Annotated in this window: 33 protein-coding genes, 1 rRNA gene and 2 pseudogenes; 14 read left to right on the top strand and 22 right to left on the bottom strand. The window is 69.5% G+C overall.

Annotated features, from left to right (window positions below; all coding sequences use genetic code 11):
* A 16S ribosomal RNA gene (locus tag E8A49_RS16770) occupies positions 1-810 on the bottom strand; the annotation flags it as partial.
* Between the two features lie 686 nt (positions 811-1,496).
* Here E8A49_RS16770 and E8A49_RS16775 point away from each other — a divergent pair.
* Entirely contained in the window at positions 1,497-1,946 is a 450-nt protein-coding gene (locus E8A49_RS16775) for an Rrf2 family transcriptional regulator (protein ID WP_293383969.1), read from the top strand.
* Here the strand turns inward: E8A49_RS16775 and E8A49_RS16780 are convergent.
* Together E8A49_RS16780 and E8A49_RS16785 are read right to left on the bottom strand one after the other, a co-directional pair.
* Positions 1,928-2,356, bottom strand: a complete 429-nt coding sequence (locus tag E8A49_RS16780) for a CBS domain-containing protein (protein WP_293383972.1) — start codon at positions 2,354-2,356, stop codon at positions 1,928-1,930. The two genes, E8A49_RS16775 and E8A49_RS16780, sit on opposite strands and share 19 nt — an antisense overlap.
* 117 nt (positions 2,357-2,473) lie before the next feature.
* On the bottom strand, positions 2,474-4,024 hold the full coding sequence (locus tag E8A49_RS16785) for an alkaline phosphatase family protein (protein ID WP_293383975.1): 1,551 nt from the start codon (positions 4,022-4,024) through the stop codon (positions 2,474-2,476).
* 172 nt (positions 4,025-4,196) lie between these two features.
* Between E8A49_RS16785 and E8A49_RS16790 the strand changes: the two genes are divergently transcribed.
* Complete coding sequence (locus E8A49_RS16790) at positions 4,197-5,660, top strand: hypothetical protein (RefSeq protein ID WP_293383978.1); 1,464 nt, start codon at positions 4,197-4,199, stop codon at positions 5,658-5,660.
* On the opposite strand, the gene E8A49_RS16795 is transcribed toward E8A49_RS16790, so the two are convergent.
* The gene (locus E8A49_RS16795) at positions 5,657-6,385 is read right to left on the bottom strand and encodes a rhomboid family intramembrane serine protease (protein WP_293383981.1); all 729 of its coding nucleotides are present in this window, start codon (positions 6,383-6,385) and stop codon (positions 5,657-5,659) included. The genes E8A49_RS16790 and E8A49_RS16795 overlap by 4 nt on opposite strands.
* Before the next feature lie 118 nt (positions 6,386-6,503).
* Here E8A49_RS16795 and E8A49_RS16800 point away from each other — a divergent pair, with 118 nt between their 5' ends.
* The 4 genes from E8A49_RS16800 (at position 6,504) to E8A49_RS16815 (ending at position 13,823) form a co-directional block, all read left to right on the top strand.
* Entirely contained in the window at positions 6,504-9,458 is a 2,955-nt protein-coding gene (locus E8A49_RS16800; protein WP_293383983.1) for a pitrilysin family protein, read from the top strand.
* 105 nt (positions 9,459-9,563) lie between these two features.
* Entirely contained in the window at positions 9,564-10,625 is a 1,062-nt protein-coding gene (locus tag E8A49_RS16805) for a 2OG-Fe(II) oxygenase (RefSeq protein WP_293383985.1), read from the top strand.
* Between the two features lie 78 nt (positions 10,626-10,703).
* Entirely contained in the window at positions 10,704-11,627 is a 924-nt protein-coding gene (locus tag E8A49_RS16810; protein WP_293383988.1) for an alpha/beta hydrolase-fold protein, read from the top strand.
* 84 nt (positions 11,628-11,711) lie between these two features.
* Positions 11,712-13,823 carry an HAD family hydrolase gene (locus E8A49_RS16815; protein WP_293383991.1) on the top strand — a complete coding sequence of 704 codons (2,112 nt, stop codon included), beginning with the start codon at positions 11,712-11,714 and terminating at the stop codon, positions 13,821-13,823.
* A gap of 118 nt (positions 13,824-13,941) precedes the next feature.
* Here the strand turns inward: E8A49_RS16815 and E8A49_RS16820 are convergent, their stop codons facing one another.
* The 4 genes from E8A49_RS16820 to E8A49_RS16835 form a co-directional block, all read right to left on the bottom strand.
* Positions 13,942-15,600 (bottom strand): choline dehydrogenase, encoded by a 1,659-nt coding sequence (locus tag E8A49_RS16820; RefSeq protein ID WP_293383994.1) that lies wholly within the window; start codon positions 15,598-15,600, stop codon positions 13,942-13,944.
* 86 nt (positions 15,601-15,686) lie between these two features.
* A complete protein-coding gene (locus tag E8A49_RS16825; protein ID WP_293383997.1) occupies positions 15,687-16,178 on the bottom strand; it encodes a DUF805 domain-containing protein in 492 nt (163 codons plus the stop codon).
* A 68-nt stretch (positions 16,179-16,246) separates the two neighbouring features.
* A complete protein-coding gene (locus E8A49_RS16830) occupies positions 16,247-17,029 on the bottom strand; it encodes an enoyl-CoA hydratase-related protein (RefSeq protein ID WP_293384000.1) in 783 nt (260 codons plus the stop codon).
* Between the two features lie 23 nt (positions 17,030-17,052).
* A complete protein-coding gene (locus E8A49_RS16835) occupies positions 17,053-17,580 on the bottom strand; it encodes a gamma carbonic anhydrase family protein (RefSeq protein ID WP_293384002.1) in 528 nt (175 codons plus the stop codon).
* Positions 17,581-17,922: 342 nt separating this feature from the next.
* On the opposite strand from E8A49_RS16835, the gene E8A49_RS16840 reads away from it, so the two are divergent.
* Positions 17,923-18,684 (top strand): PhoH family protein, encoded by a 762-nt coding sequence (locus E8A49_RS16840; RefSeq protein ID WP_293384005.1) that lies wholly within the window; start codon positions 17,923-17,925, stop codon positions 18,682-18,684.
* A 33-nt stretch (positions 18,685-18,717) separates the two neighbouring features.
* On the opposite strand, the gene E8A49_RS16845 is transcribed toward E8A49_RS16840, so the two are convergent.
* Positions 18,718-20,208: a S41 family peptidase gene (locus E8A49_RS16845; protein WP_293384008.1), complete on the bottom strand. Its 1,491-nt coding sequence runs from the start codon at positions 20,206-20,208 to the stop codon at positions 18,718-18,720.
* Between the two features lie 334 nt (positions 20,209-20,542).
* On the opposite strand from E8A49_RS16845, the gene E8A49_RS16850 reads away from it, so the two are divergent.
* Together E8A49_RS16850 and E8A49_RS16855 are read left to right on the top strand one after the other, a co-directional pair.
* The gene (locus tag E8A49_RS16850; protein WP_293384011.1) at positions 20,543-21,001 is read left to right on the top strand and encodes a MarR family transcriptional regulator; all 459 of its coding nucleotides are present in this window, start codon (positions 20,543-20,545) and stop codon (positions 20,999-21,001) included.
* A complete protein-coding gene (locus E8A49_RS16855; RefSeq protein ID WP_293384013.1) occupies positions 20,998-22,479 on the top strand; it encodes an MFS transporter in 1,482 nt (493 codons plus the stop codon). The genes E8A49_RS16850 and E8A49_RS16855 overlap by 4 nt, the downstream gene beginning before the upstream one ends.
* Here E8A49_RS16855 and E8A49_RS16860 read toward each other — a convergent pair.
* A complete protein-coding gene (locus E8A49_RS16860; protein ID WP_293384016.1) occupies positions 22,476-24,581 on the bottom strand; it encodes an ATP-binding protein in 2,106 nt (701 codons plus the stop codon). The genes E8A49_RS16855 and E8A49_RS16860 overlap by 4 nt on opposite strands.
* A gap of 119 nt (positions 24,582-24,700) precedes the next feature.
* Here E8A49_RS16860 and E8A49_RS16865 point away from each other — a divergent pair.
* Positions 24,701-24,799 (top strand): annotated as a pseudogene (locus E8A49_RS16865) (hypothetical protein); the annotation flags it as partial.
* 51 nt (positions 24,800-24,850) lie between these two features.
* Here E8A49_RS16865 and E8A49_RS16870 read toward each other — a convergent pair.
* Both E8A49_RS16870 and E8A49_RS16875 read right to left on the bottom strand, forming a co-directional pair.
* Entirely contained in the window at positions 24,851-25,090 is a 240-nt protein-coding gene (locus E8A49_RS16870; protein ID WP_293384019.1) for a DUF2188 domain-containing protein, read from the bottom strand.
* A gap of 9 nt (positions 25,091-25,099) precedes the next feature.
* Entirely contained in the window at positions 25,100-26,977 is a 1,878-nt protein-coding gene (locus tag E8A49_RS16875; RefSeq protein ID WP_293384022.1) for an alkyl sulfatase dimerization domain-containing protein, read from the bottom strand.
* A gap of 120 nt (positions 26,978-27,097) precedes the next feature.
* Here E8A49_RS16875 and E8A49_RS16880 point away from each other — a divergent pair, with 120 nt between their 5' ends.
* Entirely contained in the window at positions 27,098-29,737 is a 2,640-nt protein-coding gene (locus E8A49_RS16880) for a M1 family metallopeptidase (protein ID WP_293384025.1), read from the top strand.
* Between the two features lie 4 nt (positions 29,738-29,741).
* On the opposite strand, the gene E8A49_RS16885 is transcribed toward E8A49_RS16880, so the two are convergent.
* From E8A49_RS16885 to E8A49_RS16915, 7 genes are all read right to left on the bottom strand, one after another.
* Positions 29,742-29,996, bottom strand: a complete 255-nt coding sequence (locus E8A49_RS16885; RefSeq protein ID WP_293384028.1) for a DUF5961 family protein — start codon at positions 29,994-29,996, stop codon at positions 29,742-29,744.
* 47 nt (positions 29,997-30,043) lie between these two features.
* Complete coding sequence (locus tag E8A49_RS16890) at positions 30,044-31,141, bottom strand: sulfate/molybdate ABC transporter ATP-binding protein (protein WP_366928832.1); 1,098 nt, start codon at positions 31,139-31,141, stop codon at positions 30,044-30,046.
* Entirely contained in the window at positions 31,113-31,967 is an 855-nt protein-coding gene (gene cysW / locus E8A49_RS16895) for a sulfate ABC transporter permease subunit CysW (RefSeq protein ID WP_293384031.1), read from the bottom strand. The genes E8A49_RS16890 and cysW overlap by 29 nt, the downstream gene beginning before the upstream one ends.
* Positions 31,964-32,782 carry a sulfate ABC transporter permease subunit CysT gene (gene cysT / locus E8A49_RS16900; protein ID WP_293384034.1) on the bottom strand — a complete coding sequence of 273 codons (819 nt, stop codon included), beginning with the start codon at positions 32,780-32,782 and terminating at the stop codon, positions 31,964-31,966. Before cysT ends, cysW begins: the two co-directional genes overlap by 4 nt.
* An 89-nt stretch (positions 32,783-32,871) precedes the next feature.
* On the bottom strand, positions 32,872-33,921 hold the full coding sequence (locus E8A49_RS16905; protein ID WP_293384037.1) for a sulfate ABC transporter substrate-binding protein: 1,050 nt from the start codon (positions 33,919-33,921) through the stop codon (positions 32,872-32,874).
* 283 nt (positions 33,922-34,204) lie between these two features.
* Positions 34,205-35,209 carry a nitronate monooxygenase family protein gene (locus tag E8A49_RS16910; protein WP_293384040.1) on the bottom strand — a complete coding sequence of 335 codons (1,005 nt, stop codon included), beginning with the start codon at positions 35,207-35,209 and terminating at the stop codon, positions 34,205-34,207.
* Between the two features lie 70 nt (positions 35,210-35,279).
* Positions 35,280-36,026, bottom strand: a complete 747-nt coding sequence (locus tag E8A49_RS16915) for an alpha/beta hydrolase (RefSeq protein WP_293384043.1) — start codon at positions 36,024-36,026, stop codon at positions 35,280-35,282.
* Positions 36,027-36,119: 93 nt separating this feature from the next.
* Here E8A49_RS16915 and E8A49_RS16920 point away from each other — a divergent pair, with 93 nt between their 5' ends.
* Together E8A49_RS16920 and scpA are read left to right on the top strand one after the other, a co-directional pair.
* Positions 36,120-37,547: a methylmalonyl-CoA mutase family protein gene (locus E8A49_RS16920; protein ID WP_293384046.1), complete on the top strand. Its 1,428-nt coding sequence runs from the start codon at positions 36,120-36,122 to the stop codon at positions 37,545-37,547.
* The gene (scpA, locus tag E8A49_RS16925) at positions 37,544-39,703 is read left to right on the top strand and encodes a methylmalonyl-CoA mutase (RefSeq protein WP_293384049.1); all 2,160 of its coding nucleotides are present in this window, start codon (positions 37,544-37,546) and stop codon (positions 39,701-39,703) included. Before E8A49_RS16920 ends, scpA begins: the two co-directional genes overlap by 4 nt.
* Here the strand turns inward: scpA and E8A49_RS16930 are convergent, their stop codons facing one another.
* Positions 39,704-40,147, bottom strand: coding sequence for a Rid family hydrolase (locus E8A49_RS16930; protein WP_293384052.1), 444 nt, complete (start codon positions 40,145-40,147; stop codon positions 39,704-39,706). It lies immediately after the preceding gene.
* Positions 40,148-40,213: 66 nt separating this feature from the next.
* Here E8A49_RS16930 and E8A49_RS16935 point away from each other — a divergent pair, with 66 nt between their 5' ends.
* On the top strand, positions 40,214-41,518 hold the full coding sequence (locus E8A49_RS16935; protein ID WP_293384055.1) for an MFS transporter: 1,305 nt from the start codon (positions 40,214-40,216) through the stop codon (positions 41,516-41,518).
* Positions 41,519-41,530: 12 nt separating this feature from the next.
* Here the strand turns inward: E8A49_RS16935 and E8A49_RS16940 are convergent, their stop codons facing one another.
* Together E8A49_RS16940 and E8A49_RS16945 are read right to left on the bottom strand one after the other, a co-directional pair.
* The gene (locus E8A49_RS16940) at positions 41,531-42,340 is read right to left on the bottom strand and encodes a DUF5694 domain-containing protein (protein WP_293384058.1); all 810 of its coding nucleotides are present in this window, start codon (positions 42,338-42,340) and stop codon (positions 41,531-41,533) included.
* A gap of 179 nt (positions 42,341-42,519) precedes the next feature.
* Positions 42,520-43,752, bottom strand: a pseudogene (locus E8A49_RS16945) (hypothetical protein); the annotation flags it as partial.

Genomic DNA, 43,752 nt, shown 5'->3' on the forward strand with positions numbered 1-43,752 from the left:
ATGCGTTAGCTGCGTCACCGACATGCATGCATGCCGACAACTAGCACTCATCGTTTACAGCGTGGACTACCAGGGTATCTAATCCTGTTTGCTCCCCACGCTTTCGCGCCTCAGCGTCAGTATCGGGCCAGTGAGTCGCCTTCGCCACTGGTGTTCTTCCGAATATCTACGAATTTCACCTCTACACTCGGAGTTCCACTCACCTCTCCCGAACTCAAGATATCCAGTATTAAAGGCTGTTCCAGGGTTGAGCCCTGGGCTTTCACCTCTAACTTAAATATCCGCCTACGCGCCCTTTACGCCCAGTAATTCCGAGCAACGCTAGCCCCCTTCGTATTACCGCGGCTGCTGGCACGAAGTTAGCCGGGGCTTCTTCTCCGGGTACCGTCATTATCTTCCCCGGTGAAAGAATTTTACAATCCTAAGACCTTCATCATTCACGCGGCATGGCTGCGTCAGGCTTTCGCCCATTGCGCAAGATTCCCTACTGCTGCCTCCCGTAGGAGTCTGGGCCGTGTCTCAGTCCCAGTGTGGCTGATCATCCTCTCAGACCAGCTATGGATCGTAGGCTTGGTGGGCCTTTACCCCACCAACTACCTAATCCAACGCGGGCCGCTCCAATGGCGATAAATCTTTCCCCCGAAGGGCACATTCGGTATTAGCACAAGTTTCCCTGTGTTGTTCCGAACCAAAGGGCACGTTCCCACGCGTTACTCACCCGTCCGCCGCTCCCCCGAAGGGGCGCTCGACTTGCATGTATTAGGCCTGCCGCCAGCGTTCGCTCTGAGCCAGGATCAAACTCTCAGGTTGAGTTGAGCACTGACCTACAGCTTACCCAATTCCGAAGAACTGGTTGGCATATAGTCTGCGTATTTCTTGACGAGTTCCCATTCACATCGATGCCCGCGAACCGAGGTCCGCGGATATCCATATTCATGGTGTCTTCAAGAGACCGCAAGTTCGTCAGTGTCGAGATGGTCTGGTTGGACCATCGCCAGGACACCGCCGCCTGCGTTTCTCTTTCCAATTCAACGATGTCAAAGACCTGACCGGCTTTCGCCGACCCCACTGTTTAGCGCCGGTGGCCGGCGGAGGCGGCTATCTAGTTGCCGGCCTCGATGGTGTCAATCGGTCCTTTCAGACTTTTCCGCCGCACTCCGGAAGCCATGGTGAGCTTCCAAAAATTGGCGCAAAAACCGCACCGGGCCGCCGAGGGGCAACCCTCATACAGTCGGTGTCGATTCGATTGAGGCTCGGGAAAATACCCATCTAGAGGGGAATTGCAAGGGGAATTTCTTCCTCTCCCAACCACCCCGTGGCAGGCCCCGCCCGAGCGGGAGGCGCTATCTAGGGGGGGACCCCTGGGCTGTCAATCGCCGTCTTTGCCCGGAATGAATTTCGTCGTTCCGTCATGAACCGCCCAGAGGCGGCCCGGGGCGCCCTTCCCGCCCCTTCCGCCCTTGCCGCCACGTCGCGAGAGCCTAAGAAGGAGGGCGATGCTGTCCCTGAAAGCGAAGTACGCGCTGCGGGCGCTGGTGGAGCTGGCCCGCGCCGAGGGCGCCCAGCTCACCGCCGGGGAACTGGCCGCGCGCGCCGACGCGCCGCGCAAGTTCCTGGAAGCGATCCTGCTGGAACTCTGCCGCAACGACCTGGCGGCCAGCCGCCGCGGCAAGTTCGGCGGCTATCTCCTGGCGCGCCCCGCGCACGAGATCACTTTCGCCCAGGTGATCCGGGTGGTCGATGGCCCCCTGGCCATGGCCCCCTGCGTCAGTCCGCGATTGGGTTTCCGCAAGTGCGACGACTGCCCCGACCGCGACGCCTGCACCCTGCGCGAGGCGCTGGCGCGCGCCCGCGACGCCTCCGCCGATGTGCTGGAGGCCTACACCCTGGCCGACGCCGCCGGCTCGGGCGGCGATTCGGCGCCCCTTCAGCTCGCCGCGATATAGGCCTTCAGCCCGTCGGCCTCGGCCTCGACCTCGCTGATCTTCGACTTCACCAGGTCGCCGATGGAGACGATGCCCACCAGCCTGCCCTTCTGGCAGACCGGCAGGTGGCGGATACGCCGGTCGGTCATGCGGCCGAGCAGCGAATCGACCGTCTCGCCTGGCTGGGCGAACAGCACGTCGTGGGTCATGACGCTTTCCACCGGCCGGCCGAGCGCCGCGGCGCCGCCCTCGGCGATGGCCCGGACCACGTCACGCTCCGAGACGATGCCGGCGACGTCGGGGCCGTCCTGGACCACCAGGGCGCCCACCCGTCTGGAATTCAGCAGCGCCGCCACCGCCGCGATGGTCTCCGAAGGGGCGACGGTGAAAACGGTGTCGCCCTTGGACCGCAGGATCTGTGAGACAAGCATCGGACGTTCCTCGCTTTCTCTGTTCTTATCGCAACAGGGTCGCGCCAAAAGGCCGCGGGCGCAAAGCACGCGCGCGTGAGGCCGGCCGCGCTTGGAGACGCCAGCCGTCGCGAGGCGCTAGGCCTTCGGGGTGCAGTCCACGGTGGGCGGCGGGGCCGGCGGCGGCATGACCGCGGCGAGGGACGGCGAGGTCTTGAAGTCGAACATGTCTTCCAGCGTCCAGGCGTTGGCGTCGCGCGCCGTCAGGTGCTGGGTCTTGCCGTCCGGACCGGTCAGGAACCGCTTCTCGATCAGGGCCAGGAGCGAGGTGTGGTCGGCCACACGGTGCGAGACATAAGCCGTCTTCGAAAAGGCCGAGACCACCATCAGGGGCGCGCGGAAGCCCAGCTGGTCGAAGTTGGGGCACGCCGCGGGATAGGGTTTGTTCGGATCGTACTGCGGGCAGATCCCCAGGATCTCGTCATAGGTCGTGCCGATCTTGCGCTCGCGGGCGCAGACCACGCCGCCGCCCTTCTTCCCAGCCGCCGGGACGAACGGGCCCTCTGAGCAGTCGCCGGGGTTCAGCCCGTCCGGCGTGCGCTGGCCGCCCTGCGGGGCCGGCGGCGGCTTGACGTGGTCGTAGAAGCCGCCCGCCTCGTCGTAGGTGATCAGGACCACTGTGTCCTTCCAGTATGGCCCGTGACGCAGGTCATTGAGCAGATCGGACACCCAGGCCTGGCCGCGCTGGATGTCGCTGGAAGGGTGCTCGTCGCTGTTGGTGTTGTGCTGGAAGTAGCCCTTGCGCGCGTTGACCCAGACCACCGCCGGAAGGGCCTTGGCGTCCGGGGCGCCCTTCAGCCGGTCCAGCAGGTCGGCGTGCTTGATGAAGTGCGGGTCGCCCAGGCGCAGGTAGGCCAGACCCTCCGGCACGTCCTGGAACGACTCGGCCCAGTCCACGTGGGCGGCGCTCAGGAGGTCGTAGATCGTGCCCTGCGCAGGCTTGTAGCCCCCGGCCGGCGGCGAGACCTCCTCGTCGGTGATGTGGCCGAAGAAGCTGCCGGTCAGGTGGAAGGCGTGATTCGGGTCGCTGGCCCCCAGGAGGGAGCCGAAATAACGGTCGCTGATCGCGAAGGTCTGGGCGACGGCGTAGTAAAACGGGATGTCGTCCCCAGTGTAGTATGCCATGGCGCGGCCGCCGTCGGCGGGGCCGGTGCGGTGGCTGTCCGGCGCCATGATGTCATTCTGCATCACGAAGCCGTCGTTCTTGGCCTCGGTGAGCGTGCGGTCCGGATGGGCGAAGTTGGCGTCGCGGTGGCTGCCTTGCCACTCGTGGTCTAGGTCAGGCGCGATGCAGCGGGTGGCGGCGTGGTAGGCGAAGACTTTGCGGCCGTCGGCGTGGGCGTTCCAGTCCGAACAGGTCAGCGTCCCGCCCGGCCCCGGCTTGCAGGTCAGGCCGTCGACGCAGGCGTGGTCGTCCGGCTTGCAGCTCCGCGAACCATGGTAGGGCGAGCCCGGCGCATAGGGCAGCGCGCCGAAATAGTGGTCGAAAGAGCGGTTCTCCTGGAAGATGACGATGATGTGCTGGAGTTTGCGCAGCCCCGTGTCGGCCTGCGCCGGCGCGGCCACGGCGAACACTGGCCACGCCAGGCTGAGCACCGCCGCCAGAAGCCACGCCAGGATCCGACTCAATCGAAGCCCCCTTGCCTGATTCGGGACGCTATCGAACCTGTGTGACGGACGGAAGTCGGCGGCCCGCCCCTTACCGAAGCTTCACTCGACGCCGACGCCGGCGGCGTGATGATCCCGGTGCAGGGAATCTCAGGGAGAGTGGACGATGCGACGGCGTGATCTGGCGCGTGGTATGGCGGCCCTCTTACTCGGATGTTCGGCTCTGACCGCGACGGCCGTCCTCGCCGCGCCGGCGGCGGCCCATCCAGGCTGCGAGGGGATCGACGCGCGCCAGTGCGTCGGCCTGGCGCTGACCGCCGTGGGCGGGCGCGAGCGGCTGGCGGCGATCGCCAACGCCCGCTTCGACATCGCCGAGCACACCGCCCTGACCGAACAGTCCTACCGCCAGGCGCCGTTCATCACCGCCTACGAGCGCGATCAGGTGACCCTCGACTTCGCTGGCAAGCGCCAGCGCACCGATGGCAAGGCCCTATGGCCTGAATCGGACCCCGGGACCGACCAGGCCGAGAGCGCGGTGAGCGTCGTCTCGATCCCCTCGCGCGAGCGCCTGGAGCTGGGGCCGGAGCGCCTGCTGCTGACCGCCTCGGCCGCGGCCGACCTGCACTACCTGCCGGCCGAGACCCTGCGCTCGACCCGCCACGCCGTAGTCGCCTTCGCCTGGAACGGCACGACGGTGAAGGTGCTGCTGAACGCCGACAACCACCTGCCCGACGCCGTGGAATCCACCCAGGTGTTCGGCGGTGATTTCTGGTTCGCCTGGGGCGACGTCGCCCAACGGGTCTATTTCGACAACTGGAAGCTGATCGGCGGCGTCCTCTATCCGACCAACAGGATAGAAGAGCGCAACGGCGTGCTCTGGGATTCGGCCCAGGTGCTGGACCTGAAGTTCAACGTCCCCCTCGACGAGAAGCAGATGGCCCTGCCCGCCTCCGCCGCGCAGCAGGCCGCCCGTCCCTTCCGCTGGGAGCGGCCCTTCGACGCCTCGCATCACGTGGCGCTGGCCCCCGGCGTCGACCTCTACCAGGGCTCATGGAACATGACCTTCGTGAAGCAAGCCGACGGGATCGTGGTGCTGGAGGCGCCGATCTCGCCCTTCTTCGCCCAACAGGCCCTGGCCAAGGCCCGCGCCGACAACCCGGGCGTCGCGATCAAGGCGGTGCTGTCGACCTCCGACTCCTGGCCCCACTTCGCCGGCGTGCGCCAGGCGGTGGCCGAGAAGCTGCCCGTCTATGTGCTGGACCTGAACCGCGACCTGGTCGACCGAGCCGTCCACGCGCCGCACGCCCTGCATCCGGACCAGCAGCAGACCGCGCCCCAGCCGGCGCAGTTGCGCGTCGTGTCCGGCAGGCTTGAGCTGGGCTCAGGCCCCAACCGCATGGTGCTCTATCCCCTGCGCGGCGCGGCGACCGAGCGGCAGTACATGGTCTATTTCCCGGAACATCGCCTGCTCTACGCCAGCGACACGCTCTCCCTGGATGACAAGACCCACGCCCTCTACGACCCGGAGCTGATGCATGAGGTCGTCCAGGCCGTGGACCGCGAGCACCTGGCCGTCGACCGGGTCTTCGCCATGCACCAGGCCCCGACGCCCTGGGCCGACGTCGTGCGCCAGGTAGAGGCCGCGCTGAAGGCTTAGGGCCCGATGTCCGGCGCCGGGGCGAGGCGCGCGAAAGGGGCGATCAGCAGCGCGCCCACGATGAAGCCGGCGATGTGCGCCTCCCAGGCGACCCCGGCGTTGCCCGCGCCAGGCATGAACGAGCCGCCGAAGACCGCGATGATCAGGTTGATGACGATCCAGCCGCCGCCCATGCCCAGCACGGTGCGCGAGAAGACCGGGCCGACACGGCCCTCCCCGCCGATCAGCCGGGCCGCGGCGCCCATCAGACCGGAGACCGCGCCCGAAGCGCCGACCACCAGCACCTGCCCGTGCGGATGCACCGCCGCGTAACCCAGGTTGGCCAACACCCCGCACAGCAGATAGAAGCCGAAGAACAGCAGCGCGCCCTCGATCTTCGGCCCGAACAACCTGGCCACGGGCGCGGAGAAGGCGAGCGCGAAGGCCCCGTTCATCATCGCGTGCGCCCAGCCGCCGTGCAGGAAGATGGAGGTGATCACCGTTGGCCAGCGCGCCGGCGTCAGGTCGATCGGGGCGAAGGCGTAGGCCGCCAGCACCGCGTCCACCGGGAACAGGGTCTGCACCGCATAGCCGCCGACGATCAGGACCACGACGGCCACCGCCTGCCAAGGGGCGTTGAACACCGGCTCGCGGGCGGGCCGCGGGCGCTCAGCCGGCTGTGGCTCAGGGTCTGGCGCCCAGGGCGGGGGCTGCGGCGGCGTCTGTTCGAACGGTGATTCAGTCATCGAACCTCATTTAGGCGCATTGTCGCAGTTACGACACTGGCGCCGTCCTGCCTTGCCGCCGCCACTTCGCTTGGCGATGTTGCGGGCCCAATCCCTCTGACGTCTTCGGGACTTTTCTATGATCCGTTCCCTGCGCGCGGGCGTCGCGCTCGCCGCCGTGCTCTCCCTCGCCGCCCCCAGTCTCGCCGGCGCCATCGGCTTTCCGCATCTGCCGAGCCTGCCCAGCCTGCCGAAGTTCGGTGGCGACAAGGCCCCGGCGACGCTGCCGAAGCTCGCGCCCGGGGAATGGCCGCAGGCCAAGTCCGACATCAAGGCCGATCCCGATGTCCGCTTCGGGTCGCTTCCCAACGGCATGCGCTACGCCATTGAGCGCCAGGCGACCCCCGCCGGCCAGGCCTCGATCCGCCTGCGCTTCGACGCGGGCTCCCTGATGGAGACCGATGAACAGCAGGGCCTCGCCCACTTCCTGGAGCACATGGCCTTCAACGGCTCGAAGAACGTGCCCGAAGGCGAGATGATCAAGATCCTGGAGCGCCACGGCCTGGCCTTCGGCGCCGACACCAACGCCTCCACCAACTTCAGCGAGACCGTCTACAAGCTGGACCTGCCGAAGACCGACGACGACACTGTCGATACCTCGCTGAAACTGCTGCGGGAATCCGCCTCCGAGCTGACCCTCGCGCAGGACGCCGTCAACCGCGAACGCGGGGTGGTGCTGTCGGAGGAGCGCTCCAGCGACAGCCCGGCCTACCAGGTGTTCAAGACCCGCATGGCCTTCCTGCTGCCCGGCCAGCGGCTGCCGACCCGCCATCCGATCGGCCAGGTCGACGTCCTGAAGAGCGCGCCCGCCAGCCTGATCGCCGACTTCTATCACCACTACTACCGCCCCGAGCGCGCCACCCTGGTCGTGGTCGGCGACTTCGACGTGGCCGCCATGGAGGCCAAGATCCGCGCCCGCTTCGGCGACTGGCAGCCGGTCGGTCCCGCCGGCCTCGATCCCGACCTCGGCCGCGTCCAGCCGCGCAAGACCGAGGCCAAGCTGGTGGTCCAGCCGGGGACCTCGCTGAACCTGCAGCTCACCTGGGTGCGGCCGCCGGACACCCGCCCCGACCGCCTGGCCACCCGTCGCCAGGACCTGATCGAGCGCCTGGGCTTCGAGGTGCTGAACCGCCGGCTCTCGGCGATCGCCCGCTCGCCCGAGCCGCCTTTCCTCGGCGCAGCGGCCTTCAAGGCCGACCAGGAGCACTCCGCCGAGGTCACCATGGTCAATGTCGTGGCCCAGCCGGACGGTTGGCGCACGGCCCTGGCCGCCGCCGAGCAGGAGGAGCGCCGCGCCGTGCAGTACGGCGTGCGCCAGGACGAACTCGACCGCGAGATCGCCGAGGAACGCGCCACCGCCGAGGCCGCCGTCGCCGGGGCCGCCACGCGCCGCCCCTCGCAGATCGCCGACGAGATCGTGGGCTCCCTGGGCGACGAGGACGTGGTCACGAGCCCCGCCGCAGACCTCGCCTTCTTCGAGGCCACGGTGAAGGGGCTGAAGGCCGAGACGGTGTCTGCCGCTCTCAAGACGAGCTTCGCCGGCCAGGGCCCGCTGCTGTTCATGGCCTCGCCCAAGCCGATCACCGGCGGCGACAAGGCCCTGCTCGACGAATACGCCTCGACCCTGAAGGTCGCCGTGGCCGCGCCCACCGCCCCGCGTCAGGTCGCCTGGCCCTACGATAGCTTCGGCGAGCCCGGCAAGGTGGCCGAGACCAGGGAAGTCGAAGACTTCAACACCGTCTTCGTCCGCTTCGAGAACGGCGTGCGGCTGACCATCAAGCCCACCAAGTTCCGCGACGACGAGGTGCTGGTGCGGATGAACGTCGGCGACGGCCTGGAAGACCTGCCCCGCGACCGCCAGAGCCTGGCCTGGTTCGGCAACGCCTTCGTCGAGGGCGGCCTGAAGCGGATCGACAACGAGGACACCGAGCGCGTGCTGGCGTCCAAGGTCTATGGCGTGCGCTTCGGGGTCGGCGAGGACGCCTTCGTGCTCTCCGGCGGCACCCGCACCGCCGACCTGCCCACGGAGCTGCAGGTGCTCACGGCCTACCTGACCGATCCGGGCTGGCGCAGCGAGGCCTTCAAGCGCCAGCAGACCGCCGGCAAGACCGTGCACGACCAGATGGACGGTACCGACAGCGGGGTGATGGGCCGCGAGCTCTCCGGCCTGCTGCACGCCGGCGACCGCCGCTTCACCTATCCGAGCCGCGACGACATCGCCAAGGCGCAGCTCTCCGATCTGCAGGCCCAGATCGCCCCGCACCTGGCCAACGATCCGGTCGAGGTGGTGATCGTCGGCGACGTCAACGTCGACAAGACCATTGAGGCGGTGGCCCGCACCGTGGGCGCCCTGCCCGCCCGCCGCGCCGAGCAGCCTGTGCCCCCGGCCCAGAAGGCCATCGCCTTCCCCGCCGCCAACAGCCGGCCGATCCTGCTCACCCACAAGGGCCGCGCCGACCAGTCGATCGGCTATGTGGCCTGGCCCACCAACGACCTGTGGGCCGATCCGCAGCAGGCGCTGGAGACGGACGTCCTGGGCGAGGTCATGGGCCTGCGGCTGATCGACGAGCTGCGCGAGAACCAGGGCATCACCTATTCGCCCTCGGTCAGCTACGCCCACAGCCTGACCTGGACCGGCTGGGGCTATCTGTCCGCCAGTGTCGAGGTGCCGCCGGCCAAGCTCGACGGCTTCTTCGCCGACGTACGTAAGATCGCCGCCGACCTGCGCACCAAGGACGTCACCGCCGACGAACTGGAGCGGGCCAAGAAGCCGCGCATCGACAACATCGAACGCGCCCGGGTCACCAACCAGTACTGGCTGGGCGAGCTGTCGGGAGCGCAGACCGATCCGCGGCGGCTCGACTTCATCCGCCACATGATCCCCGGCACCGAGAAGGTCACCGCCGCCGACGTCAAGCACGCCGCCGAACTGGTGCTGAAGGACGACCGCGCCTTCCGCCTGGAGGTCGAGCCGCAGGGCAAGGTCGCCGAAGCCCAGGCCAAGCTGGCGGACGCCCAGTCGGCCGCGCACTGACGGAGACGGCGCGGGCGAACCGCAATATTCGCAAGGAAGGCGAAATCGGTAAGGCGTAAATCACCGGCAGCCTTGGAGGCTCCAGAAGCTATGGAGGGGACCGCCTTGCCGTTTTCGATCGGGGACCGCGCGCCGGTCATCCTGGGCGCCACAGCGTCCGGACGCTTCTTCTCCCTCGACGCCCAAGCCGGCCGGCCCGTGGTGCTGGCGGCCCTGGGCGGCCTGGAGCCGGAGCTCGCCGCTAGCGTCCTGCAGAAGCTGCGCGATTCGAACGACCTGTTCCAAGCCGCCGGCGTCGACGTGGCCGCGCTCGCCCCCGCCTCGCCGCCCTTCACCGCCCGATTCGCCGCCGATCCGCAGACCCGCGACCAGCTGCATTTCCTGAGCGGCGCGGCCGAGGTCGAGGCCACCCACCTGTCCGGCGCCGCCGCCGCCATCCTGGTCGACCGCAGCGGCCGGGTGGTGGACATCGCCGCCCTCGACGGCGCGCTGGACCTCTCCGCCTGGCTGGGCAAGCAGGCGCCGCGCATCTGGGCGGAGCCCTCGCAGATCCGCCCCGCCTGCGCCCCGGTGCTGATCATCCCCAACATCGCCCCGCCGCAGCTCTGCCGCGCGCTCATCGACCACTTCGAAGCTTCGCCGCACGAGGCCGGCGCCATGGCCGCCTATGGCGAGACCGGCGCCTATTCCAAGCTCGACGAGGCCAAGAAGAAGCGCCGCGACACCGAACTCACCGCCGACATGCCGCTCTATGGCGAGGTGCTGAAGCTGTTCACCACTCGCCTGATCCCGGAGATCAAGCGCGCCTACCAGGCGGAGATGGCCTTTGCCGACCGCATCCTGATCGCCCGCTACGACGACACCGGCGGCTATTTCCGCCGCCACCGCGACAACGCCGCGCCGCACACCGCCTTCCGCGAGTTCGCCGTCTCGCTGAACCTCAACACCCCCGAGTACGAGGGCGGGGAGCTGCTGTTCCCCGAGTACGACGACCACCGCTACAACCCGCCCGCCGGCGGGGCGATCGTCTTCTCCGCCTCCCTGCTGCACGAGGCCGCCCCGGTGACCCGCGGCAGCCGCTACGTCCTGCTCTCCTTCTTCGGCGGCGTGGAGGCGCAACGCCGCCTCACCGCCTGGGTAGAGAGCCAGCAGGGCAAAGCTTCCTAGGCGCGGGCTGGATCGCCGCCGGCGATTCGCGAATCCCCGTTGCGCATGACAGTCTTCCGGCCAGGCTCCGGAGGTCTCATGCTGTTCGCCCCGCTTTTCGCCCTCGCCCTGGCGGCCCAGGCGCCCACCGCGGCGGCGGACACGCCGGCTTCCCAGCCGGCCATGGCGCCGGCCAGTTTGCCGATGGCGCAGCAGTTCGACCTGGCGTCGAAGATCACCGGGCGGACCTACCGCATCTACATCTCCCGGCCGACCGGCCCGCCACCCAAGGGCGGCTATCCGGTCATCTATGTGCTGGACGGCGACATGGCCTTTCCCACCGCCGCCGCGCAGGTCCTGCTGGGCGCGATCGGCGGGCGCCCGCAGGCCATCGTGGTCGGGATCGCCTACCCCAACGTCATGGCCACCATGACGCTGCGCAACCGCGATCTGACCCCTTGGCCCCCGGACGCCGCCATGTTGCAGCCGGGAGAGAAGGCGGACGACTACGGCGGCGCCGACGCCTTCCATCGCGCCATGATGGAGGAGCTCCGGCCGATCGTCGCCAGGACCTACCCGGTCGATCCCGCCAACCAGACCCTGATGGGCTATTCCTACGGCGGCCTCTTCACCCTGCACGTCCTCTTCCATCACCCGGAGGCTTATCGGACCTATGTCGCCGGCAGCCCCTCGATCTGGTTCAACGGCCGAGAACTCCTGAAGAGCGAGGCGGCGTTCACGGGGGCCGTGCGCGCGGGCAAGGTCGCGCCGCGCGTGCTGATCACGTCGGACAGCTGGGAGCAGGCGGCGGAGTCTCCCGACGTTCCCGCCTCGGGCAAGGCGCGCGCCGATGTGCTCAAGATGATGAATGACGATCGCATGGTCGACCTGGCCACCCGGCTGCAGGCCTTGAAGGGGCCGCCGGGTTACAGGGTCCAGTACGCCCTCTTCCCGCGGGAAACCCACAACAGCGGCATCCCGGCGTCGACCAGCCGGGGCGTGGCGTTCTCCGTCCTGCCCTGAGGGCCAAGCGCGCCGATCTTAACCCTCAGGCAGGCGACGCACCCTTAGGGTCAACGCGACATCCTTAACGGGAAGACGCGCGCGATGCTCATTCGCCGATCCACCTACATCCACCTGACGCCACTGGGCGAAGACCGGGTGCTGATCGTCCATGCGCTCACCCACCTGCGCTTGGTGATCGACGCCGAGGTGGCCGGCATCGTCGACTGGTTCGGCGCGCCGCGCGACATGCCGGGCGACCTGGCCCAACTCCGCGCCACGCTCTCCATCGACGCCGACACCTTGGCCGGCTGCCTGGCCAGCCTGATGGAGCGCGGGGTGCTGACCGACCTCGATCCGGCCGGCGAGGCCGCCGCCATAGCGCAGAAGCTCAACGACCTGCACGGCCGCGATCCCGGCGAGGCGCTGGACCAGCTGCGCCGGACGGCCGGCGAAGGCGCCAATCCCTACTGGTCGGTGACCCGGGCCCTGGGGCCCGGCGACCTCGGCGGACCCAAGACGCACCGCTGGGACGTGCTGCTGTTCGGCGACTGCGATCTGCAGATGGAGGCCGACTTCCTACGCCGCGAGGCCGCCGCCCGCGACGTCGACCTACGCGTCGCCGCGAGCTTCCCCGACGACCTGCGCCTGGCCGCCGAGCGGCCGCACCAGGCGATCCTGATCGGCGCCCTGCGCTCGCGTCACCTGGTGGCCAAGGGATCGCCCGCCGACCACGGCGGCGATCCCACTGCCGTCTACCTGGCAGAGGCCAAGCATATCGTTGAGGGCCTGCGCGCCCACTCCAACGCGCCGATCCTGATCGACGCCCTGCCCGAGCCTACCGTCCAGCCCCTGGGCTTCGCCGATCGCGGCCCATTCAGCCACCGCAACCGCTTCCGCCTCCTGAACCACGGCCTGGAGGCGCTCGCCCTCCAGTACAGCGGGGTCCACGTCGTCGACGTCGCCTCAGCCGTGGCCGCCGAGGGCGCAGCCGGCCTGCTGGACGACAGCCTCGTCGGCTTCACCCACTTCGGCTCGCCCGGCTGGATGCTGCAGCGGCCCGCCGTCGAGCTGGAGGCCGTTCACGGCCTTTTCCCCGACACCGCCCCGCTGGCAGCCCTGGTCGGCCCCGACCTCTACCGGCGCGAGGCGGTGGTGGCGAAGGCCCACATGGACCTGCTCAGCGTGGTCATGGGCCTCGGCCGCAAGAAGTGCGTCATCCTCGACCTCGACGGGACCCTGTGGCCTGGGGTCCTGGCGGAGACCGGCGCGCCCTTCGCCTGGACGCCGGAGATCAGCGGCCACAACTCCTACATCGGACTCTATTTCGGCCTGCACGAGGCCTGCCTGGCGCTGAAGAAGCGCGGCATCCTGCTGGCCTGCGTCAGCAAGAACGACGAGGCCCTGGTCCGCGAACTCTGGAAGTATCCCGACCACTATCCGCGCGAGCGCCTGCTGACCCCCGACGACTTTGTCACCTGGCGGGTGAACTGGCAGGACAAGCCCACGAACATCGCCTCCATCGCCGACGAACTGGGCTTCGCGCTGGACGCCTTCGCCTTCGTCGACGACCACCCGGTGGAGCGCGAGCGCGTGCGCCAGGCCCTGCCGCAGGTGGATGTGCTGGGCGAAGACCCCTTTGCGATCCGCCGCATCCTGCTCACCGATCCGCGATTCCAGGTGCTGAAGGTCACCGAGGAGAGCGCGGCGCGCACCGACCTCGTGAAGGCCCAGCTCTCCCGCGAACGCGGCCTGGCGGCCGGCGGCGACGACTTCCTGGCCTCGCTGGAGGTTGTCACCGCCTTCGAGCGGCCCACCGATCCGGCGACACTCTCGCGGGTGGCCGAGCTCTTCCAGCGCACCACCCAGTTCAACACCACCGGCCGCACCTATTCGGAAAGCGAGCTGGCCCGCCACGCCCAGGCGGGGAACGTCTTCGTCGCCCACTGCCGCGACCGCTTCGGCGACTACGGCCTGGTGGCCGCCGCCGTGGCCGAGGGCTCCGAGATCGCCGCCTTCGCCATGAGCTGCCGGGTGATCGGCCTGAAGGTCGAGCACGGCTTTCTGGGCTTCATCCTCGACGCCCTGGCCGACCGCCACGCCGAGGTGCTCGCCCAAATCCTGGAGACCCCAAGGAACGGCCCCGTCCGCCACCTCTACGCCGACAACGGCTTCGAACAGGCGGACGGCGTGTGGCGGCGCGCGCTGATCAAATAACCCTCCCCGCCCGTCCCGGCGAAAGCCGGGATCCATACGGCGGCAAGATTCAGCGTCCGAGATTAAAACCAGACTCAGCTTGGATCCCGGCTTTCGCCGGGACGGGCGGAGGGAGAAATCAAGCCGCTACCCTCCCATCCTCATAGACCGGCGCGTCCTCCGCCGGCAGGAAGGCCCGGCCGCGGATGGCGTCGGCGATCTTCTCGGCGATCATGATGGTGGGGGCGTTGGTGTTGCCGCCCACCAGGGTCGGCATGACCGAGGCGTCGACCACCCGCAGACCGGCCAGGCCCTGGACCCGGCACTCGGCGTCCACCACCGCCATCGGATCGCCTTGCGCGCCCATGCGGCAGGTGCCCACCGGGTGGTAGATCGTCTCGGCGGAGCGCTTGATCCAGGCGTCGATCTCCGCATCGGTCTGAACCGCCGCGCCGGGCGCGTATTCCTCGGCGCGGTAGGGATCGAGCGCGGACTGCTCAGCCACCTTGCGCATCATCTTGACGCCCTCGCGGATCGCGCGGCGGTCCTCCTCGGTGGCCAGGTAGTTGGCGAAGATCGCCGGATCGGCCAGCGGATCGGCGGACTTCAAGCCCACATGGCCGCGGGATTCGGGCCGCAACTGGCAGACGTGGAAGGTGAAGCCGTCCTTTTCGACGGCGACCTTGCCGTGGTCCTGCATGATCGCCAGCACCGTGTGGATCTGCAGGTCCGGCCGGTCCAGGTCAGGCCGCGAGCGCAGGAAGGCGCCGGATTCCAGGAAGTTCTGCCGGCCGGGCCCCTTGCCGAACAGCATGTAGCTCAGGCCCACGCCCAGGGTCTTGATCAGGCCCTTGCGCATCGAATAGGCGGTGATCGGCTTGGGGCAGACCCAGCTCAGGCAGACGTCCACGTGGTCCTGCAGGTTGGCGCCGACGCCTTTCAGCGCCTTGACCACCTTGATGCCGTGCGCCGACAGCTCCTCGGGATCGCCGATGCCCGACAGCTGCAGGATGTGCGGCGACTGAACCGCGCCGGCGCAGAGCAACACCTCGGCGTCGGCCTGGACGATGCGCCGTGTCCCGGTCTTGTCGTCGTGGATCTCGACGCCGACAGCCCGGCCGTCCTCGACCACGATGCGGGTGGTGCGCACCCCGGTCAGGCAGGTCAGGTTCGGCCGGTCGAGCGCCGGGTGCAGGTAGCCCCGCGCCGCGCTCCACCGCTGCCCGTCGTGGATGGTCAGCTGATAGGGGCCGAAACCTTCCTGCTGGAAGCCGTTGAAATCCTTGGTCAGCGGATAGCCGGCCTGCGCGCCCGCCTCGATCGCCGCCGAATAGATCGGGTTGGCCGCCGAGGCCTTGGAGACCTTCAAGGGGCCAGAGCCGCCGTGCCAGGCGTCGCCGCCGCCCTCCAGGCTCTCCGACTTCTTGAAGTAGGGCAGCACGTCGGCGTAGCCCCAGCCCGGCAGGCCCATCTGCCGCCACTGGTCGTAGTCGCGCGCGTGGCCGCGGATGTAGATCATGCCGTTGATCGAGGACGAGCCGCCCCAGCCCTTGCCGCGCGGCCACCACAGCTTGCGGTCGTTGAGATGCGGCTCCGGCTCGGTCCAGAAGCCCCAGTTCTGCGGCCCCTCCTTGCTGATCAGCCCGCCGACCCCGGCCGGCATCTTGATCATCAGGGAGCTGTCCTTGCCGCCCGCCTCCAGCAGCAGCACCTGCTTGTCGGCGTCCTCGCTCAGCCGGTTGGCCAGCACGCAGCCCGCCGAACCCGCGCCGATGATGATGTAGTCGTAGCGTTCCATGGCCTGCCGCGCCGCTTCCCTGATCGTTGGTTAGTTGGCAGCGAACCTGACGCGAGCGTCAGGTTCTGGCAAGCGTTGCTGGGCGTTCAGGCGAACGCTTCCTGCGGCGCCCGCGCTAAGGGGTCCTCGCCGTATTTGTTCGGCCCCTTCGTCCCCGGCATGCAGCCGATCTCCACAAAGCCCCACAGCAAGAACGGCAGGCTCAGCAAAGCGAGCATGCCTGAGAATGCACCGGCGTCACCGGAGCCGCTGGGCCGTCCCGCTTCCGCTAGCGTGAGTAGAAGTCCGGGAATGCCCACAAAGAGCAACAGCCACCAAGCTGATTTGTCCCGGTCATCCAGGCGGCGCGCAGCGTTCGCCACGATGGCTACGAAAAGCGCGACTAGAAATGGCAGGCTGAGCAGGCCAAGCAGGCCCGTTACCACTACGGCCATGGCGCCTTCCCCGAAGATGCTGCGGACCGCCGTCAACACCATCGACCAGGCGATGATGATCCCCCAGAACGCCCCAACGAACAGCCAATAGCGCGCCCGGTTCGTCCGACCTCGAAACGACAAATAAGACAGCAACCCCTTCATGCCTCGCCCCACAGCACAGCTTGAGGCGGCAGAATGATCTCCTTTTGTTCACGCCGTCAAGGCCGTGGTCACCGCCCCTTCCACTGTGGCGGCCGCTTCTGCGCGAACGCCATCGGACCCTCCACGAAGTCCTCGCTGCGGTACAGCGCCGCCACCGCCGGATAGCGGTTCTGGCCCTTGATCGCCGCCTCCAGCGAGGGCTCGTCCAGACCCTGGTAGACCGCCTGCTTCGAGGCGCGGATCGACATCGGCGACAGCTCGCAGATCTGCGCGGCCCAGCGCCTGGCCGACGCCATCAGCTCGCCAGGGGCCGTCACCTCGTTGACGAAACCCAGCTCCAGGCCCTCCGCCGCAGAAACACGCCGCCCTGTCAGGATCATGCCCATGGCCCGCTTGGCGCCGATGGCGCGCGGCAGCCGGTGCAGGCCGCCCGCCAGGGCCGCCAGCCCCACCCGCGGCTCCGGCAGGGCGAAGACCGCGGCCTCGGACGCAACGATCACGTCGCAGGCCAGCGCGATCTCGAAGCCGCCGCCCATGGCCACCCCGTTCACCGCCGCGATCAACGGCTTGGTCAGGTCGAAGCGCAGCGTCAGCCCCGCGAACCCCGACGGCGGCGACTGCATCGCCCCGCCGCCCGCCTGGTGCTTCAGGTCGTTGCCGGCGGAGAACGCCCGCTCGCCCGCCCCGGTGACGATCGCCACCCACTGCCCGGGATCGGCCGAGAAGGCGTCGAACGCCTCGGCCAGTTCGAAGTGCGCCGGCGAGTGCAGCGCGTTCATCACCTCCGGCCGGTTCAGCGTCACCGTCGTGACCGGCCCCTCGCGCGCGACCGTGATGAACTCATAGGCCATGGTGTCCTCCCGTTTTTCTTATCTCAGACCTCTTTTAGCTCCCGCCGATAGCGCTTCCAGTTCTCGACGTAGTGCGCCGCGCCGCCGGCCAGCATCATCGCCTGCTCGGGGCTGATCTCGCGGACCACCTTGCCGGGCGCGCCCATGACGAGCGAGTTGTCCGGGATCTCCTTGCCCTCGGTGATCAGGCAGTTGGCGCCGATCAGGCAGTTCTTCCCGATCCGCGCCCCGTTCAGGACGATGGAGCCGATGCCCACCAGGGAATTGTCGCCGATCGTGCAGCCGTGCAGCATCACCATGTGGCCCACGGTCACATTGGCCCCGATGGTCAGCGGCGAGCCCGAGTCGGTGTGCAGCACGCTGCCGTCCTGCACATTGGACCCCTCGCCCACCACGATCGGGTCGTTGTCGCCTCGCAAGGTCGCGCCCCACCAGACGGACGCGTTCTTCTTGAGAAGCACTCGTCCCATCACCGCGGCGGTCGGCGCAATCCAGTATTCGTCATCGTTTGGTAATTCAGGCATCACATTGCCTAAGTTATAGACACTCATCCGCACACCTCGTTTCTTGCGACAAACCGCGCATTTAAGATTCCGGAAACCAAGCTAGGCTCATTCTAGTCGGGCGATTCGAGGGGGCGATAGCCTTCCCGAAGTCCGCTGCGGGCCGGCTCACTCGGTTCGTAACTCGCGCTGGACGGAGTTGATGGCGCTGAGCGTGTTGTCACCCCGGGTCTTCGGATCCGGACCGGCTTCTCCGGGCGATCCACCCGGACTTCCGCTGGGCCGCGCAGGCCGCCGGCTTCGATTCATCCCCGACCAACCAAGGGCGCTCCACTGCGGAGACGCCCTTTTTTCTTGCCCCGCATTCCACGGGGTCCACGGAGGCTTTTCATGACCAAGCGAGCCCTGAAGCGCCAGCTGCGCGAAGGCGCGTTCGACGCCGGCCAGTTCTCCGGTGACGACAAGATCCGTCGGCTGCCCGTCGACAGGGGCTGGTCGCCCCTGGCCTCCAACGACGAGCGCGACCAGGCCTACCTCAAGACCATCAAGGCCAAGTCGTCCGGCCAGCAGGAGCTCATCGACGCCATCGACGCCAAGAACCTGGTCATGGCGCTGGGTCCGGCCGGCACCGGCAAGACCTACCTGGCCATCGCCAAGGCGGTGGAAGCTCTGGAATCCGGCTCGGTCGGCCGCATCGTCCTGTCACGCCCCGCGGTTGAGGCCGGCGAGAGCATCGGCTTCCTGCCCGGTGACGCGGAGGACAAGCTCGCCCCCTATCTGCGCCCGCTCTACGACGCGCTTTCCGACCGGCTTTCCATGAAGCGGGTCCGCGCGCTGATGGCCGAGGGCGCCATCGAGATCGCCCCGGTCGGCTTCATGCGCGGCCGCACGCTGAACAACGCCTTCGTGGTCATCGACGAGGCGCAGAACTGCACCTACACCCAGCTGAAGATGCTGCTGACCCGCCTGGGCTGGCACTCCACCATGGTGGTCACCGGCGACCCCGACCAGTCGGACCTGCTGCCGGAGTTCTCCGGCCTCGGCCCTGTCGCCACTAGGTTGGAAGCCGTCCCCAACATCGCCGTCGTCCGCCTGGCCGACCGCGACATCGTCCGCCACCCGCTGGTCGCCGAGATGCTGGGCGTCCTTTAGCCGCGTAAGCTGACATCCAAGCCGCGCCGCCGCTCAGTCCCGAGCGGCGGCGCGTTGCGTTTTGAGCTGCGGGACGATCCGTCCGGAGACCCAGGCCTCCAGGGCCGCGGTGTCGGCCATGTCGCCGTCGAAGGCGTACTGCGGCTCGAACGGGCCGATCTGGGCCGGCGCGTCGGGGATGATGGCGGTGAGCGTCGAGGCCGTGGACAGGCCGGACGGCAGCACCTCCTGCCGATACTCCGAATAGTGGGTGTCGCCGCCGGTCGCCTGGCCGACCTGCACCGCGCCCAGGTCATGGAAGAACCAGGTGGCGTCGATGCAGGAGGAGAAGCAGGCCGCATCGGTCAGCACCAGGATCGGCGCGCGGGCCAGCGACAGGCGCCGGCGGTCCGCGGCCGGCTTGGGCGGAGCGGCGCAGACCGGAGCGCCGGTCAGGTTGCGCCCCTTCGCCCGCGCCACGGCGATCGCCGCGGCGCCCCGCTCGTATTCCTTCTGCGCGTTCACATCCCCGTCGCCCCCGAAGACCCTGGCCGTCCTGGTCAGGTAGTCGGCGTTGCCGGATGAGGCGCGGTACACCTCTGCGCAGCCGCCGCCTGCGGAGCTCGGCCCCAGGACGTCGGTGACGAAATCCTCGCCCATCAGCGCCGCGGCCAGGGTCCGGGCGTAGTTGTCGTCGCCGCCGCTGTTGCCGCGCAGGTCGACCACGACGAAGGCGGCGTCGCGGATCGCCGCGGCCTGGGCTTTCACCGCGTCGATCACCGGCTGGTCGTGGGCGTCGAGCTCCTCGAGCGAGATCCAGTAGCCGCCGCCGGCGGCCTGCCGCAGGCCGAAGCCCGCATGGCCGACGGGCGTCTTCCAGTACTGCTGGCGCAGCGTGGCATAGCTGATCGATTTCCAGGTCAGGGTCTGGGTGTTCTCCATGCCGTCCTTGCGCAGGACGCAGGCCTTTGGGCGGGTGACGAAGGGGTTGCCGTCGTCCACCAGCACCCAGCCGCCGAACAGCGCCTGCTCGGCCGTGACCGCCGGGTTGCCGTGGAAGCGCAGCACGTCCTTGGCCAGCTCGGAGGCGGGGCGGCCGTCGCAGCTGACGATCTCCGCCCCCGCCAGCTCCCGGCCAGTCAGCTTCGGCTCGTCGGCGGCCACCACCCAACCGGACCCGCGCCGCGCCGCAACGATTCCCGCCCACGCCACGGTGCGGGGCAGGACGGACATGAAGCTGTTGATGTGGCTGTCGCCCAGCGCGTGGGCGAAGCCCGCCAGGGTCGCGCCATAGCCTTCGATACCGGTCACCCGGCTCGCGCGCGCCAGGGCCTCGGCGTGCGCCGCCTCCAGGGCCTGGACGAAGGCCGCGTCGCCGGCCTCGGGCGAGGCGCCTGGATGGTCGTGCTTGAGGAGCTGATAGTGCGCTTCCAGGTCCATACGGGTGAGCGCCCGCCAGGCCTCGGCGCCCTCGGCCGTCGGCTCGGCCCGGACCGGCGCCGCGAGAACGGCGGCCAGCGCCGCCGCCAGGAACACAACCCGCATCGTCTTCGCCCCTAAAACACCAGGTTGCGGATAATCGCCCGGCGGCTAGCGGAGTCACGTTTCGAAACTGTCAGGATCGGCCCTCCGCCAGATCGTTGGGCGCGGCCTGCCCCGGCGCCGGTAGGGCGGCCGGAAGCATCGCCAAGGCCGCCGCGCCCAACAGGCTTGGGAGGCTCACAGTCATGCGGGTTCACCTTAACGCCGTTCTGCGAGCCGTGGTTTCGACCGCGACCGAACTGTCGCGTCCTGCGGCGAACGGGCGGGTTGATCGGTCCGGCGCGGCGCCATAGATAGTTCGACTACCTAACTACCTTCCGTGAGTCCGCAAAACGCCATGCCGCCCGCCCCCGTCGAAACCATCCCCGATATCGAGGACGTCTTCGCTCTGGCCGAGGCCCTGCGGGGACCTCTGCTGCGGGTCTCGCGCAAGCTGCGGCATGAGGGGCAGAAAGCCGGCCTCTCGGCGCAGGACGCGTTGATCCTGGGCTATCTCAAGAAGAAGCCCGGCGTAGGCGTCTCCGAGCTGGCCGACTTCGAGCAGATCTCGCGGCCCACGATGTCGAGCCATGTGAAGCGCCTGGAGGCGGCCGGCTGGGTCGTGCGCACCGACGACGCCGCCGATGGCCGCCGCCAGGGCCTCACCGTCACCCCGGCCGGCCTGCGCAAGCACGCCGCCATCCAGCGCCACCGCAACGACTGGCTGGCCGCGCGGCTGGTCCGCCTGACCGCCGAGGAGCGCGAGCGGCTGGCCGCCGCCGCGGCGCCCCTGCTCAAGCTGACGGGCGAAGCATGAGCACGCGGGCCGAAGAAGTCCTGGTCGAGGACATCACCGACGAGCGCGGCGCCGACGCCGCGGCGATCCTCAATGAAGGCAAGGACGCCGCCCTGCGCGGCTGGCTGGTGCCGGCTATCATCGGCTCGGCGTTCCTCATGCAGACGCTGAACGCCACCTCGATCAACAACGCCCTGCCCTCGATGGCGCGCGAGATGCATGTGGAGCCCCTAAGGCTCAACCTGGCCATCACCATGTACCTGCTGGCCTCGGCGGTCTTCTTGCCGATCTCTGGCTGGATGGCCGACCGCTTTGGGGCCAAGCGCATCCTGATGATCGCCATGGTGGCCTACGCCAGCGCGTCGGCCGCCTGCGGTTTCGCCAATTCCCTGCCCGAGCTGGTGGCCTTCCGCCTGGCCCAGGGCTGCGCGGGCGCCATGATGGGCCCGGTCGGCCGCCTGGTCCTCCTGCGCACCACGCCCAAGAACGAGCTGGTGGGGGCCATGTCGGTAGTGACCATGCCGGCGCTGCTGGGCCCCGTGGTCGGGCCGGTGCTGGGCGGCGCCATCGTCACCTTCGTCTCCTGGCGTTGGATCTTCTTCCTGAACCTGCCAATCGCCCTGGCCGGGGTGCTGCTGGTCCGCGCCTTTGTCCCCAATGTGAAGGAGCAGGACACGACGCCGATCGACTGGCCGGGCATCCTGCTCACCGGCTTCGGCCTGGCGGGCCTGATCCTGGGCTTCGAGAACCTGGGCCGCGACGCCCTGCCGCCGCTGGCGGTGGCCGGCCTGTTCGGCGGGGGCCTGGCCTGCCTCGGACTCTACTGGGCGCACGCCCGGCGCAACCCCAACGCCATCATAGACCTCCATATCTTCCGCATCCGGACCTTCCAGGCTTCGGTGCTGGGCGGCGCCTTCTTCCGCCTGGTGCCCGGCGCAACGCCGTTCCTGCTGGCCATGCTGCTGCAGGTGGGCTTCGGCATGACCGCCTTCGCCGCCGGCCTGATGACCTTCATCTCCGCGGTGGGCGCGCTCGTCATGAAGACCACCGCCCCGCCCATCCTGCGCCGCTTCGGCTTTAAGACCGTGCTGGTGGTCAACGGGTTGATCTGCGCGGCCACCTACATGGTCTACGCCTTCTTCCGGATCGACACGCCGCACTGGCAGATCATGATCGCGCTCGCGGTCGGCGGCTTCTTCCGCTCCCTGCAGTTCACCAGCCTGAACGGCATGGCCTACGCCGACCTCGAGCAGGCGCAGATGAGCCGCGGCACCACCACCGCCTCCATGGCCCAGCAGTTCATGCAGTCGGTGAGCATCGGCGTCGCCGCCACCCTGCTGCACTTCCTGATGCTGCGCCGGGGCGAGACCCACCTGACCGGCGCGGCCGTGGCCCCGGCCTTCGCCATCATCGGCGCCTTCACCCTGATCTCGCTGTTCTGGTTCCTCCGTCTGCCCGCCAACGCCGGCGACGAGATGAACAACCGCGCGAAGGCCTAGACGCGCGCGGTTTGTGGCCGGGCGGCCAGCGCCGTCTCCATGGCCTCGACCAGGTTGGCCATGGCGATCGGTTTGGCGACGAAGCCGCTCATGCCCGCCGCCAGGTAGGCCTCGATCTGGTGGCGCATCACATTGGCCGACAGCGCCAGGATCGGGGTCGGCGTCCGGCCCTCGGCCAGCTCCAGGGCGCGGATCGCCTGGGCGGCGTCGGCGCCGTTCATCCCCGGCATCTGGATATCCATCAGGATGAGGTCGAAGTCCTGCGCCAGGAACCGCGCCAGGGCTTCGCGCCCGTCGCCCGCCAGGTGCAGCTCGACGCCCAGGGGGCCCAGCATGGCGCTCAGCAGCACCTGGTTGATCCGGTTGTCCTCGGCGGCCAGCACCCGCAGGCCCTGGAAGCCGCGGCGGAAGACCGGGGCGGCCGGCTCCGCGTCCGACGCCTGCGGCTGCGGCGGCGCGGCCGGCTGCAACGGCAACTCGACGGAGAAGGTCGACCCGCGCCCCTCGACACTGGTCACCGAGATCTGCCCGCCCATCAGCTCGATCAGTTCGCGCGAGATCGCCAGGCCCAAGCCCGTCCCCCCGAAGCGCCGGGTCGCCGAGGGGTCGATCTGCGAGAACCGCTTGAACAGCCGCGCCAGCTCCGGCCCCGGGATGCCGAGCCCGGTGTCAGCCACTATGACCGTGACCCCCGACGGCGTGCGGCTGAGCGCGATGCGCACCTCGCCTTCGCTGGTGAACTTCACGGCGTTGGAGGCCAGGTTGCCCAGCACCTGGCGGATCTTGCCGCCGTCGCCGCGCCACAGGCCGGAGAGCTCAGGGTCGATGTCCAGCAGGAAGGCCACGCCCTTTTCGGCCGCGGCGCCGGCGAAGGCCCGCGTCGCGCCCTCCGCCGCCGCGGCCAGGTCGAAGGTCCCGACGCTGAGCTCCATCCGCCCGGCCTCGATCTTCGATAGGTCGAGGACGTCGTTCAGCAGGCCGAGCAGGGTCTCGCCCGAATTGCGGATGATCGCCACCCGCTCGCGCGCCTCCCGCGGCAGGTCGCCCATCGCCAGCACCTGCGCCATGCCCAGGATGCCGTTCAGCGGCGTGCGGATCTCGTGGCTCATGTTGGCCAGGAACTGCGACTTGGCGACGTTGGCGGCCTCGGCCCGGTCGCGGGCGTCCTCCAGCGCCTTCAAGGCCTCGGCGTGGGCGCGCTCATAGGCGTCCAGCTCGCGGATGATCCGCCAGATCTGCCGCCCGACCACCGCGGCGAGGGCCAGGAGGACGAGGAAGCCCAGCGCCAGGACGGGCGCCGCCTCCCGCAAGGCCACCAGGCCGGGATGCGAGGGCGTCCAGAGGATGTAGCCCACCGGCGCCCCCGCGGCGCCCACGAGGGCGGCCGAGGCGGCCACGGTCGAGGTCTCGGCCAGGCGCGGATGGCTGACGCTCATGCGGTGCAGGGAATCGAGGATCTGCGGGTCCAGCGTCCGGGCCGCCACGACCATCGGCGCCGGTCCCGCGATCAGCGGCGTCATCGGGTGCGACGGCGTCACCGTCGAGACGCCCATCATGTAGCGCACGCCGCCGGAACGGACGATCCCGCTGACCGTCGCCGGCCGGGTGGGATCGCGGCGCGGATCGGCCATCAGGGCGGCCTCCCGCTGGCGCGCCAGGCGGATCAGCGGCGCGGCGTCGGCCAGCAGACCCACCGCCGTCGCGGGATCGACGCGGTGGTCGCCGTCCCAGGCGAAGAACGGCGCGTCGTGGACGTCGAGCGCCACACTGCGCGCGAACCCCCGGTTCTTGGCGAGGTAGGCGCCGACCTCGACATCCACCCACTTGGCGTCGCCGCCGGGCCGAAGGTTCTGATAGGCGCGATCCCACACCGTGACGGTGGTGACGTCGCTCACCGCCCGGGCCGTCATCCGGTCCAGCATGTTGGCGATCAGGGTGCGGTCTTCCTTGACCTTCAGGTCGTTGAGCCGCCGCGAGCCTTCGGCCAGCAGGACGCCCACGCCCACCAGAACGATGGCCACCAGGGCGAACCCCAGCAGCAACAGCCGCCGGAACGCCGCCCGGCTCCTGCGATTGTTCGTGCTGTCGCGCGCGTCCCCCATGCGGGGATCGAACAACCCCGCGGACAATGAAAGGTAAAGTTCGCGGAACGTCGCAGGGCTAAGCGGGACTTAGAGCCAGGGACCGCTCGCGGGACCGCCCGAATGCCAAAATGCTCCGTCATCCCGGCCGCAGCGACGCGGAGAGCCGGGCCCCAGGGGTTCAGGCTGTGCGGTGGCCCCTAGGTCCCGGCTCGGCCTTGCAGGCCGTCCGGGATGACGGAGCGCTTGAGCTGCCGCCACTTTGGAAACGGCACCTCATGCAACTGGGTTTAGCCCTCGACGTCGGTCCAGGGCCGGTCGTGGCCGTCGGCCAGCTCCTCGCGCCACTGACCGTTCGCGTCCTCGTAGACGATGCCGTGGGTGTCGCCGGCCACCCGCTGCTCGCCGGCCGCGCGGCGCGCCGCCGCCTTCGCCGCGTCATGGCTGGGAAAGGTCTCCGAATAGGTGCCGTCGGCCCGATAGGCCCAGCCGCCGTCATGCTGGACGATATGGTAGGTCACATGGCTCATGGGTCTCTCCTAAGGCGCAACAATCTCGAACCAGAAGTCGAAGCGGTCCAGCAGTGGCAAGAGACGGCCGAGCTCCGCGGCGCCCTCGCCGGCTACCGACCCGTCCGCGAGCGCCTTGTCCAGCGTCGTCTCGCCAATGACCAGGCCGATCAGCGCTGGACGGGTCAGCGTCACCGCCGCGCCCTCCTCCGCCACGCCGGCGGCCGGACGATGGTGCAGCACCGCGTTCTCGACGCTGACCGCGAAGGTCTCGCCGGTGTCGCTGAAGGCCACCGTCAGCGCGAGTTCGCCCGCCGCGCCGGCCTTCTGCCCGTGCAGCCGCACCGCGAAGCTCTCCAGCAAGGCGTCGGCGGGCAGCGACCGCAGCTGCCCCGCCGCCCCTTGCCGCGGGGTCTCGCTGGGCGGGCGCGGATTGCGCAGCTCCTGCGCCCCGGTCAGGTAGAAGGCCCGCCACGGCCCACTCTCGGACTGATAGCCCATCTGCTCCAGCGCATCGGCCTGCAGCGCCCGCGCTTCGCCGTTGGCCGGGTCGGCGAACACCAGGTGGTTCACCAGCTCGGCGACCCAGCGGTACTCGCCGCGCCCATAGGCCTCGCGCGCCTTGGCCAGCAGGGCGTCGGCGCCGCCGGCCACCTCGACGTAGCGCGCCCCGGCCTCGCCCGGCGGCAGCTTGTGCAGGTTGGCGGGGTTGCCGTCGAACCAGCCCAGGTAGCGCTGATAGACCGCCTTGGCGTTGTGGTTCAGCGTCCCGTAGTAGCCGCGCGTGTGCCACTCCGCCGCCAGGCTGGGCGGCAGGGCCAGCTCCTCGGCGATCTCGACAGGCGTCAGGCCATGGTTGGCCATCCGCAGCGTCTGGTCGTGGATGTATTTGTAGAGGTCGCGCTGCTGGCGCAGGAACCGCCGCGCTTCGCCCGAGCCCCAACGCGGCCAGTGGTGGCTGGCGAACAAGACGTCGGCCTCGGCGGCGAACATCCGCTCGGCCTCGTCGATGTAGTGGCTCCAGGCCCGCGCATCGCGCACCTGCGCCCCGCGCGGCGTGTAGAGGTTGTGCAGCTGGCAGGTGCAGTTCTCGGCCATGCACAGCGCCTTGAACTGCGGGAAGTAGAAGTTCATCTCCGCCGGCGCCTCGGTGTCGGGCGTCACCTGGAAGACGATCTCGACGCCGTCCAGCGTCAGCCGCTCGCCGGTCTCCTGGATGCTGACCGTGTTGGGCACCAGGCTGACAGAGCCCATGGAGACCGTCTTGCCGAGCCCCGCGTCCACATGGCCCTTGGCGTCGCGCGGCAGGAGGGCGCCGTACATGTAGGTCGCGCGCCGGCCCATGGCGTTGCCGGCCAGCACGTTCTCGCTCACCGCCTCGCGCAGGAAACCTTCCGGCGCCACGATCGGCAGGCCGGCGGCGATGTCATCCTCGGAGATCACCCCGCGCACCCCGCCGTAGTGGTCGACGTGGCTGTGGGTGTAGATCACCCCGGTCACCGGCTTGTCGCCGCGGTGCTCGCGCATCAGCTTCAGCGCCGCCGCCGCCGGCTGGGCGGAGATCAGGGGATCGATGACGACGTAGCCGGCCTCGCCCTCGATGAAGGTGATGTTCGACAGGTCGAAGCCGCGCACCTGGTAGACGCCCTTCGCCACCTCGAAGAGGCCGTGCTGCATGTTCAGCCGAGCCTGGCGCCAGAGGCTGGGGTTGACCGTGTCCGGCCGCTCGCCCTTGAGGAACTCGAACGGCTTCAGGCTCCAGGCGCCTGGTACGTCGGCGTCCGGGATGGTGCCCAGGAAGCCGCGCGTGGCGTTGGCCATGTCCTCGCCGGTCTCGGCCGGCAGGCTCGCGGCCAGCCGCTGGTGCGCGGCGATCGTGGCCTCCGTGGCGTCCCGGCGTGCGTCCATGGCGAAGTCCTCCCACAGCTTTGCCTTAGCATGCAAAGTCGGCTGCAAAAGCGCCTAGGCGAAGCGTTGCGCGATGCCTAAGGTCGCCGCAAATTTTCACCCGGTTCGGACAGTTCGATCATGAAGTTCATCCCCGCCGCGGCCGCGATCCTGCTGGCCGTCAGCGCTCCCGCCTGGGCCCAGCCGGCCAAGCCGGCGGCGAAGGCCGTCTCGGCGCCCAAGCCCGCCGCCTTCCCGCCGCACGTCGCCCTGCCCAAGACCGTCACGCCGGACCGCTACGCGATCACCATCCGCCCGAGCGCCGACAAGCTGAGCTTCTCCGGCCACGAGGACATCGCGCTGACCGTCAGGACGGCCACCGACCGCATCGTCCTGAACGCCGCCGACATCGCCTTCCAGAAGGCCGCCCTTTCCGGCCAGTCCGCCGCGCCCAAGGTCGAGCTCGACAAGGAGCAGCAGACCGCCGCCTTCGTCTTCGCCAAGCCGCTGGCGCCCGGCCGCTACACGCTGTCGCTCGACTACACCGGGGTGATCTACGAGCAGGCCTCCGGCCTTTTCGCCCTCGACTACACCGGCGAGGGCGGCAAGAAGCAGCGCGCCCTCTTCACCCAGTTCGAGAACTCCGACGCCCGCCGCTTCATCCCCTCCTGGGACGAGCCCGGGGTGAAGGCGGTCTATGCGCTCACCGTCGAGGCGCCCGCCGGCGAGATGGCGGTGTCCAACATGCCGGTGGCGTCCACGGCGCCGTCGTCCAACGGCCTGCAGACCGTGCGCTTCGCCGACACGCCGAAGATGAACTCCTACCTCTTGTTCTTCGCCCTCGGCGACTTCGAGCGCATCCACAAGATGGTGGGCCAGACCGACGTCGGCGTCATCGTGCGCAAGGGCAAGGCCGCTCAGGCCCAGTTCGCCCTCGACGCCGCCGCCGAGATCCTGCCCTGGTACAACGACTACTTCGGCACGCCCTACCCGCTGCCCAAGCTCGACTTCATCGCCGGCCCCGGCCAGAGCCAGTTCTTCGCCGCCATGGAGAACTGGGGCGCGATCTACTACTTCGACTACGCCCTCCTGATCGACCCGAAGCTGTCCACCGAGCAGGACAAGCAGAACGTCTATGTCGATATCGCCCACGAGATGGCCCACCAGTGGTTCGGCGATCTGGTGACCATGGCCTGGTGGGACGACCTGTGGCTCAACGAGGGCTTCGCCTCCTGGATGGAGAACAAGACCACAGATCACTTCCATCCGGAGTGGAAGATCTGGCTGCAGACCAAGGCCGGCGAGCAGAACGCCATGCGCACCGACGCACGGGCCGGCACGCACCCGGTGATCACGCCGATCCACGATGTCTTCGCCGCCGCCAACGCCTTCGACGGCATCACCTATGAGAAGGGCCACTCGGTCATCCACATGCTGGAGACCTACGTGGGCGAGGACGTCTTCCGCCAGGGCGTGCGCAACTACATCGCCCACCACGCCTATGGGAACACGGTCACCGACGACCTGTGGACCGAGATCGACAAGGTCTCGCCCAAGAAGATCACCGGCATCGCCCACGACTTCACCCTGCAGGCCGGGGTGCCGCTGATCTCCGCGGCCAAGACGCCCGACGCGGTGACCCTGACCCAGGGCCGCTTCGGCGCCGACGAGGCCTCCAAGGCCCCGCGGTCCTGGCGCACGCCGGTGGTGGTGACCGGCCTCGGCCAGCCCTGGCGGCCGGTGGTCAGCGCCGACAGCTCGGCCTTCAAGGCCGCCAAGGCCGACGCCACCCCGCTGATCAACGCCGGCCAGACCGGCTACTTCCGCAGCCGCTATTCGCCGGAGCTGGAGACCCGAGTGGTCGCCGCCTTCCCGAGCCTGGCGGGCGAGGACCAACTCGGCCTGATCTACGACAGCCGCGCCCTGGGCGAGGCCGGCTACGCCCCGCTCACTGACTTCCTGCTGATCGCCAGGAAGGCGCAAGACGCCCATGAGACCGTGGTGCTACGCGCCCTGATCGACCAGCTCACCGCGCTGGACGATCTCTACAAGGGCCTGCCCACCCAGGCCGCCTTCCGCGCCTTCGCCCGCACGCGCCTGGCCCCCGCCTTCGCGCGCCTCGGCTGGGACGCCAAGCCCGCCGAGGCCGACAACGACGCCCTGGCGCGCCGCGACCTGCTCTCCGCGCTCAGCCAGTTCGACGATCCGGCCGTGGTCGCCGAGGCGCGCAAACGCTTCGCCGGCCTGGTGGCCAACCCGGATGGTCTGCGCGGCGCCAACCGCCTCACAGTCCTGCAGATCGTGGCCGCCCACGCCGACGCCGCGGCCTGGGACCAGCTTCACGCCATGGCCAAGGCATCCACCGAGAGCACGGACCGCAGCCGGCTCTACCGCTACCTGGGCGCCGCCCACGATCCGGCCCTGGCCGACAAGGCGCTGGCGCTCTCCCTCACCAAGGAGCCGCCGCCCACCGACGCCCCCAACCTGATCAGCAGCGTCGCCCGGGTCTTTCCGGAAAAGGCCTTCGACTTCGCCATCGCCAACCGCGCCGCGGTCGAGGCCATGGTCGAGCCCACCAGCCGCACCACCTATTTCGCGGTCCTGGCGAACGGCTCGGGGAACGCCGCCATCCTGCCCAAGTTGAAGGCCTTCGCCGAGACCGTGCCCGCCTCCACGCGGCCGGCGGTGACCCGGACCCTCTCGGGGATCAGCTATCGGCTGGACATCATCGCCAGGCGCCTGCCCGACGTCGACCGCTGGCTGGCGGCCAATCCGGGCTAGGCGGCTAGTCGCAGGGCGCGGCCTCGCCGGTGGCGAGGTCGATGCGGAAGCACTGGCGCTCGCCGGTGTCGCAGTCCTCGACCAGCAGGGAGACCGTGTCGTCGCGGTCAGGATCCCCTCTGTGGGACTCCAGGTGCTGATGCTCGACGAAGCTCAGCGCCGCATCCTCGAAGTTGCAGCCCTCGATGAGCAGGCTGCGGCCCGGGGCGTCCTCGACGCCATGCACGGAGAAGCGGCGCTGCGGGGGCAGGACGATCATGGCGCGGGGCTCCTTCGCCGGCTCAACGCCCGAGCCCGGAAAAGGATTCAGGCCTTGGCCGCATAGATCTTCGGCTTCAGCGGCTTGACCCGCAGGGCCAGGCCCGGCGCCACCCCGTTCGGAACCACGGCGCCGCGGGATTCCAGTTCGAACAGCCGGCCCTCGATCAGGCATTCGATCCGTACGTCCGGCCCGCGCACCGCCACAGCCTTGACCTCGCCCGCCAGGCCCGCGCCGTCGAGCGGGGCGAACATCACCTCGTCAGGGCGGAAGAAGACCTCCACGCGGCCCTGCGGCGCGTCGGCCGGGGCTTGCGTCTCCCAGTCGGCGACGGTCAGCCTGCGGCCCTCGACCACGCCCGGCAGGCGGCAGGCCGCGCCCAGGAAGTCGTAGACGAAGGCGTCGGCCGGGGCGGCGTAGACCTCGTTCGGCGCGCCCAGCTGGCGCAGCTCGCCGTCCTTCAGGATCGCCACCCGGTCGGCCAGGTCCAGCGCCTCCTCCTGATCGTGGGTCACGAAGACCGTGGTCACCCCGGCCCGGTCGTGCACCTCGCGCAGCCAACGGCGCAGTTCGCGGCGCACCTGGGCGTCCAGGGCCCCGAACGGCTCGTCGAGCAGCAGCAGGCTGGGCTCGATGGCCAGCGCCCGGGCCAGCGCCACCCGTTGCCGCTGACCGCCGGAGAGCTGCGCCGGGAAGCGCCCGCCCAGGCCGTCCAGTTGCACGAGGCTAAGGAGGTCAGCGACCCGATCGGCGGTCTCCGACTTGGACGGCCGCTCGCGCCGGGGCCGCACCGTCAGGCCGAAGGCGATGTTCTGGGCCACGGTCATGTGGCGGAAGAGGGCGTAGTGCTGGAAGACCATGCCCACGCGCCGGCGGCGCACCGGCAGGCTGAGGAAGTCCTCGCCCGCGAAGCGCACCTCGCCCGCGTCCGGCCGCTCCAGCCCCGCCAGCACGCGCAGCAGCGTCGTCTTGCCCGAACCGGACGGCCCGAGCAGCGCCAGGAACTCCTTGTCGCGGGCGTGCAGCGAGACGTTGTTCAGCGCCGGGAAGCGGCCGAACGACTTGGAAATCCCACGGATCTCCAGCGCCAGCGGGCTGCCGCTGGCGGGGTCGGCGTCAATGTCTTCGGTTGGCCGATAGTTCACCGGAGTGCCGCCATTCGAGTCCGGTCTTGAGGACCAGGGTGACGAGCCCGAGGGAGGCCAGGAGCGAGGCCGCCGCGAAGGCGCCGACGAAGTCATAGTCATTGTAGAGCACCTCGACGTGAAGCGGGAGCGTGGTGGTCAAACCCCGGATGTGACCGGACACCACCGAGACGGCGCCGAATTCGCCCATGGCCCGCGCGTTGCACAAAAGGACGCCGTAGAGCAGCGCCCAGCGGATGTTCGGGAGCGTGATCCGCCAGAAGGTCGTGAAGCCGCCGGCCCCCAGGGTCAGGGCCGCGGCCTCCTCGTCGCTGCCCTGGTCCTGCATCAGCGGGATCAGTTCGCGCGCGACGAAGGGGAAGGTCACCAGAATGGTCGCCAGCACCAGGCCGGTGGTGGCGAAGATGATCTTGACGTCGTGGTCGATCAGCCAGGTCCCGAACCAGCCCTGCGCCCCGAACAGCAGCACCCAGACCAGGCCCGAGACCACCGGCGACATGGAGAACGGCAGGTCGATCAAGGTCAGCAGCACCCCCTTGCCGCGGAATTCGAACCTCGCGATGCACCAGGCCGCCGCGATGCCGAAGACGGCGTTCAGCGGCACCGCGATGGCCGCCACCAGCAGCGTCAGCTTCATGGCCGAGACCGCGTCCGGCTCGGTGATGGCGGCCAGGTAATGGCCGATCCCCTTGGAGAAGGCGTCGCTGAACACCACGAACAGCGGCAGCAGCACCAAGACCGTCATGACGGTGGCCGAAGCGATCACCAGCAGGGGCGCGAAGCCCGGCAGGCGCGTCTGGCTGAAGGGGCGTCCGACCGCCGTCATACCCGCCCCCGCCGGGCCAGGAACAGCTGCAGGCCGTTGATCAGCAAGAGGCTGCCGAAGGCGATCACCACCATGGCCAGGCCCACGGCCGCGGCGCCGGCGTAGTCGTACTGCTCCAGCTTCATGACGATGATCAGGGGCGCGATCTCGGTCCTCATCGGCATGTTGCCGGCGATGAAGATCACCGAGCCGTACTCCCCGACTGCCCGGGCGAAGGCCAGGCTGACCCCGGAGATCAGCGCGGGCGCGAGCGTCGGCAGGATCACCCGCACCGCGCGCTGGAAGGCGTTGGCGCCCAGGGTCGTCGCCGCCTCCTCCACCTCGCGGTCGAGCTCCTGCAACACCGGCTGCACCGAGCGGACCACGAACGGCAGGCCGATGAAGACGAGGGCGATGAAGATGCCGAGCGGCGAAAAGGCGGTCTTGATGCCGAACCGCGCGGCGAAATGGCCGAGCGGCGCGGTGGGGGCGTAGATGGCTGTGAGCGCGATGCCGGCCACCGCGGTCGGCAACGCGAACGGCAGGTCGACCAGGGCGTCCATGATCCGCCGCCCGGGGAAGCTGTAGCGGGTCAGGGTCCAGCCGATCAGCAGGCCCAGCGGCGCGTTCAGCAGGGCCGCCAGGGCCGAGAGCCCGAAGCTCAAGCGGAACGCCGCCGCCACCCGGGGCGCCGTCAGCGCCCGCCAGACCCCGTCTAGCCCCAGCTCCCAAGGGCGCAGCGCCAGGGCCGTCAGCGGCAGGACCACGATCGCGCCCAGGTAGACAAGGGTGATGCCCAGCGACAGGCCGAACCCGGGCAGGATCGAATGCGCCACCCAGGGCGCCCGGCGCGGGCGGCCGCCGACACCCGCGCCGCCGGCCCCGAGCGGGGCCCCAAGTCCCCGGGGAAGGATCGCCTGATCGCTCACGCGGGCTTGTAGATCTGGTCGAACAGCGCCCCGTCGGCGAAGTGCGCGACGCTGGCCTTCTTCCAGCCGCCGAAGGCCTTGTCGATGGTGGCCAGGGGGATGGTCTTGAAGCTGGCCGCATACTTGGCCGCCGCCTTGGCCTCGCGCGGCCGGAAGTGGTGCTTGCCGACGATGTCCTGCGCCAGCGGGCTGTAGAGGAAGTTCAGATAGCCGGTGGCCTGCACGCGGGTCTTGTGGCGGTCGACGATCTTGTCCACCAGCGCCACCGGCGGCTCGGCCAGGATCGAGCTCGACGGATAGACGATGTCGAAGTTCGGCCCGAACTCGTCGATGGTCAGATAGGCTTCGTTCTCCCAGGACAGCAGCACGTCGCCGAGGTTGCGCTGGGCGAAGTTGGTGGTGGCGTCGCGCGCGCCCGCGCCCAGCACCGGCACGTTCCTGTAGAGCCTGGTGATGTAGTCCTTGGCCGCGCCGGGGCCGCCGTGCTGGACGCCGTAGTTGTAGGCCGCCAGGTAGCTCCAGCGTGCGCCGCCCGAGGTTTTCGGATTCGGGGTGATTACGCCCACGCTCGGCTTCACCAGGTCCGGCCAGTCGCGGATGCCCTTCGGATTGCCCTTGCGCACCAGGAACACGATCGTGGACGTGTAGGGCGTGGAATTGTCCGGCAGGCGGCTCTGCCAGTTGGCGGGCAGGAGCTTGGCCCGCTCGGAAATCTCGTCGATGTCGCCGGCCAGGGCCAGGGTGACCACATCGGCTTCCAGCCCCTCGATCACCGAGCGGGCCTGTTTGCCGGAGCCGCCGTGGCTCTGCTTGATGTCGAGGATTTCGCCGGTCTTGCCCTTCCAGTAGGCGGCGAAGGCGGCGTTGATCTCCTTGTAGAGCTCCCGCGTCGGATCGTAGCTGACGTTCAGCAGGGTGATCGTCCGCCCGGCCTGCGCCTGGGCCGGCCCGGCCAGCAGCGGACTGGCCAGCAGCGGCGCCGCGGCCAGGCCGCCCACCAGCATGCGGCGGGTCGGCGCCGAGGCGGGCGGAGAGAAGGTCGTCATGGTCTCAAGTCCTCAAGGCGAATGGGGGCTCTCAGAACGCGTCTCGAACGCGGCGACCGGACAAGCAGACCAACCCGCGGCAGGGCGCCGCGTTTCCCAGCGTTGCGCCCAAACCAGCGTGGACGGACTTCACAATGATGTGGCGCACGCGCGCGCATGCTCGGTCCCTCGCTCTCAAGCGAGGGGGAAGCTAGGCCGTTTATCCCTAGCCACCGAGTGGGATTAAGCTGGCAGGCGCCGCAGAAAAACTGACATCACAAACGCGAGAGACGCCACCTGATCCCTACGCCGCCGCCATCAGCACCCGGCCGGCGGTGAAGGCGGTCTTGGCGGCGAGGTCAGCCTTGGCCTCCTCGTATTCGGCTGCCAGCCGGGCGACGAGTTCACCGGCGGTCGGCACGCTCTTCACCGCGCCGATGCCCTGGCCGCAGCCCCAGATGTCGCGCCAGGCCTTGGCCTTGGAGTTGCCGCCGGAGCCAAAGTTCATCGCCGAGGCGTCGGAGACCGGCAGGTTGGCCGGGTCCAGCCCCGCGGCCACGATGGACGGGGTCAGGTAGTTGCCGTGCACCCCGGTGAACAGGTTCGTGTAGGTGATGTCCTCGCCGGAGCTCGCGACGATCATCTGCTGGTAGGCCGGGTCGGCGTTGGCCTCCTGGGTGGCGATGAAGGCCGAGCCCACATAGGCGAGGTCCGCGCCCATGGCCTGGGCGCCCAGGATCGAGCGGCCGTGGGCGATGGCGCCGGAAAGCGCGATCGGCCCGTCGAACCACTCGCGCAGCCCCTGGATCAGGGCGAAGGGCGACAGCTGCCCGGCATGGCCGCCGGCCCCGGCCGCCACCGGGATCAGGCCGTCGGCGCCCTTCTCTACCGCCTTGCGGGCGAAGCGGTCGTTGATCACGTCGTGCAGCACCGTGCCGCCATAGGAGTGGACGGCCGCGTTCACCGGCTCCTGCGCACCCAGCGAGGTGATGATCACCGGGACCTTCCACTTGGTGGTGGCCTCGACGTCGTGCTGCAGCCGGTCGTTGGATTTGTGCACGATGTGGTTCACCGCGAAGGGCGCCGACGGCGTGTCCGGATGGTCGCGGTCCCAGGCGGCCAGCTCCTCGGTGATCCGGTGCAGCCACTCGTCCAGCAGGCTGGCCGGCCGCGCGTTCAGCGCCGGGAACGAGCCCACGATGCCCGCCTTGCACTGGGCGATCACCAGGTCCGGGTTGGAGATAATGAACAGCGGCGAGCCGATCACCGGCAGGCGGAGGCGGTCACGCAGGACGGGTGGCAGGGCCATGGGAAATACCTCGCTTGGAATGTAAACACTGCTTATTTACGGCGTACGCTACAGATCGGATAGGCGCAAATCAAGGCTCCGCTTCCGCCAGCGCCTTGTCCATCGCCGCCAACAGGAGATCGCGGAGGAAGGGTGCGGCGAAGACGTGGATGTTGTGCCCCGCGCCTGGCGCGACGTGCAAGGCGACGCCCGGCTGGCGGGCGAGCCATTCCCGCTCCGGCGTGTCCACGAAGCTTGGGAAGCGAGGCAACGGGCGTTCGGGATAGAGCGCGACCTCGCCGAGCGCCACATCCGCCGGCGGCGCGCCCGCGAACAGATGGCCGTAGGTTCGCCCCTCCAGGCTGGCCGCGCCCTGGCCGAACACCGCCTCGAGGAAGGTCCGATCCGCTGGCGTCTCGCGCCAGCGGGCCTGCAGGCGCTCCGCCAGGGGCCAGAGCTTGCCGGTGTCCAGCGGCGGCTCCAGGGCGACGATCCGCGCGACCCGCGGATGGCGCACCGCCAGCGCCACCAGGGCGCCGATGGAGAGGCCGACCAGCATCACCGGCCGCCCGGCCAGGGCTATCCCGATCAAGTCGCTCACCGCCCCGCCCCAGGCCGCCACCGAGGTCTCGGCCAGGACCGGCGTCCCGTTGCCGGGCAGGCGCATCACCGCCGCGTCCCAGGCTGGCCCGACCACCTGGGCGGTCCTGATCATCTCGTCGGCGGGCGCCCAGGCGCCGGTGATCACCAGCACCATCGGCTTGGCGGAAGTCAGCGCGCCGGGCGGCGCCCACAGGGGAATGGGCCCAAGCCCGGTCTGGACCACCGTGGTCTGCATCCCCGCCAGCCTCTAGGCGTGCGGCCGGCCTGGCAAGGCCCCGAGAGCCGGCGATCTTGACGGCGCGCCCCGGGCGGGACCAATTCGCGCCCTATGTCTGTATCGACGACCGACACCGCTTCGCGCTCAGCCGACTTTCCGCCCGCCACCGAGGCGGACTGGCGCAAGCTGGTCGACAAGACCCTGGGTGAGGCGCCGTTCTCGTCCCTGGAAAAGGCCACCGCCGAGGGCTTGGCCGTCGCCCCGCTCTACGGCCAGGCGGCCAGGCCCAAGGCTCCGGCCCGTGCGGTTTCCGCCGACCGCGCCTGGGAGGTCGCGACCGTCACCGCCCATCCCGACCCGGCCCGCGCCAACGCCGAGATCCTGGCCGACCTCCTGGGCGGCGCGGCCGGCGCGGTGGTCCGCATCGATCCGGCCGGCAAGACCGGCGTCGCAGTGGGCTCGGCCGCCGACCTGGCCCGCGTCCTTGACGACGTGATCCTGGAGTTCGCGCCGGTGACCCTGGACGCGGGCTTCCTCGGACCGCAGGCCGCCGACTGGCTGGGCGCCGTGGCCAAGGCCTCGCCCACCGCCCTGGTCCGTTTCCACCTCGACCCCTTGAGCGCCTTCGCCGAGGCCGGGGCGAGCCCCGGGCCGATCGAGGCGCACCTGATCAGCGCCGCCAATGTCGCCGCGCGCCTGGCCGAGACCTACCCGCACGCCCAGTTCTTCCTGGCCTCAGGCCGCGTGGTCCACGAGGCCGGCGGCGGTGAGGCCGGCGAGGTCGCCTTCGCCGCGGCGGCCGCCATCGCCTACGCCAAGGCCCTGGCGCGCGCCGGGATGCCCATGGCCAAGGCGTTTGGGCACATCACGCTCGGACTCAGCGCGGACGCCGACTACTTCGTGACGATCGCCAAGCTGCGCGCCGCCCGCGCCGTCTGGGCGCGGATCGCGACAGCCTGCGGCGCCCAGCCCACCGCCCGCATCGAGGCCCGGTCCTCGCGCCGCATGCTGACCGCTCGGGACGCCTGGACCAACATGATCCGGCTCACCGCCGCCGGCTTCGGCGCGGCGGTCGGCGGGGCGGACACCGTGATCCTCGGCGCCTTCACCGACGCCATCGGCCTGCCCACCGCCTTCGCCCGCCGCCAGAGCCGCAACGCCCAGCTCGTCCTGATGGAGGAGGCCCACATTGGCCGCGTCGCCGACCCCGCCGCCGGCGCCGGCTACCTGGAAGCCCTCACCGACGAGATCGCCCGCGCCGCCTGGGCCCGCTTCCAGGCCATCGAGGCCGCCGGCGGGATTGTCGCGGCCCTCACCGCCGGCCGGATCGCCGAGGACGTGGCCGCCGTCCGCGCCGCCCGCCCGGCGGAGCCCAAGATCATCGGCGTCACCGCTTTCCCGCCGGCCAAGGAGACGCCCGTGGAGACCGAACTCACCGCCGCGCGCCCGGCCGCCGCCGCGCCCTCCCCCCGCCTGCCCGGCCCCGACAGCGCCTGCCCGCCGCTTGCGCCCATGCGCCTTTCGGGGGCTTTCGAATGAGCGGCTTCCCCGACTTCTCCCAGCTCGCCTTCGACGCGGGGCCGCCCCAGCCGCGGCCCCCGTCCGGCGAGCCCTGGCAGACCCCCGAAGGCATCGCGGTCAAGGCCGCCTACGGCCCCGCCGACACAGAGGGCCTCGACACCCTGGGCGGCTATCCGGGCCTCGCGCCATTCCTGCGCGGGCCCTATCCGACCATGTACCTGACCAATCCGTGGACCATCCGCCAGTACGCGGGCTTTTCCACGGCCGAGGACTCCAACGCCTTCTATCGCCGCAACCTGGCGGCCGGTCAGATGGGCCTCTCCATCGCCTTCGACCTGGCCACCCACCGCGGCTACGACAGTGACCACCCGCGGGTGAAGGGCGATGTCGGCATGGCGGGCGTGGCCATCGACTCGATCCTCGACATGCGCACCCTCTTCGACGGCATCCCGCTCGACAAGATGAGCGTGTCGATGACCATGAACGGGGCGGTGCTGCCGATCCTGGCCCTCTACATCGTGGCCGGCGAGGAACAGGGCGTGCCGCACAAGGCGCTGTCGGGCACCATCCAGAACGACATCCTGAAGGAGTTCCTGACCCGCAACACCTACATCTATCCGCCGACGCCCTCGATGCGGATCGTCTCGGACATCTTCGCCTACACCTCGAAGGAGATGCCGCGGTTCAACTCGATCTCGATCAGCGGCTATCACATGCAGGAAGCCGGGGCGACGCTGGACCTGGAGCTGGCCTACACCCTGGCCGACGGGATCGAATACGTCCGCGCCGGCGTCGCCGCGGGCATGACCGTCGACCAGTTCGCCCCGCGCCTGTCGTTCTTCTGGAACGCCGGCATGAACGCCTTCATGGAGATCGCCAAGCAGCGCGCCGCGCGTCTGCTTTGGGCCAAGCTGATGAAGGCCGAGTTCGATCCGCAGGATAGCCGTTCGCTCTCCTTGCGCGCCCACACCCAGACCTCCGGCTGGAGCCTGGCGGCGCACGACGTCTTCAACAACGTGGCCCGCACCACGGTCGAGGCCATGGCCGCGACCGGCGGCCAGACCCAGAGCCTGCACACCAACTCCCTCGACGAAGCCCTGGCTTTACCAACGGACTTCTCCGCCCGCATCGCGCGCAACACCCAGCTCTTCCTGCAGGCCGAGAGCGGCCAGACCCGGGTCATCGATCCCTGGGGCGGCAGCTACTACGTCGAGCGCCTGACCGCCGACCTGGCCCAGCGCGCGCTCACCCACATCGCTGAGGTCGAGGCCCTCGGCGGCATGGCCAAGGCGATCGAGAACGGCCTGCCCAAGCGCCGCATCGAGGAGGCGTCGGCCCGCACCCAGGCGCGCATCGACGCCGGTCTACAGAGCGTGGTGGGCGTCAACCGCTACCGCCCCGACGTGGCCGATGAGATCCCGATGCTGAAGGTCGACAACACCGCGGTGCGCGAGCAGCAGCTCGCCAAGCTCCAGCGCCTGCGGGCCGAGCGCGATCCCGCCGCTGTGGCCCGGGCGCTCGAGGCCCTGACCAACGGCGCCGCCGGGAACGGCAACCTGCTGGAGCTCTCCGTCGAGGCTGCGCGCGCCCGCGCCAGCCTGGGCGAAATCTCCGACGCCCTGGAAAAGGTCTTCAACCGGCACAAGGCCCACGCCAACGCGGTCAAGGACGTCTACCTGCGCGAAAGCGGCGTCACCGACCAGGCTCGTCAGGCCCAGGACATGGCCAAGGCCTTCACCCAGGCCGACGGCAAGAAGCCGCGTATCCTGATCGCCAAGATGGGCCAGGACGGCCACGACCGCGGCCAGAAGGTGATCGCCTCCGGCTTCGCCGACCTGGGCTTCGACGTGGAGATCGGCGACCTCTTCCAGACCCCCGCCGAGACCGCCGCCCAAGCCGTGGCCGACGGCGTCCACGCGGTGGGCGCCAGCTCGCTCGCCGCCGGCCACCTGACCCTGGTGCCCGAGCTGAAGAGCGAGCTCGCCCGCCTGGGCCGCGCCGACATCATGGTGGTGGTGGGCGGCGTCATCCCGCCGGAGGACTTCGCGGCGCTCCGGGACATGGGCGTCGCCGCGATCTTCACGCCCGGCACGACGGTCCCCGACGCCGCCATCTCGGTGATCGAGCGCCTGAACGAGCAGCTCGGCTACGCTCAGGAGCAAGCTGCCGAATAGCTACCGCTTCACCGCGACGCCCATGATCTCGAACCTGGCGCCGCCCAGCAGATGGTCGACGCCCAGGTAGGCGCGGGCCGGCATGGGCCCTTTGAAGTAGCTCCGATAGACTTCGTTGAAGGCCGCGTAGTCCGCCAGGTCCGACGAGAAGATCTGCACCCAGACGAGGTCGTCCATGGTCGCCCCGCCGGCCTCCACCTCGTGTTTGAAATTGTCGAGCGCGCGTTTGGCGGCGGCCGCCGCGGTGTCTCCGGCCACGGGCCCGCGGTCCGTCGTGCCAGCGACGTAGAGCGTATTGCCCGCCAGGACCGCGGCGCTGTAGGGCGGGGTCGCCCCGGCCGGCCCACCGGGCGCGGCGGGGACGTGCTGCAGGCCGGCCGCCGCCGCTTGGCCCACCGGCGCGAGCGCCAGGACGGCGGCGACGCATGCGAGGTTTCGAATCATCTGGCTTCTCCCCCAATTGAGGTGCGAAGCCTAACATTCCTCCCCAGGGGCGCAGGGTCAGGCCATATGTCCGACGAGATGCTGGAGCGCAGTACGATCCGCGCGGTCGCCTGGCGCCTCCTGCCGCTGATCCTCTTGGGCTACCTGGTCTCCTACATAGACCGGGTGAACATCAGCTTCGCCGCGCCGACCATGAACGCGCAGCTCGGCTTCACCGCCTCGGTCTACGGCTTCGGCGGCGGCCTGTTCTTCATCAGCTACGCCATCCTGGAGGTCCCCTCGAACCTGGCCCTGGCGAGGATCGGGGCGAAGCGCTGGCTGGCGCGGATCATGATCACCTGGGGCCTGGTGGCCATGAGCATGGCGCTGGTCCGTACGGACTGGCAGTTCTACCTCGTGCGCTTCCTGCTGGGCGCCGCCGAGGCGGGGTTCTTTCCCGGCGTGATCTACTACCTCGGCCTCTGGTTCCCGCAGAGCCACCGCGGCCGGGCGATCTCGCGGTTCTATATCGCAGCGCCCTTGGCCTCGGTGGTCATGGGCGCGGTGGCGGGCAGCCTCCTGGGGCTCGACGGCCATCTGGGCCTGCACGGCTGGCAGTGGCTTCTGATGGCCGAGGGCGCCCCCGCGGTCATCCTGGCCTTCGTCTTCCTGCGCTGGCTGCCCGATCGCCCCGCCGACGCCGCCTGGCTGTCGCCCGAGCAGAAAGCGTGGCTGCAGTCGCGCTTGGCCGCGGACAACGCCGCCGTCGCCGCCCCCGAACACGGCCAGGTCCGCGCGCTCTTCCGGCCGGTCGTGATCGCGCTGGTCGCGGTGAACTTCCTCTATCTCGGGCCCTACTACGCCTTCACCCTCTCCGCGCCGACCATCCTGAGGGAGGCCACCGGCCTTGACGCTGCCCATGTGGGCTACCTCGTCGCGGCCGGCGGGATCACCGGGGCGATCGGCATGGCCGCGACCGGCTGGAGCTCCGACCGACTGCGCGAGCGCTATCTGCATCTGGCGGTCCCGCTGATCCTGGCCGCCGCGTGCTTCGCGGTAATCGCCTTCGTCCCGGCGGGGCCCGTGGTGATGGCCGCCTACCTCGCCATGATGGCCTGCTACTTCGGGATCAGCGCCGCCTTCTGGCTAGCCCCCGGCGAGATCGTCCACCCGCGCGCCGTGGCGGTCACCGTCGCCGCCATCAACGGCCTGGGCCAGGTGGGTTCGTTCGTCTTCCCCTGGCTCTGGGGCCTGGCCAAGGACAGGACCGGCGGGTTCCATTTGGGCCTCAGCCTGCTGCCCGCCGCCTTCCTGATCGCCGCGGCCATCGTCATGGGCCTGCGCCAGGCGCAGCGGCGGCGCGCGCCCGCGCTCCGGCCCGATCCCGCCTGACGCCGCGCCGCGTCAGCGCGGAAGGTAGTCGTTGGCCTCGACGAGCTTGTAGCCCGGGGTCTCGGTCACGCACTGGCGCAGCAGGAAGGCGTGGCCCGATCCGAAGAACACCGCCACCCGGTCGCCCGGCTTGGCGAGCTGCAGCAGGTTGGCGCAGATTTGCAGGTTGCGGCGATACCAGGCGCTTAGCAGGTCCACGCCCGGCTGGTCGGAGTTCAGGCCGATGTGCAGCATGGCGCGGTAGAAGCCGTTGTCGGCCTTGATCCGCTCGGGGTCGTTGAGGAACCGCAGGTCGGCGGCCACGCCCTTCTCGGCCAGCAGCCTTGCCTCCTCAGCGACCTGGCGCTGGATGATGGCGTTCTGCTCATCCAGCAGACCCTTGAAACCGCGCGTCTCGGCGAAGTTCTGCAGCCGCTCGTAGGGGAAGTCGCCGTCGGCGTCGAGGCTGTAGACGCCTTCAGACCCCGCGGTCTTGGCCAGCCGGAATCCCAGCTGCACCACCTCGTTGCGCGACGGCGCGAGCGTGCCCGCGAGGTACTGCTTGTAGCGCTCGGCCACCACGTCGGCGGGCCATTCCACCCCGACCTTGGTGGGTTTGAAGCGGGCCAGGGCCGCGGTCACCGCCGCGATCTCGCCCTGCCGCTTCGGCTCCAGGACATCGTCGACCTTCAGGTTGTGGAGGTCGCGGCCCGGGTTCGACATATGGAAGACGCCCACCACCATCACCTCGACGGGCGGCGGCGAGGCCGGAGGGTCCGCGGCGCGCGCCTGTGAGGCCAGCGCCAAGCTCCCAAACGCGGCGGCGAGCAGCTTCCATCCCATCGACAGTCCTCCCGGGCCGCAGGGTAGGACCGCCGAGGGGCCGCTCAAGTGAACCATCGGTAATTCGAGACACGCGCGCCGGTCCGAACGAAAAAGGGGCCGGCGGTTTCCCGCGGCCCCTCATCCGTTCGTTCTACAGACCACCGCCGCCCGCCAGGGAGACGGCGATCCTGACCGCCTTAGCGGTTGGTCGGGCTGCCGCCGTTGAAGGCGGCGGCTTGCGTCGCGGCTTCCGACGGCTTGGCCGGCGGAGCCGAGGCGGCGGAGCGGCGCGGGCCCATCATCTGTTGGGCGGCGGCCAGCTCGTCGGCGTCCAGGGCGCCGTCATGGTTCTTGTCCAGCACGTCGAAGTACTTCAGCAGCTGACGGCCCATGTTGCCCTTCAGCTCCGCCTTCTCCAGCTTGCCGTCCAGGTTGTCGTCCATCATGCCGAGCAGGCGGGTCTTGCCCATCTCCTCGTCATAGTCGACGCGATGCTTCGAGGTCTCGTCCACCCAGCGGTAGCTGAGGTTGGTGAACAGCATCTCCTGGAACGACTGCTCGCCCCAGCTGACGTTGATCTTCGGGTCCGGGTTGGATGGGTTGCGCGCCGAGTTGTCGTAGACGTAGTGCGCCACCAGCCGCGAGCCCGCCGGCACCTTGATCGGCTCGGCGAAGGTGTAGGCCCGCTGCCAGTTGAAGTCGTAGCGCGGCAGGGACAGCAGCAGCTTCATCTTGCCGTCCGGATACTGGATCCAGAGGTCCGACGAATAGGCGCGGTAGTGCGCGTGCGGGAAGGCCGAATAGAGCAGCGCGTCGTGCGGGAACTGCACATAGGCCACTTCCTTGTGCCGCGCCTCGCCCGCCGGGATCTCGATGGTCGGATCCATCACCACCACGCTGTGCATGATCAGCTCCGGCGGCTTGTCGTAGAAGTAGAGCGCGACCTGGCTCTTATCGACCACTTCCTTGCCGTAGGGCGTGTAGTGCATCTGGAAGCCGTAGGCGCCGCCCGGCGGCAGGTAGACGCCGGCGTTGGCCGGCTCCATCGAGCTTTCCGCGCCCACCGCATAACCCGCGCCCAGCGAGGCGGCCCACTTGGTCTCGGAGGAGTGGCCGTCCTTCGGCATCTCTTCCATCCAGCCGGTCAGGAGGTGGTGCACGCCTTGGCGCGAACCCGGCTTCACCGTCGAGGCGCGGACCCACTTGCCTTCGGTCAGCGTGCCGGCCACCGCCGGACGCTGATAGTCCACCACGCCCGAGGCCGGGATGGTGAAGGCCGGCACGTCGATGATCAGGTCGGGCTTGCCCAGCGGCCATTCGGCGGCCACGCGCTTCACCGCGCCCAGGGGATCCGTACCCTCGCCGCGCGGCGCGCCCTCGTCCACCCAGTGGACCAAGGTCTTGATCTCGTCGGGCGACAGACGCTTGTC

The organism is Phenylobacterium sp. (assembly GCF_004799515.1).
Lineage (GTDB): Bacteria > Pseudomonadota > Alphaproteobacteria > Caulobacterales > Caulobacteraceae > Phenylobacterium.

What these genes read in the sequence shown, in the direction of transcription:
- E8A49_RS16935 (WP_293384055.1), top strand. Translation starts at nt 40,214, where the DNA reads ATGTCCGACGAGATGCTGGAGCGCAGTACGATCCGCGCGGTCGCCTGG.
- E8A49_RS16880 (WP_293384025.1), top strand. Translation starts at nt 27,098, where the DNA reads ATGAAGTTCATCCCCGCCGCGGCCGCGATCCTGCTGGCCGTCAGCGCT.
- E8A49_RS16840 (WP_293384005.1), top strand. Translation starts at nt 17,923, where the DNA reads ATGACCAAGCGAGCCCTGAAGCGCCAGCTGCGCGAAGGCGCGTTCGAC.
- E8A49_RS16815 (WP_293383991.1), top strand. Translation starts at nt 11,712, where the DNA reads ATGCTCATTCGCCGATCCACCTACATCCACCTGACGCCACTGGGCGAA.
- E8A49_RS16875 (WP_293384022.1), bottom strand. Translation starts at nt 26,977, where the DNA reads ATGGACGCACGCCGGGACGCCACGGAGGCCACGATCGCCGCGCACCAG.
- E8A49_RS16855 (WP_293384013.1), top strand. Translation starts at nt 20,998, where the DNA reads ATGAGCACGCGGGCCGAAGAAGTCCTGGTCGAGGACATCACCGACGAG.
- E8A49_RS16810 (WP_293383988.1), top strand. Translation starts at nt 10,704, where the DNA reads ATGCTGTTCGCCCCGCTTTTCGCCCTCGCCCTGGCGGCCCAGGCGCCC.
- E8A49_RS16870 (WP_293384019.1), bottom strand. Translation starts at nt 25,090, where the DNA reads ATGAGCCATGTGACCTACCATATCGTCCAGCATGACGGCGGCTGGGCC.
- E8A49_RS16820 (WP_293383994.1), bottom strand. Translation starts at nt 15,600, where the DNA reads ATGGAACGCTACGACTACATCATCATCGGCGCGGGTTCGGCGGGCTGC.
- E8A49_RS16795 (WP_293383981.1), bottom strand. Translation starts at nt 6,385, where the DNA reads ATGACTGAATCACCGTTCGAACAGACGCCGCCGCAGCCCCCGCCCTGG.
- E8A49_RS16800 (WP_293383983.1), top strand. Translation starts at nt 6,504, where the DNA reads ATGATCCGTTCCCTGCGCGCGGGCGTCGCGCTCGCCGCCGTGCTCTCC.
- E8A49_RS16910 (WP_293384040.1), bottom strand. Translation starts at nt 35,209, where the DNA reads ATGGCCCTGCCACCCGTCCTGCGTGACCGCCTCCGCCTGCCGGTGATC.
- E8A49_RS16850 (WP_293384011.1), top strand. Translation starts at nt 20,543, where the DNA reads ATGCCGCCCGCCCCCGTCGAAACCATCCCCGATATCGAGGACGTCTTC.
- E8A49_RS16830 (WP_293384000.1), bottom strand. Translation starts at nt 17,029, where the DNA reads ATGGCCTATGAGTTCATCACGGTCGCGCGCGAGGGGCCGGTCACGACG.
- scpA (WP_293384049.1), top strand. Translation starts at nt 37,544, where the DNA reads ATGAGCGGCTTCCCCGACTTCTCCCAGCTCGCCTTCGACGCGGGGCCG.
- E8A49_RS16845 (WP_293384008.1), bottom strand. Translation starts at nt 20,208, where the DNA reads ATGCGGGTTGTGTTCCTGGCGGCGGCGCTGGCCGCCGTTCTCGCGGCG.
- E8A49_RS16835 (WP_293384002.1), bottom strand. Translation starts at nt 17,580, where the DNA reads ATGAGTGTCTATAACTTAGGCAATGTGATGCCTGAATTACCAAACGAT.
- E8A49_RS16915 (WP_293384043.1), bottom strand. Translation starts at nt 36,026, where the DNA reads ATGCAGACCACGGTGGTCCAGACCGGGCTTGGGCCCATTCCCCTGTGG.
- E8A49_RS16775 (WP_293383969.1), top strand. Translation starts at nt 1,497, where the DNA reads ATGCTGTCCCTGAAAGCGAAGTACGCGCTGCGGGCGCTGGTGGAGCTG.
- E8A49_RS16905 (WP_293384037.1), bottom strand. Translation starts at nt 33,921, where the DNA reads ATGACGACCTTCTCTCCGCCCGCCTCGGCGCCGACCCGCCGCATGCTG.
- E8A49_RS16790 (WP_293383978.1), top strand. Translation starts at nt 4,197, where the DNA reads ATGGCGGCCCTCTTACTCGGATGTTCGGCTCTGACCGCGACGGCCGTC.
- E8A49_RS16780 (WP_293383972.1), bottom strand. Translation starts at nt 2,356, where the DNA reads ATGCTTGTCTCACAGATCCTGCGGTCCAAGGGCGACACCGTTTTCACC.
- E8A49_RS16860 (WP_293384016.1), bottom strand. Translation starts at nt 24,581, where the DNA reads ATGGGGGACGCGCGCGACAGCACGAACAATCGCAGGAGCCGGGCGGCG.
- E8A49_RS16930 (WP_293384052.1), bottom strand. Translation starts at nt 40,147, where the DNA reads ATGATTCGAAACCTCGCATGCGTCGCCGCCGTCCTGGCGCTCGCGCCG.
- E8A49_RS16920 (WP_293384046.1), top strand. Translation starts at nt 36,120, where the DNA reads ATGTCTGTATCGACGACCGACACCGCTTCGCGCTCAGCCGACTTTCCG.
- E8A49_RS16885 (WP_293384028.1), bottom strand. Translation starts at nt 29,996, where the DNA reads ATGATCGTCCTGCCCCCGCAGCGCCGCTTCTCCGTGCATGGCGTCGAG.
- E8A49_RS16825 (WP_293383997.1), bottom strand. Translation starts at nt 16,178, where the DNA reads ATGAAGGGGTTGCTGTCTTATTTGTCGTTTCGAGGTCGGACGAACCGG.
- E8A49_RS16940 (WP_293384058.1), bottom strand. Translation starts at nt 42,340, where the DNA reads ATGGGATGGAAGCTGCTCGCCGCCGCGTTTGGGAGCTTGGCGCTGGCC.
- cysW (WP_293384031.1), bottom strand. Translation starts at nt 31,967, where the DNA reads ATGACGGCGGTCGGACGCCCCTTCAGCCAGACGCGCCTGCCGGGCTTC.